Source organism: Pseudomonas sp. 1L-B-1-E-C1 (assembly GCF_057291835.1).
Map to the genome: position 1 here is coordinate 745,925 of NZ_JBXAWN010000001.1, position 57,671 is coordinate 803,595.

Sequence of the window (57,671 nt, forward strand, 5' to 3'; positions counted from 1 at the left end):
GAAGTCGCCCAGCGCCTGGTCGACTTTCGCCAATACGTCTGCGGCGGATTTGCTCAGCATCGGCCGCAACAGGTCGACGACTTTGTGCGCGGTTTGCCCGTTGGCGGCAAAACCGTTGAGATCGCTGTGGCTGTAGCGTTCTTCTTCGCCGCTGCCAGCGCGCACGTCGGCGAGGCTGTTGAGGTTGCGCACGACGATGCTCACCAATTGCTCCGGCGGCAGCGACTGCGCGAGCAACTGCTGCTTGAGCATTGTGACGTCGGCGACCAGCCGCTGGCTGATCGGCGCGAGTTCATCAAGATTGCGCTGCTGGAACAGGGCATATTCGAGGCGGTGAAAGCCGACAAACGCCGGATCCTGCTCGCGCTTCTCGAAATAATCGGCGCGGGCGTTGATGTGATTATCCAGCTCGGCCAGACGCTGCGCCGCCGGCGCCAGACGTTGATAAGCAGCACGCGCCGGCAGGTACAGCGCTCGCGCCTGATCCAGATCGCCGCTGGCGATCGCCTGATCAAGTGCTGTCACCGCTTTGATCAAGGCACTGCCCTGAACGGCCAGATACACGCGAAATTCCGACAGCGGCCCGACGAAAGCCACCATCGACGGCTTGGCCTTGGCGGCGGCATCGGAAGCGGCCGTCGGCGTCACGTGCAAAGTGCCGCGCGGGTTGCTGAGCAAGCCGCAGGTGATCGCGTAGTCGCCCGGTTGCAGGTTGGCGTTGATCACCTGGCTCAGGCCTGGCGCGATGTTTTCCCGTTCTTCGACCACCAGCACGCCGTCGAGAATTTCCCACTCGACCGCACGCTCGGAGCGGTTGACGATGCGGAAACTGGCGCGGCCGGCCGGCACGGTCAGCGCATTCGGCTCGCAGCTGTGCGGATGGATGTTGACGACGATTTCGTCGTGGTTGTGCTGACGCTTGGTGGCAGCCATGTTCGAGGCGTACCAGAACAGGCCGCCGGCGGCGATCATCAGCAGAACCGAGCCGGTCAGCGCCCAACGCAAGGCCGGAGGGGTTTGAATATCAGACATGGATGCCCTTATTGGCTGGAAATGGAAGTCGTTGACGGCGCCTGGCGGGGCGCGGGCATGAAGAACATCACCAGCGCCAGCAGCAGATAGATCAGGTAAGCGCCGAGGGTGCTGACGGTCGGCGCATCCTGATAACCGAACATGCCGGCCAGCACCGAGCCCAGCGGGCCGTCCATCGGCAGCGTCGCGCTGAAGTCGAAGAGCACGGTCTGCAGGTGATTCCACAGCCCGGCTTCATGCAGCGCCTGCACCGAGTTGGCGAGGATCCCGGCGGCGACCACGAGGATGAACAAACCGGTCCATTTGAAGAACGCCGAAAGATTGAGGCGCATGCTGCCGCTGTAGATAAGGAAACCGACGATCACCGCCAGAATCAGGCCGAGCAGGGCGCCGATCGGCGCGCCCGGGCCTTCGCTCTGCTGGAACACGGCAAGCAGGAAAAACACCGTTTCCAGGCCTTCGCGAGCGACAGCGAAAAAGACCATGGCGATCAGCGCAATCACCTGATGCCTGGAGGCCGCCAGCGCCTCATCCAGTGAGGCCTGCAGCGAATGCTTGATCGACCGCGCGACCTTGCGCATCCAGAACACCATCGAACTGAGAATGCCCACCGCGACCAGACCGACGATGCCCTCGAACAGTTCCTGCTGCTTTTGCGGGAACTCGGCACTGACCAATTCCAGGCCACCGCCGACCAGCAGGGCGAGGGCGGCCGCGAGGAAGATGCCGATCCATACGGCGGGCATCCACTGGCCGCGGCCGGTCTGCTGCAAGTAACTGGCAATGATGCCGACGATAAGCGCGGCCTCGATGCCTTCGCGCAACATGATCAAAAAGGGAACGAGCATTCGGCAGCCACAACGATTTAGATAGGTGGCTAAGTTGTAACATAATGACACTCATTCCCAAATGGCATTCATTGACATTTAGCTGAACCTCAGCTGAACAACTGTGATTCCCGTGGGAGCGAGCCTGCTCGCGAATGCGGTATGCCTGTGACATTTCTTTATCTGACACACCGCGTTCGCGAGCAGGCTCGCTCCCACATTGGCCCTGCGGTGACTTCAGCAGCTGGGTTAAGATGCCCATCACCGAAAAACAACAAGGCTCACCTCGCTCCATGGCGGAAAAAGACACCATTGCCATTCAACTGGTGCGCGAGGCGCTGCTGCAGAGTTGTGCTGCGGGCGCAGCCACGGATGAAGCGTTGAGCAAGGTCGGCATCGATCCGGCGCTGTTAACGGCCGACGAGGGCAGGGTGCCGGCCTCGCAATACGCCAGGCTCTGGCGTTTTTTGGCCCGGCGCGGCGATGATGAGTTCTTCGGTATGGACCCGCGCAGGCTCAAGTCCGGCAGCCTCGCGTTCCTGTGTCGCAGCGCCATGGCGCAACCAACGCTGGCGCCAGCGCTGGACACTGGTCTGGCTTTCCTTTCGCTAATGCTGGAAAAACTGCCGGCGCAACTGGTGCATCAGCAGAGCCTTGCCGAAATTGTCCTGCTCGAAGACGACGCCGAACCGCGCCGTGCGTTCACCTATTTCACTTACTGGATGATCGTCCACGGCGTGGCGTGCTGGCTGGCCGGGCGGCGGATTCCGATTCTGGCGATTGAACTGCGCTGCGCCGAACCGGATTTCACCGACGACTACCGTGTGATGTTCTCGGAAAACCTGCGTTTCGAACGTCCGCGCACGCGAATGATTTTTTCCGCCGATTGCCTCGATTTGCCAATCAAGCGCAGCGCCGAAGAGCTGAAGCGCTTTCTCGCCCAGGCGCCGGCGAACATTTTGGTCAAGTACCGCGATCCCGATAGCCTCGCCAGCCGCATCAAGCAGGATCTGCGGCAACTGCCCGCCGAGCACTGGCCGGAAACCGAAGCGCTGGCTCAGCAGCTGTGCATGTCCGCGTCGACATTACGCCGGCGTCTGGCCGAGGAAGGGCAGACCTGGCAGGGGCTCAAGGACAGCGTGCGCAAGGAGCTGGCGATTACTTGGCTGGCGGAGCCTTCGATCAGTTTTGTCGAGATTGCCGCGAGGCTGGGCTTTGCTGATGTCAGCTCGTTCTATAAGGCGTTTCGCAAGTGGTCGGGGTCGAACCCGGGGCATTACCGCACGCTGATCCTGAATGAGGTTGTCTGATCCGACGCCTTCGCGAGCAGGCTCGCTCCCACAGTTTGGAAATGCGTTCCCCTGTAGGAGCTGCCGAAGGCTGCGATCTTTTTGATCTGGTGGTGAAAATCAAGATCAACAGATCGCAGCCTCGTTGCACTCGTCAGCTCCTACAGGGGATGCGGCGCCAACCCCTTGGCCAAACCAGTCAGCCACGTTGATAACTTTGACCATTGCCCCAAGCCCCGCGCGGCGCGACTATCCCTGTGTTGTTTACGGTTCCCAGCCTAATAAAAACACCGAGGGATTCTGGCAATGCGCGATTACTTGTCTGCCACCGAACAGTTCGATTACCAGCACACCGTCAATGCGTCGCTCAGCGGCACGCTGGCGGCACTCAACGCCTGCGTCGAATGCTGTGACCGCCATGCCTTGCCCGGTCGCATCGCGTTGTTCTGGGAAGGTCGCGACGGCTCAAGTGCGACTTACACCTTCACTGATCTGCAAGACAAAGCCGCGCGTTTCGCCAATTTCCTCCTCGCCCAAGGCGTGCAGAAGGGTGACAAGGTCGCCGGGCTGCTGCCGCGTAATGTCGAATTATTGGTCACTGTTCTCGCCACCTGGCGCATCGGCGCGGTGTATCAGCCGCTGTTTACCGCATTTGGCCCGAAAGCCCTCGAACATCGCCTGAACAGCTCCGAGGCAAAAGTCGTGGTCACCGATGCGGTCAACCGGCCGAAGCTAAGCGAAGTCAGCGCATGCCCGACCATCGTCACGGTTGGCGGCGTGAAAGGTCAGGGGATTGTCCGTGGTGATTTCAGTTTCTGGGCCGAGCTGAGCAACTATTCTAATGTCTGCGCACCAATGCTGCTGACCGGCGAAGACCCGTTCCTGTTGATGTTCACCTCGGGCACCACGGGTCCGGCGAAAGCGCTGTCGGTGCCGCTCAAAGCCGTTGTTGCTTTTCAAAGCTACACCCGCGATGCGGTGGACCTGCGTCCTGAAGATGCGTTCTGGAACGTCGCTGATCCGGGCTGGGCCTATGGCATTTATTTCGGTGTGACCGGGCCGTTGGCGCTGGGGCACCCGATCACCTTCTACGATGGCCCGTTCACCCTCGAAAGCACCTGCCGGGTGATCAACAAATATGGCATTACCAATCTCACCGGTTCGCCCACCGCGTATCGGTTGTTGATTGCCGGGGGCGAAGAGTTCGCCAGATCGATCAAGGGCAAGCTGCGCATCGTCAGCAGCGCCGGTGAGCCGCTGAATCCGGAAGTGATTCGCTGGTTCGCCGACAACCTCGATGTGGTCATACACGACCACTACGGCCAGACCGAACTTGGCATGGTGCTGTGCAACCACCATGGCCTCGAGCACCCCGTGCATGTCGGCGCCGCCGGTTTCGCTTCGCCCGGCCATCGCATCGTTGTCCTCGACGAGCAGTACAACGAGCTGGGCGTCGGCCAGCCCGGCATTCTCGCCATCGACCGGCCGCAGTCGCCGATGTGCTGGTTCGGCGGCTACGAAGGCGCGCCGACCAAGGCTTTTGTCGGCAACTACTACCTGAGCGGCGACACCGTCGAATGGAACCCCGACGGCAGCATCAGCTTTGTCGGCCGCAGTGACGACGTGATCACCACCTCGGGCTACCGCGTCGGCCCGTTCGATGTGGAAAGTGCGCTGATCGAACACCCGGCCGTGGTCGAAGCGGCGGTCGTCGGCAAACCCGATCCGGAACGCACCGAACTGGTCAAAGCCTTTGTCGTGCTCAGTGCGCAGTACCGCGCCGCGCCGGAGTTGGCCGAAGAACTGCGCCAACACGTGCGCAAGCGTCTGGCCGCGCATTCGTACCCGCGTGAAATCGAATTTGTCAGCGAATTGCCCAAGACCCCGAGTGGCAAATTGCAGCGCTTTATCTTGCGCAACCAGGAAATCGCCAAGGCTCAAGAGGCCGCGGCGCACAGAGTTTCAGCTTGAATCCAAGGGAACACCGTCATGCAGATCGAGAACAAGGTTTTTATCGTCACCGGCGGCGCGTCAGGCCTCGGTGCCGCCAGCGCTGAATTGCTGGTCAGTGCCGGCGCAAAAGTCATGCTGGTCGACATGAACGCCGAAGCCGTCGCCGCTCAGGCCCAGCGCCTCGGCGCGCAAAGCGTGGTTGCCGACATCAGCAATGAAGCCGCCGCCGAAGCCGCTGTGCAAGCGACCGTCGCCGCGTTTGGCAGCCTCAACGGTCTGATCAACTGCGCTGGCATCGTTCGCGGCGAGAAGATTCTCGGCAATAACGGCCCGCACGCCCTCAGCAGTTTTGCCCAAGTGATCAACGTCAACCTGATCGGCAGTTTCAACATGCTGCGCCTGGCTGCGGCGGCGATCGCCGAGAGCGAAGCCAATGCTGACGGCGAGCGTGGAGTGATCATCAACACCGCCTCGGTCGCAGCGTTCGACGGTCAGATTGGCCAAGCCGCGTACTCGGCATCGAAAGGTGCGATCGCCAGCCTGACCCTGCCGGCCGCCCGTGAACTGGCGCGCTTCGGCATTCGCGTGATGACCATCGCACCGGGTATCTTCGAAACGCCAATGATGGCCGGCATGACCCTGGAAGTGCGCGACTCGCTGGCCGCTGGTGTGCCGTTCCCGCCGCGTCTGGGCAAGCCTGCCGAATACGCCGCGCTGGTGCGCCACATCATTGAAAACAGCATGCTCAACGGCGAGGTGATCCGTCTCGACGGCGCCTTGCGCATGGCCGCCAAGTAAAGAGGAATCCGTCATGACTATGTCCAACGATCCGATTGTTATCGTCAGCGCCGTCCGCACACCGATGGGCGGTTTTCAGGGCGAACTGAAAAGCCTCACCGCGCCGCAACTTGGCGCGGCGGCGATCAAGGCTGCGGTCGAACGCGCCGGTGTCGCCAGCGACGCGGTTGATGAAGTGCTGTTTGGTTGCGTACTGCCCGCCGGCCTCGGTCAGGCGCCGGCACGTCAGGCTGCGCTGGGTGCCGGGCTGGATAAATCGACGCGCTGCACCACGGTCAACAAGATGTGCGGCTCGGGCATGCAGACCACCATCATGGCCCACGACATGCTGCTTGCCGGCAGTGCCGACGTGGTGATCGCCGGCGGCATGGAAAGCATGTCCAACTCGCCGTACCTGCTCGATCGCGCCCGCGCCGGCTATCGCATGGGTCACGGCCGCGTGCTCGATTCAATGTTCCTGGACGGCCTCGAAGACGCCTACGACAAGGGCCGCCTGATGGGCACCTTCGCTGAGGATTGCGCCGAAACCAACGGCTTCAGCCGCGAGGCGCAGGACGCTTTCGCCATTGCCTCGACCACCCGCGCGCAACAGGCGATGAAGGATGGCAGCTTCACGGACGAAATCGTCCCGCTGACGGTGACCGTCGGCAAAGAGCGGGTGGTGATCAGCAACGATGAGCAGCCGCCAAAAGCCAAACTCGACAAGGTTGCCTCGCTGAAACCGGCGTTCCGCGAGGGCGGCACGGTCACCGCAGCCAACTCCAGCTCGATTTCCGACGGCGCGGCGGCGCTGGTGCTGATGCGCCAGTCCCACGCGCAGCAACTGGGCCTCAAGCCGCTGGCGGTGATTCATGGGCATGCTGCGTTCGCTGATACACCGGGCCTGTTTCCCACCGCACCGATTGGCGCGATCAAGAAACTGGTGAAGAAGACCGGTTGGACGCTGGATCAGGTGGATCTGTTTGAAGTGAACGAAGCGTTTGCCGTGGTCGGCATGGCGGCGATGACGCACCTGGAGATTCCCCACGACAAGCTCAATGTGCATGGCGGCGCCTGCGCGCTGGGCCATCCGATCGGCGCCTCGGGCGCGCGGATCCTGGTGACGTTGCTCGCGGCGCTGCGGCAGAAACAACTCAAGCGCGGCATAGCAGCGATCTGCATTGGCGGCGGCGAAGCCACGGCCATGGCCGTGGAATGCCTCTACTGACCCACTCAAATCCCCTGTAGGAGCTGACGAGTGCAACGAGGCTGCGATCTCTTGATCTTGCTTTCAAGATCAAGATCAAGATCAAGATCAAAAGATCGCAGCCTCGTTGCACTCGACAGCTCCTACACCCAAGGACTCACGATGATCCCCAACGAAGACCAAACCCAGATCCGCGACATGGCCCGGCAGTTTGCCGAGGAGCGGCTCAAGCCGTTCGCTGCCGAGTGGGATCGCGAGCACCGTTTCCCCAGGGAAGCCATCGCCGAGATGGCCGAACTGGGTTTCTTCGGCATGCTCGTGCCGGAGCAATGGGGCGGTTGTGACACCGGCTATCTGCCCTACGCCATGGCCTTGGAAGAGATCGCCGCCGGCGACGGTGCCTGCTCGACGATCATGAGCGTGCACAACTCGGTCGGCTGCGTGCCGATTCTCAAGTTCGGCAATGACGACCAGCGCGAGCGCTTCCTCAAACCGCTGGCCAGCGGCGCCATGCTCGGTGCCTTTGCATTGACCGAACCGCAGGCCGGTTCCGACGCCAGCAGCCTGAAGACCCGCGCGCGACTGGAAGGCGATCACTATGTGCTCAACGGCTGCAAACAGTTCATCACCTCCGGACAGAACGCCGGCGTCGTGATCGTGTTTGCCGTGACCGACCCGAGCGCCGGCAAACGCGGCATCAGCGCGTTTATCGTGCCGACCGACTCGCCGGGCTACAAGGTCGCGCGGGTCGAAGACAAACTCGGCCAGCACGCGTCCGACACCTGCCAGATTCTTTTTGAAGATGTGAAAGTGCCGGTGGCCAATCGGCTGGGCGCGGAGGGCGAGGGGTACAAGATCGCCCTGGCCAACCTCGAAGGCGGCCGCGTCGGTATCGCCTCGCAAGCCGTCGGCATGGCCCGCGCCGCATTCGAGGCCGCCCGTGACTACGCCCGCGAGCGTGACACCTTCGGCAAACCGATCATCGAGCATCAGGCCGTCGCGTTCCGCCTGGCGGACATGGCCACGCAAATTGCCGTCGCCCGGCAGATGGTGCATTACGCAGCGGCTTTGCGTGACAGCGGCCAACCGGCGCTGGTCGAGGCGTCGATGGCCAAGCTGTTCGCCTCGGAAATGGCCGAGAAGGTCTGCTCCATGGCCTTGCAAACCCTCGGCGGTTACGGTTACCTCAACGACTTCCCGCTGGAACGCATCTACCGCGACGTGCGCGTCTGCCAGATCTACGAAGGCACCAGCGACATTCAGCGCATGGTCATTTCGCGCAATCTCTGACAAGGAATTTTCTTCATGACTTACGAAACGATTCTGCTGGAAACCCGCGACCGCGTCGGCCTGATCACCCTCAACCGGCCGCAGGCGCTGAACGCGCTGAACGCGCAACTGGTCAGTGAAGTGAACCACGCTCTCGATACGCTGGAAGCCGACGCACACATTGGCTGCATCGTCCTCACCGGCTCGAAAAAAGCCTTTGCCGCCGGCGCCGACATCAAGGAAATGGCCGAGCTGACCTATCCGCAGATCTACATGGACGATCTGTTCAGCGACAGCGATCGCGTGGCCAACCGGCGCAAACCGATCATCGCCGCGGTCAATGGTTTTGCCCTCGGCGGCGGCTGTGAACTGGCGCTGATGTGCGACTTCATTCTGGCTGGCGACAACGCCAAATTCGGCCAGCCGGAAATCAACCTCGGCGTGCTGCCGGGCATGGGCGGCACCCAGCGCCTGACCCGCGCGGTGGGCAAGGCCAAGGCCATGGAAATGTGCCTGAGCGGGCGCATGATCGACGCTGTAGAAGCCGAGCGCTGCGGCATCGTCGCGCGGATCGTGCCGAGTGATGAACTGCTTGATGAGGCGCTGAAAGTCGCGGCGGTGATCGCCGGCAAGTCACTGCCGATTGCGATGATGATCAAGGAGAGCGTCAACCGCGCGTTCGAGGTCAACCTGACGGAGGGCGTGCGTTTTGAGCGTCGGGTGTTTCATGCCGCGTTTGCGACGCAGGATCAGAAGGAAGGGATGGCGGCGTTTGTCGGTAAGCGCGAGGCGGTTTTCCAAGGTAAGTGATGCGGCGTTCCGGCTGACGCATTCGCGAGCAGGCTCGCTCCCACATTGGACTATGGAGACTCCTGTGGGAGCGAGCCTGCTCGCGAAGCTTTTAAAGGCCCACTCACTAGCGCTAGTCTGTTGACCTTCTTGCACATCAAGAGCGGAGGTCAACATGCGTATCGGATTTATCGGGCTGGGTTCCATGGGCAAGGGCATGGCCGCCAATCTGCTCAAGGCCGGGCATGAAGTGCGGGTGTGGAACCGCAGCCAGCCTGCCATCGAACAACTGGTCAGGCAGGGCGCAACGGCCGCCGGCGATCCTGCTGAAGCCTTCGATGCCGACGCGGTGATCAGCATGCTCGCCGACGACGCGGTGACACGCTCGGTGCTGATCGACAGCGGCGCCTTAGCCTCAAGCAAACCGGGGCTGATTCACCTGAGCATGGCCACGCTGTCGGTCGAGTTCATCAAGGAACTCGCAGCGCTGCATGACAGCGTCGGCGCCCAACTGATTGCCGCCCCGGTCTTCGGACGCAACGATCTCGCCGAGGCCGGCAAGCTCAACATCGCCGTCGGCGGCCCGGCCACCGCGATTGCCCGGGTTCAGCCGCTGCTGGATGTAATGGGGCAGAAAACCTGGCCGATGGGCGACGACCCGGTCAACGCCGCCATCCTCAAGATCGCTACCAACATGATGCTGATCAGCGCCATCGAAGCCACCGGCGAAGCGATGGCGTTGACCCAGAGTTATGGGGTGGGCAATGGCGATTTTGTCGAATTCATTACCAACACGCTGTTCGCGGCACCGGCCTATAAGGTCTACGGGCCGAAGATTGCCGAGCGGGAGACTGAGGGGGCTGGGTTTACCTTGCGTCTGGGTTTGAAGGATGTTGGCCTGGCGCTGAAGGCCGGCGAGCCGAATCATGTGCCGTTGCCGGTGGCCAGTGTGTTGCGCGATAACTTGCTGGATGCGGTGGCGTTGGGCGAGGGGGAAAGTGATCTGGCGGCGTTGGGGGTAAGGGCGATTCGGCGTTCGGGGCAGGAATAATGTGTGAAACCTTCAAAAGCCCCTCACCCTAGCCCTCTCCCGGAGGGAGAGGGGACTGACCGCGCGATATTGGCGAATTACGCCGACCTGAAAGGGTCGTCGCTGAATCCATAATTGCAGACATTCCGGATCGCTGCTTAAAGCCATAATCGACTCGGTCGTTCAGGTCGATGCATGGCGCGAGGCACCCCGGTCGGCTCCCTCTCCCTGGGGAGAGGGCTGGGGTGAGGGGAAGGGGAAGGGGGGCGACACCATTACAACTGGTAATTCTTCAGATCCCGCGCAATCACCATCCGCTGTATCTCGCTCGACCCTTCATAAATCTGGGTAATCCGCGCATCGCGGTAGTATTTCTCGACCGGGTAATCCTCCAGGTAGCCATAGCCGCCATGGATCTGGATCGCCGACGAGCACACCTTCTCGGCCATTTCCGAGGCAAACAACTTGGCCTGCGAAGCCTCGGACAAACACGGTTTACCCGCCGTGCGCAGCCGCGCCGCATGCAGGATCAGCAACCGCGCGGCGTTGATCTGCATGTGCATGTCGGCCAGCAGATTGGCGATGCTCTGGTGCTCGATGATTGGCTTGTCGAACTGCACGCGATCCTTCGAATAGGCCAGCGCCGCTTCAAACGCCGCCCGGGCAATGCCCAATGCCTGTGCCGCGATGCCGATGCGTCCGCCTTCAAGGTTGGACAGGGCAATGGCCAGACCTTTGCCGCGCTCACCTAGCAGGTTGGCCTCGGGGATGCTGCAGTTATTCAGCGTCACCGCGCAGGTGTCGGAAGCGCGGATGCCCATTTTGTGTTCGGTGCGATCGACGATGAAACCCGGCGTGTCGGTCGGCACCAGAAACGCTGACAGGCCTTTTTTGCCCAGGTCCGGATCGGTCACCGCGAAGACGATCGCCAGTTTCGCCCGTTTGCCATTGCTGACAAATTGCTTGGCGCCGTTGATTACCCACTGGCCGTCGCGCAGTTCGGCGCGGGTGCGCAGGTTGTGCGCTTCGGAACCGGCCTGGGGTTCGGTCAGGCAGAAACAACCGATGGTTTGCCCACTGGCCAGCGCGGCCAGCCAGGTTTGCTTCTGTTCATCGCTGCCGTAGTTGAGCACCGGGCCGCAGCCCACCGAGTTGTGAATGCTCATGAACGCGCCGGTCGCGCCGTCACCGGCAGAGATTTCCTCAACCGCCAGTGCATAGGCGACGTAATCGACGTAAGTGCCACCCCATTCCTCAGGCACGACCATGCCGAGCAAGCCCAACTCGCCCATCTTCGCCACCAGGGCGTCGTCGATCCAGCCGGCCTTTTCCCAGGCCTGGGCGTGGGGGGCGATTTCGCCACGGGCAAAATCCCGGGCCATGTCGCGGATCATCACTTGCTCTTCAGTCAGTTCGAGATCGTGCATGGCTCAGCTCCCGCTCTCATCAAAACCATGGAAGAAACTCGCCACCTGCGCAGCGTCCAGCCCAGCGACGGTCGGCGGGTTCCAGCGCGGTGACTTGTCCTTGTCGATCAGCAGGGCGCGCACGCCTTCGATCAGGTCGCCACGGGCAAACCACTGACGATCCAGATGCAGCTCCAGAGCAAAGCAATTCTCCAGGCTCAAATGCCTGCCGCGACGGAGCATTTCCAGAGTCACGGCCATGGCCAGCGGCGAGCGGGTTTCCAGCAGATCCGCTGTGGTGATTGCCCATTCGTGGCTGTCGGCGACGGTGACGGCGCGCAATTGCTCGATCATGCTCGGCACGTCAGGCAAGGCAAAGAAGTGATCGATGGCCGGGCGCAGAGCCTCGAGCGGCGCATCCGGCAGGGTTTGCACGGCGTGCTTGGCCAGCAGGTTCTGCAGCGATTTGAGCGGGGTGTCCTGCCACTCCATCTGGTCGAGTTTCTCATCGAGCAGCGGCAGTTTGCGGCTATCCAGATACCAGTCGGCGAGGCCGCAATACAACGCATCGGCAGCGCGAATCTGCACGCCGCTGACGCCCAGATAAACCCCCAGCTCACCGGGAATGCGCGGCAGGAAGTAGCTGCCGCCGACGTCAGGAAAATAACCGATGGCCACTTCCGGCATTGCCAGGCGGCTCTTCTCGGTGACCACGCGCAGATCGGCGCCTTGCACCAGACCCATGCCGCCGCCGAGGACAAAACCGTCCATCAAGGCCAGCACCGGTTTGCGGTAGTGATGAATCGTCAGGTCGAGGGCGTATTCCTCGACGAAGAAGTCTTCGTGCAGCGTGTCGCCGCTCTTGTAACTGTCGTACAGCGAACGGATATCACCGCCGGCGCAGAACGCCTTTTCTCCCGCGCCGCGCAGTACTACGGCGTGCACATCGGCGTCAGACGCCCAGGCATCGAGCTGACGTTGCAGCAGACGCACCATGTCGAGGGTGATTGCATTGAGGCCCGCAGGGCGGTTGAGGGTCAGGTGGCCGATATGGTTGCGCACTTCGGCCAGCACGTCGTTTTGCATGGCATCCATGGACGGGGTCCGCCGGGATGAAGCCTGAGCTGTCATCAGTAACTCCCTGCTTTTATTGTCTTTATTCGAAAAGCCCGCGCGCGGGCGTTAGCGGATCGTAACAGTGCAAATTTGCCGTGTACAACGGGGATATGTGCAGGGGGAATCTGCGTTTTTATCTCAGGACTGCTTTCTGTACGCGTAGGAGCTGACGAGTGCAACGAGGCTGCGATCTTTTGTTCTTGTTTCTTGAAATCAAGAGATCGCAGCCTCGTTGCACTCGTCAGCTCCTACAGCGGTTATCTGAAGGTTTCGCTGATGCTGCGGCGTTTGGCGTGCAGTTCGCTGGCATGGATCAGGCGTTCGAGGTCTTCGGGGGTGACGTCGATGAAAGCCTCCATGTCGGCCAGCGCCAGTTTCAGGTCGTCGGCGGTGATTGCCTGGCTGTCGACCGGGACCACTGGCGGTGCCGGGTCGGCGGGGCGTTTCGGATAGCGGATGCGGGTCAGGTTGTTGTAGGCCAAGGCGCTGGCGAGCATGCACACGGCACCGAGCATCACCGGCTCCATGGCTTTCCAGTCCATGGCGATGGTCGCCGGATCGGCCAGCACCAGCGTCAATGCCAAGGCGCCCGCCGGTGGATGCAGGCAACGCAGCCAGCACATCAGGATTACCGCCATGCCGGCGGCGAGGCAGGCGCTGCCCAGCGTTCGGCCGAGCACGTGGGCAACCAGCAAGGCGACCACTCCAGCGCACAAGTAGCCGCCGAGAATCGACCACGGCTGGGCGAGGGCGCCGGAGGACACCGCGAACAGCAACACCGCCGAAGCGCCGAGCGGGCCGATCAGATGAAACGCGACGTCATGCCCGAACACCTGCGCGCACATCCACACGCTGAACAGCGTGCCCAGGCTCATGCCGATCGCGGCACGGCTCCATTCAGTGGGACGGGTATTGATGGCGGCGGGCAACCAGCGAGCAAGCATGTAGAACTGATCCTTTGCAAAATCCGGGGCAAAAAAAAGGACTTGTCCGGCATATCCGGAAAGCCCTCGAAGGTTCCAACATTGGGGGAGGAACGCGCGTAGTTTGCCGATCAAACTCGATGCTGACAAATTCATATAAATGCAGTTTTAGTGCACTATTTTTGCATTGAAGCGGTACGGCGTGCGCTGACGAAGCACAGATAACCGCCCAGCGCTGCCAATCCGCTCAAGGCATAGAACATGCTCGGCGCGGGTGTGTGCATCAGTAGAAACCCGCAGATGACCGGGCTCGCGCCGCCACCAAGGGCGGCGAGGTTCTGCGCGCCGTAGTAGCTGCCGCGCAGGGCCTCCGGGGCGAGGGTGTCAACGAACAGGAAGTCGGCCGGGTAAATGATCATCTCGCCCAAGGTGAATATGAACATTGCCACGCACCAGCCGAGCAGGCTGTCCGCCATGCTGAAACCGATCAACCCGGCGATGAACAGCGCGGTGCCACCGGCAATCCAGTGACGCAGGTGTTCGCGGCTGAGCCAGCGACCGACCTGATATTGCAGCAGGATCACCGTGATTGCGTTGCAGGCGAGCAGGGCGGCCATGGTGTCGAGCATTTGTTGCTGGTTATGGGTGACCAGCAGGTATTGCGACAGGTACAGGGTAAAACGCCCGTGCACCAATGTGCTGAGCAGGCAGCCGAGAGTGAACAGCACCATGGTGCGGTCGTTTTTCAGGATCACCAGGGTGTTGAGAAAACTCTGCGGCGCGGTGCCGGCCGATACAGGACGGGCATCTTTAGCTGCGCCGAGCAGCAGAAAGATACTGCCAATCGCAATCGCCCCGGCAACGATGAAAGGCGCGGACGGCTGCACCCCGGCAATGACCACGCCGAGCATCGGGCCGACGGCGTAGCCGATGTTGGTTAGCGTGTAGTTGAGGGAAAACGCCTTGACCCGCTGGCCCACCGGCAGCTGTTCGCTGAGGATCGCCTTGCTACCGATGAGGAACAGCGCTGACGCGGTTTCGCTGATGATCAGCACCACGGTGACCAGATACAGATTCTGCGCGAAGGTCAGCAGGATCAGGCCGATACCGCTGGAAAGCATCGACAGAATCAGCAATTGGCGCTTGTCCAGCTTGTCGATGATGTAGCCGCCGTACAGCGACAGCAGCGTGGCGCTGAACACGGCAATGCCCAGCAGCAGGCCGACATCCTGCGGATTGAGCCCGAGCTTGTTGCTGAGGAACAGCGTCAGTAACGGACTGACCAGGGCACGACTGATCACCACGGTCAGCGAGCTGATCATCAGCCGGCGGATAAAGGGCGAGTAAATGGTCACGGAGGGGGAATGTCCTTATTCGGAAAGCCTGGGGCGAAAAAGCTGATCCACCATCGCCCCCTTGTAGGAGTGAGCCTGCTCGCGAAGGCGGAGGATCAGTCACCTCCGATGTTGCTGACATACCGTATTCGCGAGCAGGCTCGCTCCCACAGGGTCTGTGCACCTCACAATTACCACTGACTCCCACCGGGGCAGCTCAAGCCACATCCGAAGCCGCCGGCCACTGTTGCAATGTGATCGGCAACTTGCACGATTCGCCGCGCCCCATCGGGAAGTACTGAAAGCCATTGCGCGCCAGGCGTTCGGCGTCGTACAGATTTCGGCCATCGAAAATCACCGGGCTGTGCAGACGCTGTTTGATCAGCTCGAAATCCGGGGCCTTGAACTGTTGCCATTCGGTGCAAATGATCAACGCATCGGCGCCGGCCAGTACCGATTCCGGCGTGCCCATCAACACCAGTTTTGACTCGTTCGGATAGAGCTTCTGCGTTTCCAGCATGGCCTCCGGATCGAACGCACGCACGCTGGCACCGGCAGCCCACAAATCTTCGAGCAGCACCCGACTCGGGGCGTCACGCATATCGTCAGTGTTGGGCTTGAACGCCAGGCCCCACAAAGCAAAGGTCCTGCCGCGCAAATCGCCCCGGTAGAAGGCATTGATGCGCTCGAACAGCTTGTGCTTCTGGCGCTGGTTGATCGCCTCGACCGCTTGCAGCAGATCACTGGAGCAGTGCGCCTGCTCGGCACTGTGAATCAGCGCGCGCATGTCCTTGGGAAAACACGATCCGCCGTAGCCGCAACCCGGGTAAATGAAGTGATAGCCGATCCGCGTATCGGCCCCGATGCCCTGGCGCACCGCTTCAATGTCCGCACCCAGATGCTCGGCGAGTTCGGCGATCTGGTTGATGAAGCTGATCTTGGTCGCCAGCATGCAATTGGCGGCGTATTTGGTCAGCTCGGCGCTGCGCAGATCCATGAACAGCATGCGGTCATGGTTGCGATTGAACGGCGCGTACAGATCGCGCATCACGTCACGCACCTCAGCGCCTTCGCAGCCGATGACGATGCGATCCGGCCGCCGGCAATCGGCGACGGCAGAGCCTTCCTTGAGAAATTCCGGGTTGGAGACGATATCGAACTGCAGCAAGCGGCCGACCTTGATCAGCGCCTTTTCGATGTGGCTGCGCAAGGCATCGCCCGTGCCCACCGGCACCGTGGATTTCTCCACCACGATCAACGGTCGCTCACGATGCCGGGCAATCGCGTCGCCGACCGACAGCACATAGCGCAGGTCCGCCGAACCGTCATCGCGTGACGGCGTGCCCACCGCGATAAACGCCACCCGCCCATGCAACACAGCGCGTCGTTCATCGGTGGTGAATTGCAGGCGATTGGCATCCAGCCCTTCACGCACCAGGTTAGCCAGGCCCGGCTCGAAAATACTGACGTGCCCATCACGAAGCTGCTCGATCTTCTGCGCGTCGACATCCATGCAAACGACCTCGTGACCCACCTCGGCCAGCACCGCCGCTTGCACCAGACCGACATAACCGCTGCCAAACACCGTGATCTTCATGCCGTACTCCTGCCTGCAGTTCCGTGCTTTGAAGATAAGAGCGCGATGTTTCAGTTCGCCTACCGTGTGGATGAGCCAGCAAATGGACCGTTCGGGGAATGCCCGATTGACTTTTATGGCATCGAACGGCAGGTTGTCGGCCTTTCGCGGCAACCCCTGTCATTGAGTCATGCCGTTTTTTGCGTTTCATTTCATGCATTTATTGTTTTTGTTGAATCGTTTTTTATTTCAAGGCCGTTTCGTTTGAGTGATTTGTCGAGTACCCAACCCGCACCGTCCAGCCACAATCCGCTGACCGTTTACCTGGCACGACTGGCGCCTTCCAGCCAGTTGACCATGCGCTACGTGCTGCAAGACGCCGCCGACCGCCTCGGTTTCGAGGACGTCGATATCGAAGAAATCCCGTGGCACGGTTTGCAACCGGAAGACGTCGTGGCGCTGGTCGCCGCGTTGCGTGCCGACGGTTACGCGCCGAACACTTCGTCGCTGTACGTGAACGCCGTGCGCGGGGTGATGAACGAAGCCTGGCGCATGAGTCTGATCACCCAGGATCACCTGCTGAAGATGCGTTCGGTCAAAGGCATTGCCGGCACACGGTTGTCCCAGGGCCGCAATCTCAAGCGCACGTTGATTCACGAACTGATGGAAGTCTGCGCTGCCGACCCGCGCCCGCAGGGCCTGCGTGATGCGGCGGTGATTGCGTTGCTGTATGGCACCGGCATGCGCAAGTCGGAATCGGTGGATCTGGATCTGAGTCAGGTCGACTTCCACGAACGCAGCCTGACCGTGACCGGCAAGGGCAACAAACAGCTGATCAAATACGCACCGGCCTGGGCGTTTGCCAAACTCGACGCCTGGCTGGAACTGCGGCGTTCACAGCTCAAGGAAGGCGAGAGCGACGATGCGTTTCTGTTCAACCGCATTCGCCGGGGCAGCCACATCACCCGCGAGCGCATCACCAAACACGCGATTTACTACATTGCTCGCCAACGCGGTACGCAGGTCGGGGTGAAGATCATGCCCCACGATTTTCGGCGTTCGTTTATCACCCGGGTGATCGAGGAGCACGACCTGTCGATCGCACAGAAACTGGCGCATCACAGCAATATCCAGACGACCGCCAACTACGACGTGCGCGATGACAACGAGCGGCGGCGGGCGGTGGATCGCTTCGATTTGTAAGCCGAGTCAGTTTTGCGGCGGGCAGCGCGAGCCGGTGGCCGCCTGAGTGATTTGCCCTGCGAGGCGTTTGACGTTGTTCTGTTGCGCGGTCACCAGTTCTTCGATGCTCGGCCCTGAAGACGTCTGCAAGACCGAACGACAGGTCAGCAGCGCTGCATCCGTCGCGCCTAACGGGCGCACCCGCCATTTCACGTCGATCAGGGCGTACTGACCAGGAATCGAATCGAAGCGCTGCACGTCGACGCGCACGGAAGCTCGTTGCTGGCCAACGCCACTGCTCAATTGATCGGCCAGCGCACCGCGTAACTCATCGGCAAGGGTGGCGCTCCACCAATCGGTATCCAGGATAGCGACGCCGCTGTTGCCTTGGCGGATGACAATCTGCGCGCGATCGACCTGCGGCGGTACACTGATGCTTTCGATGGCAATGTCGGCGCCGTTGCGACTGACGCCCGGTTGCGCCGGGGTCAGCGTGTGAAAGCTGATCGGGTCGCTGCGGCACGCGGTCAGCAAGACGAACGCAGCGAGCAGGGTGATCTTCAACGGTAAAGCCATGGATACAGCTCCTGTGCTCAATTGCGTGGCGGTCCTTTGAGGTCCAGCGGCGCGGCGTTGTCAGGACGTCCGCGAATCAGCGACTCAGGATGGCGGCCAAGATAATCCGACAGTTCACGCAACGAACGTGACATGCGCCCGAGCTCGTCGAGGGTCTCGGTCAGCTGCTCGCGTTGCGGTGAGTCCTCGGCCAAAGTCGAATTGGCGGACTGCAAGGTCTTGCTGACGTCGGCGAGGGTGCTCTGCACGCCGGGCAGAGTCTTGGCGTTGAACTGCTTCAGGCTTTTGCGCAGCTCGACCAGATTACCGTCGAGATTGCTGGCGATGCGCTCGACCGGCAGCGCGTTGATCTTGTTGACCATCGCTTCGAGTTTTTCCTGCAACTGTTCGAGGCTGCCCGGGACTGTTGGAATGGTCACTGGCCGCGCCGTAGGGTCGAATGCGACTTTCGGTGCCTTGGGGTAGAAATCCAGGGAAATATACAACTGACCGGTGAGCAGGTTGCCATTGCGCGCCTGGGCGCGCAGACCATTTTCGACGAAAGTGGCGATCAGACGCGCACCGGTGGCCTCGTCGTTTTCGTCGCCATGGTAGGTCTTGAGAATTTTTGCGTGGGCGCGGCCCAGTCGCTGCGGATAGATGACGATGCCGACATTCACCGGAAAGGTGCGCTTGACCTCGTCGAAGTCGAGGTTGACCGCCACCACCCGACCGATTTCGATGCCAAGGAACTCCACTGGCGCATCGACCTTGAGCCCGCGCAACGCCTGATCAAAGCGCAGCGCCAGATACTGCGCCTTGCCGTCGGGCGGGGCGAGGGCGGCGGTCTGGTTGGCGAACAGTTCGAAATTCTTGTCTTCGCCGGCCGGCGTGTCGTTGGGGCTGTAGTCCGGGGCGCGGAAAGCGATGCCGCCGACCAGCAGAGTCGACAGCGACTCGGTTTTCACCGCAAAGCCGTTGGCGCCGACATTGATATCGATGCCGCTGGCGTTCCAGAACCGGGTGTTTTCGGTCACGTAGGCATCGTTGGGCGAATGCACGAAGACTTCGATGTTGACGCCTTTGCCGTCCGGGTCCAGCGCGTAGGACACCACCTGGCCGACCGGAATCTTGCGGTAGTAGACCGGGGAACCGATGTCCAGCGAGCCGAGGTCAGCGGTGTGCAGGGTAAAGCGCTTGCCCGGTTCGCCGTAGGTGATCGGAGGCGGGTTTTCCAGGCCTTTGAAGGTTTTTGCCCGAGTGTTGGCCTGGCCAATGTCGGCACCGATGTAATCGCCCGACAGCAGCGTATCGATGCCCGAGACACCGCCGGCGCCGATGCGGGGGCGCACCACCCAGAATTGCGAATCCTCGCGGGTGAAGGCTTCGGCCTGCTTGGCCAGTTTGATCGTGGCGTTGACGTTTCTATGATCGTCGGCCAGTTCGACCTCGGAGACATGGCCGATGACCACGTTGCGGTACCTGACTTCGGTCTTGTTGGCGGTCAGGCCATCGCCGGTCTTGAAGGTGACGGTGATCGTCGGGCCTTCCTGGAGGATGTTGTGAATGACCAGCGAAATGCCCACCAGCACCGCCACGATCGGCACGATCCATACCAGCGAAATGCCGAAACGGCGGGTCTTGATCGGCGCCTGACCGGGTGCTCGCGGCTCGTCGCTGGCTGACGACTTCATCCATGTCCTCCTCGATTATTCGGGCACTGAGCGTCAGGAACGCAAAAGCACCTCATCAATATAGAAGTGCCTTGCGATAGAGCAAATCCCCAGCCGTTTTAACTTCAGGAATATGTAAGCGCCTGTTAACCGAGCATTTCGCGCAGGCGATACCAGAACATGCCCAATGCCAGCAGCGGTGAGCGCAAGGCCGGGCCCCCGGGGAACGTCATGTGCGGCACGCCGCTGAACACCTCCATGCCCTGGCTGTGGCCGGCGTGAATGGCTTCGCCCAACAACTTCGCGCACCAGTGCGTGACGTTGAGGCCATGACCCGAATAGCCCTGCGCGTAGAACACGTTCGGATGCTGTTTGAGCCGGCCCACCTGGGGGAAGCGGTTGGCGGTGATGCCAATCTTGCCGCCCCACTGATAGTCGATGCGCACGTCCGCCAGTTGCGGAAAGACCTTGAGCATTTTCGGTCGCATATAAGCGGCGATGTCCGCCGGGTCGCGGCCGGAATAATGACAAGCGCCGCCGAACAGCAAACGTCGATCAGCCGAGAGTCGGTAATAATCCAGCCCGACCTTCTGGTCACACAGCGCCAGGTTCTGCGGAATCAACTGCGCGGCACGCGCTTCGTCCAACGGCTCGGTGGCGATGATGTAACTGCCGGCGGGCAACACTTTGCCACTGAGTTTCGGTTCCAGTTCATCCAGATGCGCGTTGCAACCCAGCACCAGGCTGCCGGCGCGCACTGAACCCGTGGCGCAGCGCACCTCTACGGTCGGGCCATGGAGAATTTCCAGCACCGGACTCTGCTCGAAAATGCGTACGCCCAGCGACGCGGCGAGACGTGCTTCGCCTTGCACCAGATCCAGCGGATGCAAATGGCCCGAGCCCATATCGATCAATCCACCGGCGTACACACCAGCGTCGACCACTTGCTGACGGATCTGCTCAGGGCCGACCAGTCTGGTCTCGTGGGCGTAGCCGAGTTCGCCGAGGCTGGCCTGTTCCTGCTTGAACGCAGCGAATTGCGCAGCAGTGTTGGCCAGTTCGCAAAAGCCCCAGCGCAGATCGCAGTCGATGGCGTTTGCAGTGATGCGCTGGCGCACCAGGTCCACCGAGTCGATGCCGGCGCGCTGCAGATAACGCACACCGTCCTGGCCTACGTAGCGGGCGAACCCCTCGACTTCATGACCGATGCCGCGAATCAGCTGACCACCATTGCGCCCGCTGGCGCCCCAGCCGATCCGTCGCGCTTCGAGCAACACCACCGACAATCCGCGCTGCGCCAGTTCAATCGCCGTGTTGACGCCCGTGAAGCCACCGCCGATGACGCAGACGTCGGCAAGCAAATCGCCGTCCAGCACAGGGTAGGGCGTGGTCGCCCGGGCGGAAGCGGCGTAATACGAACAGGGGTGTTGTGAGCTGTACTGATTCATTTGTTCGACTTCACTTTGCTCCACGACCGGGTCATCAGGCGCATGATCGCCTGGGGCGGCGTCGAGGAAATGTAGAGTTTGTCGAGCACCGCCTGAGGCGGATAAACCTCAGGGTTGTTGACCAGTTCCTGATCCATGAACGGCTTGGCCGCCGGGTTCGGGTTGGCGTAGCCGACGGTGGCGCTGACCTTGGCGATCACTTGCGGATCGAGCAGGTAATTGATGAAGGCATGGGCCTCTTTGGCGTTGCTCGCATCGGCGGGGATCGCCAGCAGATCGAACCACAGGTTGGCGCCTTCCTTGGGAATGGCGTAAGCGATATTGACGCCGTTCTTCGCTTCCTTGGCGCGGTTGGCGGCCTGGAACACATCGCCGGAATAACCGAAGGCTACGCAGATGTCGCCATTGGCCAGGTCCGAGACGTATTTGGAAGAATGGAAATAGGTGATGTACGGGCGGATGCTCAGCAGCTTGGCTTCAGCCTTCTTATAGTCCTCGGGATTTTCGCTGCGCGGGTCCATGCCCATGTAATTGAGAATCGCCGGAAACACTTCGTCGGCGGAATCCATCATCGACACGCCGCACAGGCTCAGCTTCTTCAAATTCTCAGGTTCGAACAGTACGGCCCAGGAATCAATGTGGTCGATACCCAGCACTTGCTTGACCTTGTCGACGTTGTAACCAATGCCGTTAGTGCCCCAGAGATAGGGCACCGAGTGCTCATTGCCTGGATCATTTTTCTCAAGCAATTCAAGTAGTTTCGGGTCTAAATTGTTCCAGTTTGGTAACTGCGAGCGGTCGAGTTTCATGAACGCGCCGGCCTTTACCTGGCGGGCGAGAAAATGATTGGACGGCACTACCACGTCATAGCCGGTGCGCCCGGCGAGGAGTTTGCCTTCGAGGGTTTCGTTGGAATCGAAGACGTCGTAAATCACCTTGATCCCGCTCTTGTTCTGGAAATCGGCGAGGGTGGTTTCGCCGATGTAGTCGGTCCAGTTGTAGACGCTGACCTGGGGGGCGGCGTGGGCTGTGGCGCTGAACAGCACGCTCAGCGCAACCGGGAGTACGGATTTCAATGGACGCATATCGACACCTCTTGGATTTATTGGAATTCTCAGGCGCTGCACATTCTTCTGTGGGAGCGAGCTTGCTCGCGAATGCGGTGCATCAGGTGACATCAACGGTGACTGGGCTGACGCCTTCGCGAGCAAGCTCGCTCCCACAAGGATTTGTGCAGATTTGGCTCAGACGCTCAGGAGCAGGAACTCGCGCTCCCACGAGCTGATCACGCGCTTGAAATTTTCATGCTCGGCGCGCTTCACCGCGACGTAACCGCGGACGAATTTGCTGCCCAGGTACTCGGCGACTTTCGGGCACTCTTCCATTTGCGTCAGGGCTTCTTCGATGGTGATCGGCAGGCGCAGGTTGCGTCGTTCATAGGCCCGGCCTTCGACCGCCGCGCTCGGCTCGATCTTTTCGACCATGCCGATGTAGCCGCACAGCAAACTCGCAGCAATCGCCAGATAAGGATTGGCGTCGGCGCCGGGCAAGCGGTTCTCCACGCGCATCGACTCCGGCCCCGACGTCGGCACGCGCAGGCCCACCGTGCGATTCTCTTCACCCCACTCGACGTTGACCGGCGCGGAGGTGTCCGGCAGGAAGCGGCGGAACGAATTGACGTTCGGCGCGAACATCGGCAGGACTTTCGGGATGTACTTCTGCAGGCCACCGATGTGATGACGGAACAGCTCGCTCATGTTGCCCTCGGCTTCAGCAAAGATCGGCTTGCCGGTGCCGATCTCGACCACGCTCTGATGCAGGTGCATGGCGCTGCCGGGTTCGTCGCCGATCGGCTTGGCCATGAACGTCGCGGTTACGTTGTGCTTGAGCGCCGCTTCACGCAGGGTGCGTTTGAACACGGTGATCTGGTCAGCCAGATCCAGCGCATCGCCATGGCGGAAGTTGATTTCCATCTGCGCCGGGCCGTCTTCATGGATCAGCGTGTCGAGGTCCAGGCCTTGGAGCTCGCACCAGTCGTAGACGTCTTCGAACAACGGATCGAACTCGTTGGCAGCATCGATCGAGAACGATTGCCGGCCACTTTCAGCGCGGCCCGAGCGGCCCAGCGGGGCCTTGAGCGGCAGGTCCGGGTCTTCACAGCGTTGGGTCAGGTAGAACTCCATTTCCGGCGCGACAATCGGCTTCCAGCCCTTGTCGGTGTAGAGCTGCAGGACTTTCTTCAGCACGTTGCGCGGCGACAGTTCGATCGGGTTACCGAACTTGTCGAAGGTGTCGTGGATGACGATGGCGGTTGGCTCGATGGCCCACGGAATGACATACACGGCATCAGAAACCGGCTTGCAGACCATGTCGATGTCGGCCGGGTCGAGCAGGTCGTAGTAGATATCGTCGTCGACAAAATCCCCGGTTACCGTTTGCAGCAGCACGCTCTCCGGCAGGCGCATGCCGCGCTCATGCAGGAACTTGTTGGTCGGTGCAATCTTGCCGCGGGCGATGCCGGTCAGGTCGCTGACCACGCATTCGACTTCGGTAATCTTGTGATCTTTCAGCCAGGTGAACAGCTGATCGAAGGGGGCGTTCATAAAGACCTCGTTATTGGTTTTGTAGACGCCGGGGAGGGCGGGTTTCATCTTCCGCCCCTTCCCCTGTGGCGCGTTGACGACTATCTTGGGCGCGGCTTGCGATTCCATCTATCCACTTTCAGCAGCACCAAAGCGCACCAAAAGAGTGCGCAAGGTCACCTCATGACAACGTGCAATCTGCTTCAGGTTCAAGCGTTCAACACCGCCGATGTGGCCGAACAAATCCGCGCCACACCGGGCTGGGTCCAGTATTACCAGCAGATGTCGCCAGGGCATTTCGCCGGGCAGATTCGCTATCTGGATCTGCAGGGCGTCGAGGTTTACGAAGAGCAGATGAACACCCGGGTCGAGCAGAATTTCAGCGCGCCATCCGGTGCCTTGGCGTTCTGTTTCGATCGCAGTGACAACGCGCTGTATCTGCTCAACGAAGAGAGCCGCAACATCTGGATTACGCCGGAGAACTACCGGGAAATCGCCGTGGTGTTCGGGCCGGATTTTGTCCGCGAGCACGGTCTGGAGGTAGCAAAACTCGAAGGGTTGTTCATGGCGCCGCTGAACTGCGGGCAGAACGCATTGTTCAGCAGCTGGTTAAGCTCGATTCTCACCAAGTTGGCGCAACCTGCTGATCCACCTGATAAAGAGCATCTGACTCGTCAGCTGCTTGAGGACTGCCTGTTCATCCTCGACAACGCTCGAACCGGTCTTGATCGTGGCGGATTGCAGCGACGCAACGAGGAACGCAAGATCATGCAGCGAGTAGGGGAGTGGGCGGCTGATTCGCCGGAGGACACGGTCAATCTGCTCGAACTTTCCCACGTTGCCGGCGTACCGCTGCGCCAGTTGCAACAGGCTTTCAAGGCCTACACCGGCATGGCCCCGAGTCAGTGGTTACGCCTGAGGCGGCTGAACAGCGCCCACCGGGAATTACTCAAGCGCAGGCCTAGCGAAACCACGGTTGCCGAAGTGGCAATGCGCTGGTCGTTCTGGCATCTGGGGCGGTTTTCCAGCAGTTACCGCGCGCTGTTCAAAGAGCTGCCGAGCGAGACGCTCAAGCGCTGAGCAGAAAAAGGCTTTGTGTCCTTGGCGAAGTTAAATAGAATCAGTCTCATTTGAATCTACCTTCGCGCAGGGTCTCTTGAGATGATTGAAGCCACGTCACCGTCGGAGCAGAGCCTGCAGCAGTTGTACCGCGAACATCGCGGCTGGCTGGAAACCTGGCTGCGCCGGCGCATGGGCAATGCGTGGGATGCGGCGGACCTCAGTCAGGACACCTTCGTGCGCGTCTTGTGCAATGCGCCGCCACTGGCCGAATTGCGCGAGCCGCGCGCGTATCTGCTCACCGTCGGCAAACGGCTGCTGAGCAATTTCTACACGCGACGCCAGCTGGAAAAAGCCTACCTCGACGCCCTGGCGCAATTACCGGAGGCGTGCGCACCGTCGCCGGAACAGCGCTGGTTGCTGCTGGAAACCTTGCAGGCGCTGGATGAATTGCTCGACGGCTTGCCGCGCGCGGTGCGTCGGGCGTTTCTTTGGAGCCAGCTCGAAGGTCTTGGCTACCGCGAGATTGCCGAGCGCTTGCAAGTTTCTGAACGCACCGTCAAACGTTACATGGCCCAGGCTTACGAGCATTGTTTGCTGGTGGACCTGTGACGCGCGTTGCCCCCAGCGATGAAACGCGCGAAGTGGCGCGGGCAGCGGCGCAATGGCTGGCATTGCTCGAGTCCGGCGGAGCCAGCGATGAAGATCACGCCCGGTTGCAGCATTGGCGCAGCAGCGACAGTCGCCACGAAAACGCGTGGCAGAAAATTCAACAATTGCGTCAGCGCTTTGCAGGTTTGCCGCCGGCGCTGGCCATGGCCACGTTGGATCGGCCGGATCCTGCACGGCGCGCGGCGCTCAAGCGTGCCTTGGGCGTGGCGGCGCTGGTGCCAGCGGCGTGGTTGATCGGCCGCGAACTGCCGCTGGAGGTCTGGCGCGCCGACATGCACACCAGCACCGGCGAGCGGCGCACAGTGCAATTGGCTGGTAGTTCATCGCTACAACTCAACACTGACAGCGCGGTAGATATCGATCTGCCTGCACGTCAGCTGACGCTGATTCGTGGCGAGATGGCGCTCAATGTAGCGGGCGATTCAGCCTTTATCGTCAACGCGCCTTACGGGCGGATGATCGTCAGACACAGCGACGTCTCGGTTCGCCTCAATGCACGCGACTGCCAGGTCTGCGTGCTGCGCGGCTCGGTGCAGTTGCAGCCGGTGCATGGCCCTGCGTTTGTATTGAAACATGGCCAACAAGTCAGCCTGCAAGCTTTTGGTGCCGGGGCGGTGACGGCTTTCGATGCGTTGATGCCCGGTTGGCGCGACGGCGTGCTTGTGGCGCAAAACCAGCCCCTGGGTGATTTCCTCCGCGAGCTGAGTCGATATCGTTCGGGGCTCTTGCGCTGGGATCCGGCGCTGGAGTCGCTGCGTATCACCGGCAGCTTCCGCCTCGACGACACCGACCAGGTGCTGTCACTGCTGGCAGCAAGTTTGCCCGTCGAAGTGCATACGCGAACGCGATTTTGGGTGTCGCTGGTGCCGCGTGCAGAAAAAACTGGCTGAAGCCTGTCCCTTTTTTTCGCCTCGCTGGTCATTCCAGGCAAGTGAATAAAATCGAGAGCTTCTTCCAATGCCCGCAGTATTTCCAGGTCGCTTGCGTCCGTTGTTGCAGTTGAGCCTTTTGCTGAGCCTGAGTGCCAGCCCCGTGCTGATCCAATCGAGCTGGGCCGACGACGGCAGCCGCCGCAGTTATCAGGTCCCGGCCGGTAGTCTGAGTGTGGCGCTGACGCGGTTCGCCGGTCTCGCGGGAGTCAATCTGTCGGTGGATCCGGCGCTGGTTAGCGGCCGCAACAGCAATGGGTTGTCCGGTGAATATGGCGTGGAGGAGGGGTTTGGTCGGCTGTTGCTGGGTTCGGGGCTGCAACTGCAACCGGTCGGTGATCAGGCTTATACGCTGGTACCGGCAGCGCAAGGCAGCACCTTGCAACTCGCACCGACATCCATTCTTGGCGCGAGCGATTCGGCGGGTGCCGACGTCTTCGCCGGCGGCCAGGTTGCACGGCGTGGCTCGCAAGGGCTGTTGGGCTCGCGGGATTTCATGGAAACCCCGTTCAGCATGACCACCTACACCAGCGAAACGGTGAAGAACCAGCAGGCGCGCACGCTCGGCGACCTGATCGGCAGCGACCCTTCGGTACGCGCGACCAACCCGGCCGGCGGACGCTACGAGCAATTCACCATCCGTGGCTTCAGCCTGTTCAACAGCGACGTTTCCTACAACGGCCTCTACGGAATCTTGCCGACGTACACCATCGACATGGAAATGGCCGATCGCGTCGACATCCTCAAGGGCCCGAGCCAATTGATCAACGGGATTTCGCCACGGGGCAGTGTAGGAGGGGGGATCAACGTCGTGCCGAAACGCGCCACCGACAAGCCGATCACCTCGCTGACGGCCAACTACGCCTCGAACAACCAGGTCGGTGGCGCGGTGGATGTCGGGCGGCGCTTTGGCGAAGACAATCAGTTCGGCGTGCGCTTCAACGGCGTCAAACAGTCCGGCGATACGGAATGGGATCACCAGAGTGTCGATCGCGACATGGCGGTATTCGGCCTGGATTTCCGTGGCGAACGCTTGCGGCTTTCTACCGATATCGGCCACACCGAACGCGACACCGACGCACCGCAGGAGCGCGTGCAAATCGCCGCCAATGCCAAGGTGCCGAACGCCAATGATGTGCGCGACAACTATGCGCAACCCTGGAGCAAGGCGCGCACCAAAGATACCTTCGGTACGGTGAATGGGGAGTTCGATGTCAGTGATTCGGTGATGCTGTACGGCGGCGTCGGCGCACGTAAAAGCAATCACGACTTCTTGCGCCATGCGGTTTCGGTGACTAACGACGCCGGTGATTTCAGTGTCCAGCCGCGAGACTTCACTCGCGACGAAAATGTCCGCACGGCTACCGCTGGCGTTCGTAACTGGTTCCAGACCGGGCCAGTCAGCCATGAAGTGAACCTGGCGGCCAACTACTTTTATATGGACTTCGAAAACGGCGGCGCCCGTTATGCGGCCGGGCGCAGCAATCTCTATGACCCGGTGGAAATCGCCAGACCCGGCACGCCGACCCGCAATGACGCCAAGGTCTACACCGAGAACCGCTTCAGCGGCGTGGCGTTGTCCGACACCCTCGGTTTCTTCGATGATCGCCTGATGCTGACCCTGGGTGCGCGTTGGCAGCGGGTCAAAGTCGATGACTGGAGCGACGGCATCAAGGGCGACACAGCCTACGATGAAGAAAAGGTCTCGCCATCGGGCGGGATTCTGTTCAAGGCGACAGACAAACTCTCGCTGTACGCCAACTACATGGAAGGTCTCAGCCAAGGCAAGATCGCGCCATCGACATCGATCAACGAAGATGAAATCTTCCCACCATTCATCAGCCGTCAGGTCGAAGTCGGCGCCAAGTACGACGCCGGCGCCTATGCGCTGACGGCAGCGGTGTTTCGCATCAAACAACCTGCGTACGAAACCAACGCCGCCACGCGAATCTTCGGCCCGAACGGCAAGCGTGAGAACAACGGCGTAGAACTCAGCGTGTTCGGCGAACCGCTCAAGGGCTTCAGGTTGCTCGGCGGAGTGATGTACATCGATAGCGAATTGACCCATACCACCAACGGCACATTCGACGGCAACCGCGCACCGGCGACACCGAAATACAACGTCAACCTTGGTGCGGAGTGGGATGTGCCAAACGTGCAAGGGCTGACACTCACCAGTCGCGGTATTTACTCGAGTTCGCAGTATCTGGACCAGTCGAACGACAAGGAAATCGACTCTTGGGAGCGGTTCGATGTCGGCACGCGCTACGCTTTCAAACTGGACGAGAAAACGATTACGTTGCGTGCCAATGTCGAAAACGTGCTGGATAAACGCTACTGGAGTTCGGCGGGCGCATCCGATGACAGCGAGCCGGGATTGACGCTTTCCACGCCGAGAACGTATCTGCTGTCGGCGACCGTAGATTTCTGATGGAGCAGGGTAATTGCATCGATCTTCGTCGATAATACGTTAACTACACTAAATGACCGTTTAGTTGAGCTAACAGAGAATTTAGTCAGATATACGGAGAAGGCCATGATTCAACGTCAGCCGAACGCAACTGATGTGATTGCTGCGCTGAATCTTGAGCCTCATGTTGAAGGCGGTTATTACCGCAGGACCTTTCAGTCTGACGACCGAGACTGGCTCCAAATGCCAGGCTGCCCGCGCTATCTGTTGACCTCGATTTACTTTTTGCTCACTGAGGATTCGCCGGTGGGCCAGTTCCATTTCAACCAGTCCGACATCTTGCATTAATGAGCCGTCGGCGTGTATCAGGTTGTACTCGGTGGCGTCGCACCGGTGGAAGTAATGTACCCGGCAGAAGCTGGAAAGCATCACGATTGCTGGAAGGCTCGAATGGTTTTGGCTTGATCAGCGTAGCTGTATCACCGGAGTTGAATTCGCGGATATGGAAATCGGAGATCGCACAGAACTGACCGCGCGGTTTCCGCCGCATGGAGCGCTGATTGAAAAGCTGACACGTAATGATGAATAGATGAATGAGAGCTGTGCTGGAAAGCTCGTTTTGAAGCGACGACGCAGATTCAAATCTCTCGTAGAACCACGCTAATCTCGCAACATCTTGTTACGTGTAATGTATATTATGTTAAATCACGGATGCGAATAGCCTCATGCTTCAGATATCACATCCACCACTCCCAACCTCTCAGTCTAAGCAACGCCATTCATTTGCAGCTTCAACAACCAATGTCTCTCGGTAGTCCATCCGATAAAAACCTGAGCACCTTCGCTTGCTTGGCGAGACTCGGTTAACGGTGTGCCAGAAGCTGCTAATCGCAATCCTCTAATCGCCGGCAGGAACCTTTCACGAAATGCACTAAGCTGAGTCGCGAAATGAGCTTCGATACGTTCAATCGCGAATTGCATTTCTGCCTCATCGAGCATCGCTAGATAAAACACCATCTGCCGCCACGCGTACGCTGTATTTTTGATCATCACCAGGCTGGAGTGATAAAACCTCAACTTCATCTGCTGGCGTATGCATATCCATCTGAAGCATTCCTCGGCCATCGAAGCCAGGCGATCCTGCAATAGCGCTTTCAACCCAAGCTCACCAAATAAGAGCGAGAGGTTTTGTGTCGTCAGGATCTGTTGTTGCTCAATGATTTTCCCGTTAGTCGCCGGTCGCCATGTCCCCAGGCCCTCATCAGCGCGCTGGGAGCACAATCTGGCCAATGCGTCCCTGGTACTAGCGTCAGGCCTGGAGAACCTTTTGCGCCTGGATTTCGGTTGATCAGGAAGCATCGCCAATTGGCTTGCATCAATGTCGTAGTAATTGGCGTATAGCGTGCCACCTGTCAAAGATGCCGCCTGCCTGGCAGCTCTTATGTACTTGTTCGAGAAAGCGCCCATGAAAATGTCCGAGGCGACTTCTTCCACAAAAGGCAGATCCAGCTTGGCCATCGCCGCAAGCGCGGCAAATTCCTGAATCAGTTTGTTGGGCAGGATCGCTTGAGGAAAAGCACAAAGGGTCATTGCTGCGGATTCGATGAGGACCTGTCTGGCTGCGTCAGCGACCACCGCGTCCGTTTTACGCTCGACTTCAACAGCCGCCACCCACGGCAATTCATTCATCCTGACCTGACTTTGCAGATCCAACAGCAACAATGATCGGCGTTGTCGAAAGGCGCGATAGGTTGCTACAGAGAGCATCCGCAGCGACATAGCGCGAAATCCTGCACTGCAGATCTCAGCCGTTATCGCTGGCAGCAGCCGCGCCACGGTATCCCCGGATGTAATCAATCCCTTCTCGATCAACTCGGCAATTGTGCCCTTTCGACACCGCTTGACGCGTCGACGAATATCAGGAGGAATGCCGATACCTGTTAACAGCGAATATGCGCTCGCTTCTTCGCAGGTAACGGGTTGCAGCAGAGATGAAAAGTCGGAAACTCCGTCCGAACCGGGATACCTGCTCAGACGTGCGGCAACCGCTTTAGCAAATAGATGGTGACCGGGTGCGGACACGTGACTGCGTTGAGAGTCTCTGTGCTTTTGATGAGATTCGGATTCGGGATGACCATGCTTGCGTACGAAATCGTCGACGATCCTGCGAATTCGTCCGACTTGCCGTCCCGTAAGCGACGCCACATCGCTTGCGCAACTCCCCAGCAGTGCAAACAACTCCCCTGCCCGATCCCTTGAGCTTTCAGCTTCACCTGAAGCGCTGGGGCAAGAAGCATCGAACTGCCGCTTCAGAATATTCGCCTGCTCAAACCAGCCCTCGGGGTACCGGCGACAAGGCCAATTATCCTGATACGTTAAAAGGAACAGCGACACCGCCGAATCGTAAAGCGGTAAACGAGTTTCAACGACATGCTTCTGCACTGCCACGCGCGCCTGTGCCGGGCGATTTGACAGCACGGCCCTGACATCACCGACAGTAAAAGCCTGCACTTGCCCTGAAGAAAGCGGCAAACCGTCAGAAGCCATCGGAAAGAATCGCAGCTGTTCAAAGAAAGGCGCTATCGCTTCAACCAGGTCCCATGCACTCTCTGTACGTTGCTGCCCCAGCAACCAGGCCACGGTCAGCAGTGCAGCTTCTTCGGGCACCTCGATTCGATAATCCCCGCTCGCCAGCTTCGTTTGCAGTACCTCGATCCCCTCCTCCGTAAGGTGCCAAGTGTTGAGATCGAGTCGCTCGAAGCCAGGACGGATATCAGGAATCGAAGCAGCCAACTGTCGCTCGTACTCGGTCAGTGCACCGCCGGCCAAGAACTGCCCAGTGGCGAAACCTCCAGTGACGACTTCCAGCGTGACCCACTCAGGCACATCCGCGAATGGAGTTCGTGAGCCATACGACGCCGATCCCTGCAATATGTGCTCGATTACATTGCGCCAGCGCTCGATGCGCTTGCTCGTCTGTCCGTCATTGTCGAGGCCCGGTGCAGTGAGTGCTCGAGACAGTTGAAAGGCTGCATAGCCGGCACCTATGCCGGCGTTCGCATTCGATTCCCTATCGTCCCTGAGCATGAGTCCTTCCGAGCCTGCGATGTTGTGGGTCCGGGGGCTGGATTCGAACCAGCGCCCACCCGGTTAAGAGCCGAGTGTTCTACCGCTGAACTACCCCGGAACAGAGCGTGGATTGTCCACGAGCGTTGAACGATTGTGAAGATCGAAAACATTGCCGCTTGTGAACCTGAACGGTCGCCCCGGCGTCGCGAACCAATACGCCGGGAGCCGAAGACTTTATTTCGGGTTGTGGGATTGTCAGCGAGTTTAGCGCTACTGTGCGAAATCGATTACTTCGCCGTTCCAGTAGCAATTGTACGCGCCGGAGCGGCCGCGATTGAGACTGCACTCAAGATACCACGCTGGCGCCAGATTGGGATTGAGCAGTCGGGCCCGGTCAAAGTCGTCGGACTGCGGCCACAGAAAAATCGGTACCGTCTATTCCTCGCAGTGCCCATTAACGTTATCGTCCTGTGCAGGCAAACATTACGCCGCTGGTTTCGATCTATGGAAAAGTATTCACTCAAAAGGAGCTGAAATTGAACGGCAACCAAGAATCCGAGCCGACAATAAACGGGAAAACAGCCAGAGAGCTTGCACTCATCAAATTCAAATCCGGCTACGAAGACGGAACAATCATCGCCCAGCAACAGCACATGAGCTCGGTACTCGGGGCCATCTCTTTTGCATTTTTCCTTGCCTTATTCAGCGCATCGACTGACACACTGTCGAAGCCGGCGCTGATCGCCTCGGCGGTTTTGTTCTCGGCCAGTCTGGTTTCCAACATACTTATTTTCTTTTTGTATAAGACCCTTTCTGGAAAAAACGAGCGAAAGTACATCTGGGACATTGAAAACACGACCTACGCAGGAATATTCAAATTCATCGCTTTAGCCACGCCAATATTGGGCACATTTTCCTTGATTCTTCACTTTTCAGTTCCCGCTTTCATTTTTGCAGTTGCCACCGGGCTCCTGGGCGTTTTTACCTTCTTGCTGGCTAACAAACAGATAGAATCGCGACTTTCAAAACTGGGTGCCTATCAGCGCTCTCTTCTTCACGCCGAGCGTGATGAAGATTATTTCAAATCAACAGAACACGAATTCAAAACAAGGCCTACGGCAGAAGAGTTCTGTACAAGCAAATATGATTACCGCCTTAAGGATCAGGAAAAACAGTTGATTGGATTCATAACCCTCAATCATCAAGCTGTCGTGGGTGATGTCGTCGAAACTGCGAAGTCCGGATCGCTTTCGGTCCTGCGCATCATCCACAGCGAGGAAACCACCACACTGATTTGTGAAAAGTCCATGGAATAGACTAGCGCTGTCGGCTGCCGGCGCGCCAGCGCACCAGCGCAAATCCGCTGCATCATTGATCTTTCGCGCCACACCCAGTAAAAAACTGTCTTCCCTTTCCGCCCTTGCAAGGAGCTGCGGATGCTTGAGCTCACCACGCAACGCCTGGACCTGCGCACGATGGTCGAATCCGACTGGCCGCTGTTCCTCAGGCTGCATTCCGAGCCGCAAACCATGCAGTATGTGTTCGGTGAAATCGCCGAGGACCAGGTGCGCAAAGGCTTCGAGCATCGGCTTCCGGCCTGGGGACCGCAGTCGGATCACTGGTTGTGTCTGGTAGTGATCGACAGGGCCAGCGGGCAGGAACTGGGTGTGACCGGATTCCGCATCCTGTCGCCGGGGCATGCCGAGGTGGGTTGCCTGCTGTTGCCCGAGCATCAGGGCAAAGGCTTTGGCACCGAGTCGCGGCAGGCGATCATCGACTATGCCGCGGCCATCGGCCTGGACTCGTTGGAGTCGACCGTGACCGACGGTAATATCGCGTCTTGCAAGGTTTTGGAGAAATGCGGTTTTGTATTCGAGCGCCGCGTGCCGCAGGCCTATCAGATTGGAGATCGGTGGTTTGACGACCTGATCTACCGCTATCAAATCAGCTGACCGGTTTTATCAGCGACCGCCAAGGAGGCCCTCCTCGTGAACCCTTATCAGTGCCTGCCAACCCGCGCTTTCTGGCGCACCGCCGTGGCTGACAAGCCCGCGCTGAACATCGATCAACTGTGGACGCCACAATTCGAGATCGGCAACAAGGACGCCATCGTCACCGCCGGCTCGTGTTTCGCCCAGCACATCGGCCGGGCGCTGGGCGAACGCGGCATGAACTGGCTGGATGCCGAACCGGCCCCGCCCGGACTGCCCGAAACCGACTGGAAGGCCCATAACTATGGGGTTTTCTCGTTTCGCACCGGCAATCTGTACACTCCGGCGATGCTGTGCCAATGGCTGGAATGGGCGCTCGGCGTGAGCCTGCCACCCGACGAAACCTGGGCCCATGACGGGCGTTTCTTCGACCCGTTCCGCCCCGCCGTGGAACCCGACGGTTTTGCCAGCGAGGACGCACTGTTCGCCTCGCGCGAAGCCACCCTCGATGCCATCCGCACCGCCCTGCGCCGCGCCAAAGTGTTCGTGTTCACCCTGGGCCTGACCGAAGCCTGGCAGAACCGCCAGACCGGTCTGGTGTATCCCGTGTGCCCCGGCACCGTGCGCGGCACCTTCGATCCGCAGCTGCACTGCTTCTGCAACTTCGGCTTCATGGACACCTATGGGGACATGGTCAGGGCGCTTGAGTTGATGCGTTCGATCAACCCGCAACTGCGTCTGCTGCTCACCGTTTCACCGGTGCCCCTGACGGCAACCGCCACGGGCGAGCATGTGTTGAGCGCCACCACCTATTCCAAATCAGTCCTGCGCGCCGTTGCCGGGCAGCTGTGCGAAGACCTGCACGACGTCGACTATTTCCCCTCCTACGAAATCATCACCGGCACACCTTTCAAGGGCGCGTTCTACCAACCCAACCAGCGGGAGGTCACGCCTGAAGGCGTGGCATTTGTCATGCGGCAGTTTTTCGCCGGGCTCGATGCGGTTCAACCTCCGCAGGCGTCAACCAGCGTTGCCTCCACCTGCGTGTCCAGTGAGGAGCTTGTCTGTGAAGACGCCGTGCTCGATTACTACGCCTAGGTTTCTGCTGCTGGGCGATTCCCATGCCGGGGTCATCGGCAAGGCAGCGCAGGCCCGCGAGTTGCCTTTCAGTGGCGGCCCGCTGGGCACCGGCCGGGATTTCGCGGTGGATTTCTTCAGCCTGACCCGTCATGACGTGGTGTTTCGGGACGTCGAGATGGAGCGCCTGTATCGCCAGGCCCTTGAGCCATTCGAAGTACCGCAACTGGCGAAGGTCGGGGTGCCGCTGGTGAGTACCATCGGCCTGAGCCTGCATTATCTCGCCACCGTACCGAACTGGACCTGCTACCAGACGCCGGACGGCGAATTCGACGAAGGTTTTCTCACCGGGCCGCTGTTCGAGTCCATCATCGACACCTTGTCCCGGCCTGCGGTGGCGTTTTATGAGCAGGCCCGGGCGCTGAACCTCAAGGTGTTCGCCGTGCTGCCGCCGCAGCGGGTGCCGGAGCTGTCCGACCCACGGGTGTTCATGGCCGCGCAGGCGCTGCTGATCGAGCGCCTGCAAGGACTCGGCATCGAGCTGATCGACGTGCGCGCGGCGGCGAATGATGAGCTGGGTTTTCAGCTTCCGGCGTACTGCGAGGTGGATGACCCGTTGCACGGGAATCTGGCGTTCGGCGAGTTGATCGTCGAGCAACTGCTCAAACAAGGTCTGTGAATGAGCGGTGGGAACGGCGCCCGCTCCCACCGGTTTTTTAGACTCAAGCCTTGGGCTGCGTCCCCAGAATCGTCACCCGCTCGCCATACCGCGAGTGTGGAAAATAATCCCAGACCGCATGGTGCTGTGTGCAGCGGTTGTCCCAGAACACCAGGCTGTTCGGCGCCCAGCGCACGCGACAGCTGACGACCGGTTCGCGGGCGACCAGGTCAAACAGCATGTTCAACAGTACCTGACTTTCACCGTCAGACAACTGGACGATGTGCGAGGTGAACCCGGAATTGACGAACAGCGACTTGCGCCCGGTTTCCGGGTGGCGAACCACCACCGGGTGTTCGGTTTTCGGCAGATTGGCCGGCGCCTCATAGCCCTTCCACGGAATCGCACCGTCATGGATCGCGGTCAATCCGCCGAGAAACTGCTGCATCGTCGGCGACAGCATTTCCAGCGCCAGGTGCATGTTGGCGAACAGCGTGTCGCCGCCTGTGCCGATGGCCGGGGTTTCCTTGACGTACAGCATCGAGCCCATGGACGGCGCCAGATCGGCGGTGCCGTCGGTGTGCCAGGTTTCGCCGGCCACGTAGCGCGATTGCGCATTGGCGCGGATCACCACCAGCTCCGGGTCATCGCCGTCGATGTCTTCCACCGGCAGGGCCCGCAGCTCACCGAACAGCCGGCCAAACGCCTTGTGTTCGTCCACCGTCAGGTGCTGATCGCGGAACACCACCACGTGGTTCTCCAGAAAGGCCCGGCGGATTTCCGTGAGCTGCTCGTCGCTCAGCGGCTGCGAAAGATCGACGCCGCCGATCTCGGCGCCGATGATCGGCGTGATCCGCTCGACCGTGATGTGCTGATACGGCGCGCGTCGTTCGGCGGCGATGCGCTCGATTGCCTTGAGTGCCAACTGATCCATGTTCCCTCACCTTTTTTATTGGAACGACACCGATGATTGCTCGTGCAGCGAACGCGGGCGCATGTCGATCCAGTGTTCGTTGATGTAATCCAGGCAGACCTGGCGTTCGCCACGCATCCCCGCCTCGTTCCAGCCGCTGGCCATCGGCTTGCCCGCCGGCCACAGGGAATACTGACCCTGGGCGTTGATCACCACATCGAATTGCAGGTGTGCGTCATTCATGTCGTTCTCCTGTTGAACGCGATTGCAGCGTGGCCAGACTCCGGTCGAGCCCGGCGGCGAGATGGTTGAATACGGCATGTCGCTGTTCGTCGCTCCAAGCGCAGGCCCCGACGTAAACCCGCACGGACGCCCCGCAGACCTGAGCGCAGGTGTCTGCATCGTCGTCCGCAAAGGCCCGGGCCGACACCTCGGCGTTGGCGCTGGCATGAGCCTGGGCAAACGCGGTGGCAGCGGCCTCGGTATTGAGTTGTGCGTAATACTCGGCGAACGCCTCGGCATCGCCGAAGTGCTCGGAAATCGCGGCGCTGTTGGCCGGTGCGAGGCCGTAGGTCATCGCACTGGCGTGGGCCTTGGCGTACGCCGCGTCGTAGGCATAGGCCTTGCGGTACAGCGCCAGCAACACCGGTTTGAGCGTGGCCCGCCACTCGCCCTGACGCCCGATCACGCCGAGCGCCGCCCGCTGATGCAGGCTTTGCAACGCGAGCAGCGCCTGCTGATGTTCCGGCAAGGCTTCGCAGAGCATCGGCATGACCACGTCGGCCTGCCAGAGATGAAACAGCTGAAACGGCACCTGCCCCCGCAATTGTCTCAAGCGCAAGGCCGTGTTCGAATCGGCTTCGCACAACACCTTGGTCAAGGCCAGCCACCATCGCGGCATCGAGATCGGATCATTCATGGCGCAGGCTCATCCGTACCGATCACCTCGGCCAGCAACCGCGCCCAGCGGCCCGCCACGATGCCGTAGTGATCGGTGTCGAGGGTTTGCCAGCTGCGCAACTGCGGCAGCAAGGCCTGCCAATTGCGTTGCAGGTCGTCCGGGTTCCAGGCATTGCCCAGCCCGTAAGGATTGGCCTGCCCGGCGATGAACAGCCGCACCGCTGTAGTCGCCAGCGCCGGCGGCTGGAAGTCGAGCATGCTGGTCATGTTGTTGCGACAGCACACCGTCAGCCGTTGCAGATACGCCTGACGTTCCTCGGCCATGCCCTGCCCTTCAACCTCCGGCCAGCGCTGGGCGAACTCGCGTTGGAACACCTGCTCGATCGTCTGTTCGTCGATGCCGGCCAGTTCCGCACCGGCATCCGGCGCGGGCGGGTCGATCAGGTATAACAACGGTTGCCTGAATCCGTCAGCCTGGGCCTGATGACACAGAGCCTGCGCCACCCATGCACCAAATGACCAGCCTGCCAGGCGCCAAGTGCTGCCGTGCGGAAGGTGGGCCTTGATCGCCGCCTGATACCGGCGTGCACGTTCGTCCACGCTGATGTTCGGCAACTGCGGCACACGCAGCGCCGGGTCGGCGATCACGCACACGCCCAACTCCGCCGGCAATGCCGACACCAGTTCCCGATAGGCCTGAACATCGCCACCCACCGGGTGGATCAGGTACAGCCAATCGCGGCCGGCACCGGCATGCCATTGATCAATCCGCACCGCGTCGTGCCAGTCGTGCGGTGCAGCCAGGGGCGCCTCTTCAACCGTGGCGGCCGACACCAGCCCGAGCACTTCGCTCAGGCTGACCTTGTGGCTGAATTGCGACAGCTGGAATACCTCACCAGTGGCCGCTTGCAGTTCGTCGATCAGGTCGAGCAGCGTCAGCGAATCCGCGCCCAGGTCGTACAGTGAATCGTCGTCCTCCAGCTCGGCGACACCGAGCCACTTGCACAAACATTCACGCAGGCGCGTCGACAGATCCACGCCCTTCGGTGCCTCGACCACTGCGGCCACGGCACCATGGCGAACCGGATAGAACCGCCGCGCCGTGTCGATGCCGGTGGTGGAGATCAGTAGCTGCGGCAACTGCGTCGCCATCGCCAGATCGAACACCCGACAGCCCTCTTCGGCGGACAGGCCAACCGTCAAATGCTCCAGGTGCGCGGTGTCTGCGCTGTTGCTGGTGGTGGCCATGCCGATGTCGCGCCAGATGTCCCAGTTGATCTCCAGGCGCAGGCAAGCGTCGGTTGCGTTCGGGCGATAGTGGGTGAAGCCGTCGAGCACCCCGCTGGCCGCTGCGTAGTCCAGATGCCCCGCGCCGCCAAACAGTGCTGACATCGACGAGCAGTACAGGACAAAATCCGGCGTCAGGTGCTCGATCAAGGCCTCGACCGCCAGCATGCCGCGGGTCTTGGCGGCCATGGCCTCGGCCATTTGCCGAGCATCGCGGTGACGAATCAGGCTGCCTGCACCGACGCCCGCCGCATGAATCACCCCGCTCAGGCGACCGTAACGAACGGCCAGTTGATCGAGTACCTGCGGCCAGCGCGGCAGGTCGGCGATGTCCGCTTTGATGCAGTCGATCCGCAAAGCGTAAGCCGCCAGAGACGCCGGCAATTGCCCCTGACGCGAGAGCAGCACCACCCGGCGTGCAGGTGCCTGCAGCAGGTGTTCGCACAAGGTCCGGCCGATACCGCCGCTGCCGCCCAGTACCAGGAACGTACCGTCTTCCGGCAGAAGCCCTGATGTCGTTGCCGGGCCGGTCAATGGCTGGGGCATTAAACGTGGCTGCCAGAGATAACCATCGCGCACCGCCATTCGCCGAGGCAATGAGACCGGATCGACCAACAACGCTGCCAACTCGTCCGCGTGCGTTCCGAGGCGCGCCGACGGCCAGTCCAGCCAGTGGCAACGCACCGGGTATTCCTGCGGCACCACTTCAGTGACGCCGGCCAGCGCTGCCAGTTCGGGCCGTTGAACCTCGCCGTCCACCGGGCATGCCTGCCACGACATCAACCACAACCGCAGACGGGTCGTGCGCGGTGTTTGCCCCCAGGCCTGCATCAGCGCACTGACCGTGTCCAGACAGGCCCACTGCGCCAGATCCAGCGATTGCTCGTTGACTGCACCAGACACCGCCAGTGGCAAGGCATGCAGCCAGTCGAGCTCGCCGAGTGCAGGTTCTGCGACCTCAGCGAGCAAACGGTTCAGGGCCTCAGCGTCCAGCGGATCAAGCTCGAAACGGTCCGTGCTCAGGCGTTTGAAACCGTTGCCGGTGCGCACTTGAATCACGCGTCGATACACGGCGTTCAGGCTCGCCAGCAATGTCGATTCGGGCGCGTCATGGCTGCACAGAATCAGCACCTCACGGGATCCGGCCGTCGCTGTCGCGCTCAGGCGCCGGGTGCGCACCCACTGTCGCTGGTGGAACCAGTCCGCCAGCGGTTGTCGCTCAAGGGTTGGCGCATCAGGTTGAACAGCTACAGGTGGCTGGAAACGATACGGCTGAAGATCGAACGACGACGGCGGTAAATCCCAGGGCGGTGGTGCCGAGCGTTGTGGCCACTGGATATTCGCGCCTTCGTACCAAGCTTCCAGCAGCTCCTGCGGCGATTGATCACGGGCGATCAACGGCGCGCCCGAGGCCGTGATTTCCTTGATCGCTGTCGGCTGCAATGGAATGTCGTCACCCCGCCGGCACACTATCGCGAAGCGCCAGCGCAACTGCCGGCGACCTGACTGCAAGTGCCGCAACAACGCGGTCTGCTGCTCAGGATTCGTTTGCAGGTATTTGCGAATCGCCGCGATATCGCGCAGCAACTCCGCCCGGCTATGCGCTGAAATCATCAGCAGCGGCAACGTTTCCTCAACAGTTTGCTGCGCCGTAGGTGCAGCACCAACGATGACATGCGCATTGGTCCCGCCGATCCCGAAACTGCTGACACCGGCCAGTCGCCGCCGCCCTTGCGGCCATGGCCGGGACGTGGTCGGCACATAGAACGGCGAATGCTCCAGGTCGATCTGCGGGTTGATCCGGCCAAAACCCAGGTTCGGCGGCAGTACGCCATGGAACACCGCGAGGCTGGCGCGAATCAGCCCGACCACACCCGCCGCCGCACCCAGATGACCGATCTGGCTTTTCACCGAGGCCAGCGCGCATTGGCCGGCCGGCGCATCGCCGAACGCCTTGGTTAACGCCGCGACCTCGATCGGATCGCCGAGCAAGGTGCCGGTGCCGTGGGCCTCTACGTAGCCGATGTCGGCGCCGGTTAACCCGGCACGGCTCAAGGCATCGCGGATGACCGCGCTCTGCCCGGCCACCGACGGCGCGGTGTAACTCATCTTGGCCCGGCCATCGTTGTTCAACGCCGATCCTTCGACCAGCGCGTAAATCCGGTCGCCATCGGCCCGCGCCTTGGCCAGCGGTTTGAGCACCACTACGCCGTAGCCGCTGGCGCCAAGGGTGCCGCTGGCGTCGTCGCTGAACGGACGACACAAACCGTCGGCGGAGAAAATGTGCTGCGAACGGTGCCGGTAGCCCTCGGTCAGCGTCGGGTCGATCAGCACCCCGGCCGCGAGCATCACGTCGCTGTCGCCCTGACGCAGCATCGAACTGGCCAGGTGCACGGCGATCAGCGAGCTGCCGCAAGCAGCCTGCACGCTCAGGGCCGGGCCGTTCAGGTCCAGGTGATACGCGGCTTTGGTCGCCAGAAAATCCTTGTCGTGATGCAGCGCCAGCTGGAAGCCGTCGGGCAAATCGTCGTCTGCGGCTTCACGCAGCATTTGCTGGAAGTAAGTGGTTTCGCCGCAACTGGCGATCAGGCCGATGCGCGGGCCATTCGCCGACGGGACGATGGCCGCGTGTTGCAGGGCCTGAACGCACGCCATCAGCAGGTGCCGCTGTTGCGGGTCCATCAGGCGCGCTTCCTGGCGGCTGATGCCGAAGTACTCAGCATCGAAATCGAGCATGCCCGCCAGTTGACTGCGGGCGCCGACCAGCCCCTCGTCAGCGGCAAAGTGCTCAATGCCCAGCCGATTGCCTTGCACCATCGCCCAGAACTCGGACAGGTTCTGCGCCCCGGCCACATTGACCGACATGCCGATGATCGCCATCGGCTGATGGCCTGCATCGGTCTGCCCTACACGCTCGGCCACGTCCACCGGCGCGGTCGACAGATGCGCCGCCAGACGTCGCACCGTGACGTATTCGAACAGGTCGGCCATTGTCACCTTGTGCGGCAGCTCTTCGGCGTAACGGCCATGCAAACGCATCAAGCCGAGGCTGGCGGCGCCGGCCTCGAAGAAGGTCTGCTCCGGTTCGATGTCCCGTCCGATCACGGCCTGGAACAACTCGCTGAGTTGCCGTTCCAGCGCGGTCAATTGAACAACCGGTGTTGGCGTGCTGCGCCGCTCCAGGGCCTCGCCAACATTCGGCAAGGCCTTGCGGTCGATCTTGCCGCTGGGCGTGCGTGGCCAGAGGTCGATTCGCCGGTATTCATCGATTCGCACATGGGCCGGCAGCCGTTGCGCGACCTGACGATCCAGCTCATGGGATGTCGCAGGTTCGCCCTCGAGCTGCAGCCAGGCGATCAGCCGTGGCGGATCGGCCTGCACCGCCACCACCGCGTTGACCACTTCCGGAACCTGCATCAGCGCCGACTCGATCTGACCCAGTTCCAGACGATGGCCGCTAAGTTTGATCTGCTGATCGTCACGTCCCAGATAATGCAGGCAGCCCTGGGCATCGGCCCACGCCAGATCGCCGGTGCGGTAGTACAAACGGCCGTTTGCCAGCTCGACAAACCGCGCAGTGTTCAACACTGGGTCAGCCAGGTAGCACCGGGCAACCATTGGCCCGGCCACCAGCAGGTAGCCACGGCAGCCGTTGGGCACCGGGCGGTCATGCTCATCCACCAGCAACAGCCGCGCATTGCCAACGGCATGGCCGATCGGCGCGCGCAACGACCAGTTCCGCGCCACGGACGGCAGGCGCAAGGCGCTGACCACGTGGGTTTCGGTCGGGCCGTAATGGTTGAACAGCGAGGCGTGCGGCATGCCGCCGAACCAGTTGCGCAGCGCATCGGTGCAAAGCAGTTGCTCGCCGGCCGTGATCACCTCGCGCAATGCCGAAGGGTAGATGCCCCGGGTCACGGCGGTTTGCGCCAGATGCTGCAAGGCCACGTACGGTAGAAACAGGCGCTCGATCCGCGCCTCGACCATGTACTCCAACAACGCCTCGGCGTCCTGACGCCAGCGCGGCGTGATCAGGTGATAGCACCCGCCGCCGCACAGGGTGCTGAAAATCTCCTGAAACGACACATCGAACGACAGCATCGAGAACTGCAGGGTTACCGCTTTCGCCGGCAACTGCCCTTCGGTGCGCTGCCATTGCAGCAGGTTGCACAGGGTGCGCTCCGACACTTGCACACCTTTGGGCGTGCCGGTCGATCCGGAGGTGAACAGCGTGTACAGCGGCCGTTCGCCGGCGTGGCGTCGACGTTCGAACGTTGCGGCATTGGCGCTCGGATCGACCCGATGGGTGGCGAATCGTCCGGCGTTAAGGTCATCCAGCGCTGACTTCGTCATATCGCTGAACAGCACGCAATGCGGTTGCGCCTGTTCCAGCACCTGGCGCTGGATCGCCACCGGATAGGCAGGATCCAGCGGCACGGCCGTCAGATTGAGTTTGGCCAGGGCCAGCAAGGCGACGATGTGTTCCACCGAGGCATCGAGGAACAGCACGACATGCAATGGCGCGTTCCCGACGGGCCACGGATGGCACTCGATCAGGTTTGCCGTCAGGGCATCGGCCAGCGCATTCAGTTCGCTGTAGGTAAGGCGCCGCTGGCCTTGAACCAGCGCAACCGCATCCGGCGTGCAATGCACTTGATGCTCGAACCCGTCCGCCAGTGTGTTGAACGGCAGCGCAGTCCGAGGGCCCTCACTAGCCGGAGGCAAACCACGTCGATACGGACCGAGCAAATCGTTGAGGTTGGCCGCCGGGGTTTCCAGCAACAGGTCCAGGCCTCGGCGAAACAGCGCATTCACTGCGCGCATCTGTTCGCCATCGAAGTAGCTGCACTGATATTCCCACCAGCATTCCAGTTGCGACCCGCTGCCCACCATCAACAGCGTCAGCGGGCACTTGGCGTGCAAGTGCTCGTTGAATTGCAGCGTCGCGTGCATGTTCGAATCGGCCAGCGCTGCGTAATCGGTGTTCTCCAGCACGAGCATGAAATCGAACAGTAACGGGCTCGACGACAGCCGCAGGTCTTCCACCAGATCCGCCAGCGCCACGTCCTGCAACGCCAGCACCTCGCGCACCGTGGCGGTCTGCTTGCGCAACTGTTCGTCCAGGGTCGATGCCTGCTCGACGGCGGTCGGGATCAGCACGGTGTTGGCAAACATGCCGACCGTGTCTTCGAACTCCGCCAGTGGCCGGTTGGACACCGGACTGGCGATCCGTGGCCGTTCGCACCCGGTCAGGGCGTACAGGCTCCAGGCGAAGACGCTGAACAGCACTTCGAAACGGGTCAGCCGTTGTTGGGTGCAAAAGCGTTCGAGGGCCGCGCTGCGCAGGGTGCCCAAAGGTTCCCGGTGCAACCGGGCGTCCGGGCTGATTTCGCGCATTGGCATCAATGCAGGCGACGGTTCTTCCTGACGGCGATGCAACTCGGCGAGGGCGCGGCGCTGGTCACGATAATGCGGATCGACGCTCCACTGGCGCTGCCACTGGCCAAACTCCAGCGTCGTCAAGCGGGCCGCGGGTTGCAGGCTGTCGCGGCCTTGCAGGACATCGCTGTAAAGCTGCGCCAGGTCGTCGAACAGCAGGTTCACAGACCAACCATCGACGATGATGTGATGCAGGTTCAGCAACAGCCGGCAGCTGCCATCGGCGAACGGCAACAGCCAAGCCTGAAACAGCTTCGGGGTGGTCAGGTCGAACGGCGCGGCGAACACCAGGTCGGCGAAGGCCTGCCAAGTGTCCTCGGTGAAATGCCCGACCGCAAAGATGCGACAGGTCGAGCCCTGCTCGGCGATTACCTGATCCAGCCCATCGGCACCCGCCACGAATGCCGTGCGCAACCCCGGATGACGCTGCACCAGACGCCCCAAAGCCTCGGCCAGTGCCGCGACTTCGACACCTGCCGCCAGATTCAGAATCAGCGGCACGCTGTAGGCGGTCGAGGTCGGCGAGCGTTGTTGCAACAGCCACAGGCGGCGCTGTTCGGCGGTGGCCGGCAGGCGTTTTGCGCGACTGATCGCAGGCGCGGGTGGGTAGATCGCCGCGCCGTTCGTTTCACCGCTCAGTTGTACGGCCAATGACGAGAAAGGCTCGTTGAGCAACGTATCGATCGCGATCTCGCGCTGCCAGCGGACACGGATCGCCGAACGCAGGCGCATCGCCTTGAGCGAGTCGCCGCCACAGCCCAGCCAATCGTCCTGCGCACTCAGAGCGGGTTGGCTGAGCAGCGAACGGGCCTGACTCAGCAACCAATCCAGCGCCGGTGATGCGTTTTCGTTATCCGTAGCCGTCAGGACTGGGTGCCACGGACTCAAACCTTGGGCCAGCAAGCTATCACGATCGATCTTGCCATTGGCCGTCAGCGGCAGGCGCTCCAGCAGGAACAGCTGATTAGGCCGCATGTAAGGCGGCAGTTGTGCCCGCAGATGGTTTTCGAATGCGTGATAGTCCAGAGCCCGGCGAGGCACGATGAACGCCAGCAACTGATGATCTTCCGCCGCCTGCCGCCGGGTGCAGACATACACCTGCGCCACACCCGGATGCTCCAGGATCCGTTGCTCCACCTCCCCCGGCTCGATCCGGAAACCCCGGATCTTCACCTGCCGGTCGACGCGCCCCAGGTACTCGATCAGGCCTTCGGCATTGCGCCGCACCAGATCGCCGGTGCGGTAATGCACCTGCGCGCCACCGTCGAGGTCGGGCAAACGAACGAACTGGCGGGCGGTTTCTTCGGGCCGGTTGCGGTAGCCACGGGCGACACCACTGCCACTCAAATACAGCTCGCCGACCTCGCCTGCCGACACCGGGCGTTGCTGCTCATCCAATACTTGCACGCCGGTATCCGGCAACGGCCGGCCAATGGGCGCCGAGTCGCCGGCAAAATCGCGGCTGATCGGCCAGCACAGGGCAAACGTGCTGCATTCGGTGGGGCCGTAGACGTTGAAGATCCGGCAGCGGCTCTCAGGATTGGCTCGATACCACCTGCGCACGGCGGCAGCGCTGATCTGCTCACCGCCGATCAGCACCTGACGCATGCTGGAAAAGCACGACGGCCACTCGGCAATCATCGTGTTGAACAGCGACACCGTCATGAACAGGTTGTCGACCTGCGTGCGCTCCAGCACCTCGGCCAGTCGACGCGCATCCAGCACGTCCTCGTCAGCGATCAGGACGCAGCAACCGCCGTTGAGCAGCGGCGCCCACAGTTCGAAACTGCACGCATCGAATGCCGGGTTGGACAGGCAGGCAAACCGGTCCGTCGGGCAAATCTCGATATAGCCGTCGGTGGACGCCAGCCGCAGCAAGCCGCGCTCGCCAACCTCAACCGCTTTCGGCGTGCCGGTGGTGCCCGAGGTGTAGAACAGGAACATCACCTCGGCGAAGTCTTCGGCCAGTGTTTGCGGCGCAGCGTCCGGCTGATCGAGCAAGGCCTCGACACTGGTTTGCCACAGTGAAGGCGACCACAACGATTCTTCATTCAGGGTAATCAGGCCGACACACGCCGCATCCGCCAGCATCAGTTCCCGGCGTTGGCGCGGGCTGGCCCGGTCCAGCGGCACCACTACCGCGCCAACTTTCAACGCGCCGATAATCGCCGCCAACCACTGCCAGCATCGCGGCATGCACAGCGCCAGCGACTGGCCGGGCTCGACGCCGCGCGCCAGCAACCCTCGGGCGATGCGTTCGCTGGCGCTGGCCAGTTGGGCGTAAGTCAGCCTGACCGACTGATCGATCACCGCCGGGGCTTGCGGATTGCGCGCCACTTGCTCGGCAAAAAGCGCGAGCAACGGCCTGTCATTGGACGCACTCATTACTTCGCCTCCTGCGCGTCGAAGCGTTGCAGCTCCCGACGGATGATTTGCGAGACCCGGTGGATTTCCGCGCTCTCGAGCATGTCCCAGTGCCCGCCGCTGACCAGTTTCGCCAGATAGCCGCTGCCCGCGCGGCGACGCCAGAAGCCGCGCAGTTCATGCAACTGATGGCGGCTGAAATCTTCCCGCGCCTGGATCAGCACCACACGACCGGCGCGCGGCGAGCACTCATAAGCGGCCATGGCCAGCCGGTTGTGGTTGTAGATGTTGAAATAGCGCTCGACCTGGGCGTCTTCGATGCCGGGGTACATGCCGTTGAAGCGCACCAGTTTGTCGCGAAACTCGGCCATGTCCACGGTGCCGATCTGCTCGCGGAAACCGGGGTCGTCGCTACCCTGGGTGTCAAGCAGCACCACCGTCACCTGACGATGCCCCGCCGCCGTCAACCGTCGCGCCATTTCATAGGCTACGAGGCCGCCGAACGACAACCCGGTGAGGATCAGCGGTTGCTGTGTCAGCGGCTCAATCTGGCGCAAGTAGGCCTCGGCCATCGCTTCGACCGTCGGCTCGGTGTTCTCCCCCGGATTCAGCCCCGGCGATTGCACGCCGTAGACGCCGGTTGTATCCGGCAGCACCTTGGCCAGCGATAGGTAGCAGAACGCCGTGCCGCCCGCCGGGTGAATGCACACCACGTTGTGCTGGCCGCTGCCGCGTCGGAATTCGATCAGGTTGCTCTGGGCCAGCGCCGGGTTGGCCCCGACCCGCAGCCAGCCGCCCAACGTTTCGATGGTCGGGTAGCTGAGCACCACGCGCACCGGCACTTCGACCGCGAACTGCTGGCTGATTTCATGGGCCATTTTGATTGCGGCGATGGAGGTGCCGCCGACATTGAAAAAATTGTCGCGAATGCCGATCTGCGGCGCCAGCAACAGGCTTTTCCAGATCTGGTACAACGCCAGTTCGATGTGATCGCGCGGGCTGCTCAGGTTGACCTGGCGGTTGGTCATCTCTTCATCCGCCAACGCTGTCAGCGCGGTTCGGTCGACCTTGCCATTGGCGGTCAGTGGCAGCGCGTCGAGCCACAGGTAGCTGCCGGGGATCACCGCTCTGGGCAATGTCGTCGCCAGATGGGCGTGCACCGCTGCTTCGTCCACGGTCTCGGCCACCACGCAACAGGCCACCAGCCGCTGATCCTGCGCTGCTTCGCCGACCATCAGCACCACGGCGCTGCGAATGCCGGGAAACGCTTCGAGCCGGGCTTCGATCTCGCCCAGTTCCAGACGCACGCCGCGCAACTTGACCTGAAAGTCGTTGCGACCGAGAAATTCCAGTTGACCGTCCGGGCGATAACGCGCCAGATCGCCGCTGCGATAGAGCCGATCGCCTGCCACAAACGGATTGTCGATAAAGCGCTCGGCACTGAGCTGCTCCAGTCCCAGATAGCCACGGGCCACGCCCACGCCGCCAATGTGCAGATGCCCGGTCACGCCCACCGGCACCGGCTGGTCGCGGTCATCAAGCACGTAAAAACGGTTATTGGAAATCGGCCGGCCGATCGGCAGCTGCCGGGCCGGCACCTCGGCGCCAGGCTCCAGGGTCCAGATGCTGTTGATCACCGTGGTTTCGGTCGGGCCGTAGACGTTGTGCAGCCGCGCATGGGGCAGGCGCTCCTGAAAGCGCCGGGCCAGAGCCGGTGGTAGTTCACCGCCGCCGCTGAACACGTCAGTCAGTGACGCACACTGGCTGACCTCGTCGACCTCCAGAAACAGCTGTAGCATCGCCGGCACGAACACCAGCGCCGTGACCTTCCGTTCGCGCACCTCGCGCGCCAGATACGCTGGTTCGTAATGCCCGCCGGGCCGCGCGATCACCAGCCGCCCGCCAGTTGCCAGCGGCCAGAACGTCTCCCACGCCGAGGCATCGAAACCGAACGGAATCTTGTGCAGCATCGCCCCCGCTTCGCCGCAGACCTGCAAACACCATAGCAGCAGGTTGCTCAGGCCACGGTGGGCGACCATCGCACCCTTGGGCAAACCGGTGGTGCCCGAGGTGTAGATCACGTAGGCGAGGTGGTCAGGGGTGACGCCGACATGGCGCGGATCAAGATTGTCCGCCGGCAATGACGCCCAGCTCGCGGCATCTTTTTCGAGGTCGAGAATCGGCGCTTCCCAGGTCGAGCCTTGCACGGCTTGCCGCAGGATAGCGTGCGCCGAGCCGAGGGTCAGCAGCACCGCCGGCGTGCTGTCACCGAGCATATGGCTCAGGCGTCCCAGCGGATAATCCGGATCCAGCGGCACGTAGGCGCCGCCGGCCTTGAGCACTGCCAGCAACGCGACCGGCAACTCCAGCGAGCGCTCGATGCACACCGCCACGCGCACATCCGGGCCGACGCCCAGGTTGCGCAAGTGCCGCGCCAGGCGGTTGGCCCGGGCATTGAGTTCGGCGTAGTCAAGCGACTCACCCTCGAACACAACTGCGCAGGCCTGAGGGTTGCTCGCCGCCTGCGATTCGACCAGTTGATGCACGCAGGGCGCCGCTTGCGTCAGTGGCGCGGCGCGGTTGAACTCCACCAGCATCTGCTGACGCTGCGCCTCGTTCATCAACGCCAAGGCATTGATCGGTTGCTTGGCGTCGGCGGCGATCTGCGCGAGCAGGTGGCGGTAGTGCCCGCTCAGGCGTTCGATGGTCGCAACGTCGTAGAGGTCGGTGTTGTATTCCACCAGCAAGTCCAGTCGCCCTGCCCGCTCGACCCATTCGAATGCCAGATCGAACTTGGCCGTGGCACTGCTGGTGCCGTACGGCGCCAGTTCCAGAGCGGGCATCTGTACCGCGTTGCCCGGGGTGTTCTGCAGCACCAGCATCACCTGGAACAACGGTGAGTGACCGGGATCGCGCGGCGGGTTGACGGCCTCGACTACGCGGTCGAACGGCACGTCCTGATGGGCGTGGACGTCGAACATCTGCCCCCGCACCTCACGCAGCAGTTCAGCGAAGGTCTGCTGCGGATTCAGGCGCTGACGCAGCACCAGCGTATTGACGAAATGACCGATCAGCGGCTCGATTTCCGGGCGATTGCGATTGGCGAACGGCGTGCCGATGCACAGATCCTGCTGACCGCTGTGGCGCCACAGCAGCACCGCCAATGCGCCCAGCAACACGTTGAACAGCGTGCCCTGAGTCTGCCGGGCCAGCGCGGTGAGTTCACGCAAGGTGTCGCCATCGACGGACGAACTGAGCGTTGCCCCGACAAAGCGCTGCACCAGCGGTCGCGGCCGGTCAGCGGGCAAGGTCGATAACAGCGGCGCGTCGTCCAGGGTGCGCCGCCAGTAATCGAGCTGCGCGTCCAGCGCCGCACCACCCACCCGCTGTTGCTGCCAGCACGCGTAGTCGGCGTATTGCACCGACAACGGCGCAAGAGTCGAGGTTTCGCCACGCAGATAATCGCCGTACAGCGTGGCGACTTCATGCAGGATCACACCCATCGACCAGCCGTCGGCGATGATGTGATGCACGCTGTACAGCCACAGGTACTCATCGTCGGCCACGCGCAGTAACGACGCCCGCAGCAGTGGGCCGGCGGCCAGATCGAACGGCGCCCGGGCATCCTGTTCAACCGCGATTCGCACTTGCTGCTCACGCTCGTCGGCAGGCAATTGGCGCAGATCCGTCACCGACAACGACAGCGGCATCGATGAATGCACCACCTGACGCGGTTCACCGTCCACGCTGCAAAACGTCGTGCGCAGGACTTCGTGGCGGGCCACCAGTTGGTTGAGCGCCCGCTCCAGCTGCGCAACGTCCAACTGCCCTTTCAGCGTCACCGCCGTCGGCACGTTGTAGAACGGGTTGCCGGGTTCCAGTTGATCAAGAAACCACAGTTGCCGTTGCGAAAACGACAATGGCCAGGCCCCGTGCGCACCTGCACGGCGGGGAATTACCGCGTCATCTTGCCCGCCGAGCAAGGCGATCAGTTCCTGTTTGTGACGCTTGAGCGCCTGGGTCAGTTCTTCGGTGAGAAACCCGCGCGGCGCCTTGCAGCGCAGCCTGTCACCGTCAACCTCGAGCACCACGCCATGGCGAGCGAACAACGCCAGCAATTGATCGGCATTCATACTTCGAATTCCTCCATGTCTTCATCGTCCAGGCTGGCGGTCACAGGCTCGATGGCAAACGCCTCGACTGGCGCGCGGTGTCGTTCATCGGCCGTGCGCAGGCCGCCGATCATCGAGTAGATCAATTCATGGCTCGGCCCGAGGTCGAACAGCGTGGTCAGTTGCTGTTCTTCGACCGAGCCGATGCCGCACAGGCCCAGGCCCTGCTCGACGGCGGTCATGCTCAGCAACTGGGCCATCGCGCCGCTTTCGATGTGGCAGAAGTCGCGGCTGCGCTCGCCGTACAGCGGACGAATCGCCGCCATGTCGGCGATGAAGAACAGCGAGAACGCGGCGTTCTCGTACACCGGACGGTTGACGAAATAGTCATAGGTGTCCGGGTCGAGCGCTCCGCTCTGGAGCGCCAGCAGACGATGCTGGCGGGGATCGTAGTAATACGCGCCGCCGGGTACGCCGAGCACGCGATCCGGCTTGACGTAGAGGTACGCCTGGATCGGGTACAGCCCGCCCGCCGACGGGAACTGGTATTTCACCTCGCCATCGAGTTGCCCTTGGGCCAACGCCGCCAGTACGTGCGCGAAGGCCCGGGTGGCGATCGGTTGCCGATCGTATTGACGCACCGAGCGGTAACTGCTCAAACGTCGGGCGAAGGCCGGGTCTTGCGGCAGGTCCAGCGCCAGCGCCGGCAGGGTCTGAGCGAAGTCCCGGCGTCCGCGCTGTTCGGCCTTGAACTGCGCCCGCTGCTGGGGATCTTCGATGATGTCCTGTACGGGATCCGAGGCCTGCTGCACGTTGCCGAGCACATCCTGCCGCGCCCGGTTCTGGCGGTACATGCCAAGCAGATGCAGCAACGTCGGTTGGGCCAGCAGTTGCGCCACGTGCGGGCGGAACTGCAAGGCGCCGGACAAGGCGTTGCTGATCCTGACGATATCGATCGACGTTGCGCCGAGGTTCAGCAGATTGGCGTTGGCGGCAATGCAATCGCGCTTGAGCACGTCCTGCACGATTGCCACCAGCCGTTGCTCCTGCGGCCCATCGACTTCGATCGCCGGCCCTTGCTCCTCGATCTGTTCCGGTTCCGGCAGGCGTTTCTTGTCGACTTTGCCGTTGGACGACAACGGCCACGCTTCAACGAAGGTGAACGACGGCGGAATCATGTAGGCCGGCAGTTTGTCGCTCAGGTACGCGCTGAAATCGTTGGCCTGCAACGCCGGATCGGCCTTGAGCACATAACCCGCCAGACGCTTCTCGCCCAGCGCGCTGCCCAAAATCCGCACCACCGCGCTCTGCACGCCGGGATGGCGATTGAGCGCGGCTTCGATTTCGCCCAGCTCGATACGATAACCCTGAACCTTGACCTGATTGTCTTCGCGGCCGAGGAATTCGATGTTGCCGTCCGGCAGCAAGCGCCCCAGGTCGCCGGTGCGATACAGGCGCTCGCCGGTCAGTGGATGATCAAAGAAACTGCCGGCGCTGAGCTTGTCATCGCGCCAGTAACCTTTCGCCAGACCGATACCGCCGATGTACAGCTGCCCCGCGACCCAGGTCGGGCGCACCTGCAGCGTTTCATCCAGCACGTAGAAGCGCTGATGATCGAGGGCCTTGCCGTAGGGAATGCTGCGCCACGCCGGGTCGACATGCTGCACCGGGTAGCAGATCGACCAGATCGACGCTTCGGTGGCACCGCCCAGGCTGATCAACTGCAAATCCGGCTGCAAGGCCCAGGCCCGCTCGGGCAGAGTCAATGGAATCCAGTCACCGGACAGCATCGCCACCCGCAGGCTGGCGGGCAACGCGCCGCCCTCGCCCTCTACGTACTCGACCAGCATGCCGAGCAGCGCCGGGACCGAGTTCCACACGCTGACCTGGTAACGTTCGATCAACGCCAGCCAGTGCGCCGGATCAAGTGACAGTTGCGGTTCGAGGATGACCACCGCCGCGCCCACGGCGAGGGTGCCGAAGAAGTCATAGACCGACAGGTCGAAGCTCAGCGACGAGATCGCCAATACGCGGTCGTTCGGGCCGACGGCAAAGCGTCGGTTGATGTCGAGCAAGGTATTGACCGCACCGCGATGATCGATCACCACGCCTTTGGGCTGGCCGGTGGAACCCGAGGTATAGATCACGTAAGCCAGGTCGCTTTCGTTCACCTGCACCGGTTGCAGTGGCAGTACATCGTTTGAGACTTCATCGGTCACCGCGATGGCCGTGACTTGCGCCGGCCATTCGATTTTGTCGAGCAGCGCTGGTTGGGTCAGGGCCAGACTCGCCTCGGCCCGCTCCAGAATATGCCGCAGCCGTTCCGCCGGCTGAGTCGGCTCGATGGGCAGATAAGCGCCGCCGGCATACAGAATCGCCAGGGTCGCGACCACTTGCTCCCAACCGCGTTCCATCACCACCGCGACCAAGCGGTTCGGCAGCACGCCTTGCGCTTGCAGACGGGCGCCAAGTTGCCGTGCCTCGTTGCGTAGCTGGGCGTACGTCAGCTGTCGCGCACCGATTACCGCCAGTGCATCCGGTGTGGCGAGGGCCTGACGTTCGAACAAGTCGTGCATCAACGGCAGCGTGTGCTGGTTGTCGACCGGTGCCGGCAAGCGTGCCTGCGGCAACAATTGCGGCGTGTTTGCGCCCCAGGCTGCCGGCTCGCACAGGCTGTCGAGCAGCGTGTTATAGGCGTCGAACATCTGCTCGATCATCCCTTGCGGGAACAGTTCGTCGATGCTGTCCCAGTTAAACAGCAGGCGTCCTTCCAGCTCCAGCAACGTGTGGTCGAGCCACACCTGCGGGGTCTGGGTGATGCTGTGCATGTGCCTGGCATTCAATGCGTCGGCGAGATTGAACTCGGCCAGTTCCGGCGCCGCTTCCGACAGTGTGCTGTTGAACACGATCGGCATCGCCGTCTGCTGCACGCCCCGGGCCTGGGACAATTCGCGCAGTACTCGCACACCGCTGACCACCGAATGGTCGATATCGCGCCACAGTTGCGCCTGCACCGCGCGCGCCTTGTCGGTGAAACTCTGCGAACCGTCGATGCCGACTTCCAGCAGCACCAGCGAGGTGAAGTCGCCGATGATTTCGTCTACATCGGGATGCAGCGGCATGCGGTTGAATAGCGGCAGGCTCAGGGTGAAACGCGGCGTGCGGCTCCACAGTGCCAGCACTTCGCTGAACGCGGTCAGCAGCATCACCGACGGCGTCACGGCAAACTGTTTAGCCACGGCTTTGAGCTGCGTCCACTGCGCCGCCGACATGTCGCGGTCGCGGCGGGTGAAGTGCGGGTTGGCGATGCTTTCCGGCTGGCGCACCAACGGCAGGTCCGGCGCCGGGGCCAGAGTGGTCACCCGCTCACGCCAGTAGCCCAGCGCCTGCTCGTAGCGGCGGCCATCGCGCAGCTGTTGTTCGGCCAGCACATAGTCGCGGAAAGTCAGGCCCGGTTCCGCCAGTTCCAGCGTCGGATCGACGTAGAACGCCATCAGTTCGCGGGCGAGAATCTGCGTGCTTGCCGCGTCGACGATCAGCGCGTCGAGGCTGATGTGCAAATGGGTGATGCCGTCGTCGAGCAACGACAGGCTGAACTCGAACAGCGGCCAGCGACTGGCGTCCAGCACCTGGTGGGACTGGCGTTCGCGGGTCGCCTCAAGGGTGCGTTGCGCTACATCAGCGGGCAACCCGCGCAGGTCGCTGCGCGGCATATGGTAGGTCGGCACCTGCCCCAGTACCTGTTGCGTGCCGTTGCTGAGGAACACCACGCGCAGCATGTCGTGGCGCTGGATCATGCGGTTCAGCGCACGCTCGAAACGCTCGGCGTCGAATTCGGGAATGCGCAGTTCTTCGTAGCCGTGGGCACTTACGCCGCCCAGACTGACGGTGGCCTCGCGACCGAACCAGTAGGCTTGCTGGATATCGGTCAGAGGGAACGGTTCATGTCGATTGCCGCGATCCGGCTCGAGCTGGATGAATGCCGGTTCAACGCTTTGCTCTTCACGCGACACCTGCGCCGCCAGATCCAGCAACACCGGGGTCTGGAACAGGCTGCTCAGGGACAGTTGCGCGCCCATGCGCTGGTTGATCGCGTAGATCATCCGCGTCGCCAGCAGCGAGTGGCCGCCGAGGTCGAAGAAGTTGTCGTGGATGCCGACCCTTTCGCACTTGAGCACTTCGGCCCAGATCCCGGCCATCTGACGCTCAATGTCATTGCGCGGCGCCTCGTAAGTCGCCCCGGCACTGCGTTCCGGCGCTGGCAACGCCTGGCGGTCGAGCTTGCCGTTGCGGGTCAGCGGCAATTGCGACAGGCGAACCCAGGCACTCGGGATCATGTGTTCGGGCAACTGGCGCTGCAGTTCGGCGCGCAGGCATTCAGGGGGCGCGGTGCCGACCACATAGGCCACCAGACGTTTGTCCCCGGCCACGTCCTCACGCAGCAACACGGCGGCTTCCTGTACGCCGGGTTGTTGATGCAACAGGCTGTCGATCTCGCCGAGCTCGATGCGGAAACCGCGCAATTTCACCTGTTGGTCGATGCGTCCCAGGTATTGCACGTTGCCGTCGGCCTGGAACTTCGCGAGGTCGCCGCTGCGGTACATCCGCCCGCCCGGCTCGGCACTGAACGGGTCCGGCAGGAAGCGTTCGGCGGTCAGGTCCGGGCGGTTCAGATAGCCACGGGCCAGGCAAGCGCCAGCGATGTACAACTCGCCTGCCACGCCGATCGGCACGGGATTGAGATATTCGTCCAGCACGTACAGCCGCGCATTGGCGATGGGGCGGCCAATGGGCGGCGCGTCCGGCCAGGACTCGGCCTCGTTGCAATCGAGGCTGAACTGGCTGACCACATGGGTTTCGGTCGGCCCGTACTGGTTGTGCAACTGCGCGCCGCCGAGCCCGCGGACAAAGCCACGCAGCTCGTCATTGATTTGCAGGGCTTCACCGGCGGTGATGATCTCGCAGCCGCCGGCCGGCATCGGTGCATCGGTCTCGGTCAGGCCGGCGAGTTGCTGCAACACGGCGAACGGCAGGAACGCCCGTTGTACACCTTCGGCCACCAGGGTCGGGCGTAGCGCGGCGAGGTCCTTGCGACTGTCTTCGGTCATCAGCAACAGGCTGCCGCCCTGGCACAGCGTGCTGCAGATTTCCTGGAACGAGACGTCGAAATTCAGCGAGGCGAATTGCAGCACCCGCTGCGGTGCCCTGGCCTGATCGAGTTGCCAGGTGATCAGGTTGTCCAGCGCACGACGGCTGTGGGCCACGCCTTTGGGTCGTCCGGTGGAGCCGGAGGTGTAAAGCACGTAGCCGAGGTGTTCCGGGCTCACCGTGACCTGCGGGTCATCCGTCGGGTGTTGCGCCCATTGCGATGCGTCAGTGTCCAGGCAGCAGATTTTCGCCTCGTTAGCCGGTAGCCCGGCCATCAGGCTCGATTGCGTCAGCAGCAAGGCAGGCGCCGCATCACTGAACATGAATGCCAGACGTTCGCTCGGGTAAGCCGGATCGAATGGCACATACGCTGCACCAGCCTTGAGGATCGCCAGCAGGCCGATGACCATTTGCGGCGAACGCTCCAGGCACAGGCCGACGCGATGCTCGGGGCCGACGCCTTGTTCGATCAGGTAACGCGCGAGGCGGTTGGCGGCGCGATTCAGTTCGCCGTAGCTCAGTTGCTCACGGTCGGCGAGCAACGCCACGGCGTCGGGTGTTTGCCGGGCGAGGCTTTCGAAACGCGCCACGCAACCGGGTAGCGACGCAGTTTCCCGGGCGGTGCGGTTCCAGTCATGAACGATCTGCTGGTGTTGCTCGGCGCTCAGCAGCTTGATCCCCGCCAGCGACTGCTCGCTATTCTCGAACATCTGCGTCAGTACCCGACGCAGGTACTCGCCGAACTGCTCGACGGTGCCGCGCTCGAACAGGCCCGAAGCATATTCCAGACCGCCGACGATCCGCCCGTCACGCTCACTGAGGGCCAGTTGCAGGTCGAACTTGGCCACGTGATGGCTGCTCTCGACCGGGGTCACCTCAAGCCCGGTCAGCAGCAGATCGGAATCCTGATCCTGTTCCCAGGCAAACAGCACCTGAAACAGCGGACTGTGGGCCAGACTGCGCGGCGGGTTGAGCAATTCCACCACTTGCTCGAACGGCAGGTCCTGATGCTCCTGAGCCTCCAGCGCCACTCGCCGCGCCTGTTGCAGCCATTGCGCCACCGACGGCGTACCCGATTGAGTCATCCGCAGAGCCAACGTATTGACGAAGAACCCGATCAGCCCTTCCAGTTCCTGTTGCGGGCGGTTGGCCGACGGCACGCCGATCACCACGTCGCTTTGCCCCGACAGGCGCGACAACAACAGCGAAAAACCGGCCAGCAGAGTCATGAACAGCGTCGTGCCCTGCTGCATGCCCAGGGCTTTCAATCGCGCGGTCAAAGCTTCGTCGAAGACCAATGGAACAAAGCCGCCGAGGTAATCCTGCACGGGCGGGCGCTTGTGATCGGTCGGCAGCTCCAGCAGCACCGGTGCGCCGCTGAGGGTTTCACGCCAGTAACGGCTTTGCTGCTCCAGAACGTCACCGGACAGCCACTGTTTTTGCCACACGGCGTAATCCACGTACTGCACCGGCAATGGCGGCAGCGGATCGTCGCGATCCTGCAGCGCCGCTGCGTACAGCTGGCCGAGCTCGCGAGTGAGCACGCCCATCGACCAGCCGTCTGAGATGATGTGGTGCTGGGTCAGCAACAGCACATGGTCATCCGCCGCCAGCCGCACCAGGCTGACCCTCATCAGCGGGCCGCAGCTCAGATCGAACGGTACGGCCCCCTCCTCGTCGATCAAGCGGCTCAGGCGTTTTTGCGCATCGTTCCCCTGCACGTCAATCACCGTCA

35 protein-coding genes, 1 tRNA gene and 2 pseudogenes (2 of these 38 running past the window's edge) are annotated in these 57,671 nt (G+C 61.7%); 18 read left to right on the top strand and 20 right to left on the bottom strand.

Features of this window, described 5'->3' with window-relative positions; translation table 11 throughout:
• Together efeO and efeU are read right to left on the bottom strand one after the other, a co-directional pair.
• Positions 1-1,032: the 5' portion of an iron uptake system protein EfeO gene (gene efeO / locus AC0Z4S_RS03225; protein ID WP_485622006.1), read on the bottom strand. It extends 153 nt beyond the left edge of the window; 1,032 of the gene's 1,185 nt are visible here — the first part of the coding sequence; its start codon is at positions 1,030-1,032; the stop codon falls past the left edge of the window.
• Between the two features lie 8 nt (positions 1,033-1,040).
• Positions 1,041-1,880, bottom strand: a complete 840-nt coding sequence (gene efeU, locus AC0Z4S_RS03230; protein ID WP_485622007.1) for an iron uptake transporter permease EfeU — start codon at positions 1,878-1,880, stop codon at positions 1,041-1,043.
• A gap of 272 nt (positions 1,881-2,152) precedes the next feature.
• Here efeU and AC0Z4S_RS03235 point away from each other — a divergent pair, with 272 nt between their 5' ends.
• The 7 genes from AC0Z4S_RS03235 (at position 2,153) to AC0Z4S_RS03265 (ending at position 10,194) form a co-directional block, all read left to right on the top strand.
• Positions 2,153-3,169: an AraC family transcriptional regulator gene (locus AC0Z4S_RS03235; protein ID WP_485622008.1), complete on the top strand. Its 1,017-nt coding sequence runs from the start codon at positions 2,153-2,155 to the stop codon at positions 3,167-3,169.
• 285 nt (positions 3,170-3,454) lie between these two features.
• A complete protein-coding gene (locus AC0Z4S_RS03240) occupies positions 3,455-5,119 on the top strand; it encodes an AMP-binding protein (protein WP_485622009.1) in 1,665 nt (554 codons plus the stop codon).
• 18 nt (positions 5,120-5,137) lie between these two features.
• Positions 5,138-5,899, top strand: coding sequence for an SDR family NAD(P)-dependent oxidoreductase (locus tag AC0Z4S_RS03245; protein WP_485622010.1), 762 nt, complete (start codon positions 5,138-5,140; stop codon positions 5,897-5,899).
• 13 nt (positions 5,900-5,912) lie between these two features.
• Complete coding sequence (locus AC0Z4S_RS03250; protein WP_485622011.1) at positions 5,913-7,106, top strand: acetyl-CoA C-acyltransferase; 1,194 nt, start codon at positions 5,913-5,915, stop codon at positions 7,104-7,106.
• 141 nt (positions 7,107-7,247) lie between these two features.
• Positions 7,248-8,375, top strand: coding sequence for an acyl-CoA dehydrogenase (locus AC0Z4S_RS03255; protein ID WP_485622012.1), 1,128 nt, complete (start codon positions 7,248-7,250; stop codon positions 8,373-8,375).
• Between the two features lie 15 nt (positions 8,376-8,390).
• Positions 8,391-9,164 (top strand): enoyl-CoA hydratase, encoded by a 774-nt coding sequence (locus AC0Z4S_RS03260; RefSeq protein ID WP_471877860.1) that lies wholly within the window; start codon positions 8,391-8,393, stop codon positions 9,162-9,164.
• Between the two features lie 154 nt (positions 9,165-9,318).
• Complete coding sequence (locus AC0Z4S_RS03265) at positions 9,319-10,194, top strand: NAD(P)-dependent oxidoreductase (RefSeq protein WP_485622013.1); 876 nt, start codon at positions 9,319-9,321, stop codon at positions 10,192-10,194.
• A gap of 254 nt (positions 10,195-10,448) precedes the next feature.
• Here AC0Z4S_RS03265 and AC0Z4S_RS03270 read toward each other — a convergent pair whose 3' ends face one another.
• From AC0Z4S_RS03270 to AC0Z4S_RS03290, 5 genes are all read right to left on the bottom strand, one after another.
• Positions 10,449-11,600 carry an acyl-CoA dehydrogenase family protein gene (locus AC0Z4S_RS03270; RefSeq protein WP_253501797.1) on the bottom strand — a complete coding sequence of 384 codons (1,152 nt, stop codon included), beginning with the start codon at positions 11,598-11,600 and terminating at the stop codon, positions 10,449-10,451.
• A gap of 3 nt (positions 11,601-11,603) precedes the next feature.
• Entirely contained in the window at positions 11,604-12,710 is a 1,107-nt protein-coding gene (locus AC0Z4S_RS03275; protein WP_485622014.1) for an enoyl-CoA hydratase/isomerase family protein, read from the bottom strand.
• 242 nt (positions 12,711-12,952) lie between these two features.
• Positions 12,953-13,639, bottom strand: a complete 687-nt coding sequence (locus AC0Z4S_RS03280; protein ID WP_485622015.1) for an HPP family protein — start codon at positions 13,637-13,639, stop codon at positions 12,953-12,955.
• 155 nt (positions 13,640-13,794) lie between these two features.
• On the bottom strand, positions 13,795-14,940 hold the full coding sequence (locus AC0Z4S_RS03285; protein ID WP_485622103.1) for an MFS transporter: 1,146 nt from the start codon (positions 14,938-14,940) through the stop codon (positions 13,795-13,797).
• Between the two features lie 229 nt (positions 14,941-15,169).
• On the bottom strand, positions 15,170-16,549 hold the full coding sequence (locus AC0Z4S_RS03290; RefSeq protein WP_485622016.1) for a UDP-glucose dehydrogenase family protein: 1,380 nt from the start codon (positions 16,547-16,549) through the stop codon (positions 15,170-15,172).
• A gap of 243 nt (positions 16,550-16,792) precedes the next feature.
• Between AC0Z4S_RS03290 and AC0Z4S_RS03295 the strand changes: the two genes are divergently transcribed.
• Positions 16,793-17,731, top strand: coding sequence for a site-specific integrase (locus AC0Z4S_RS03295; protein ID WP_471877855.1), 939 nt, complete (start codon positions 16,793-16,795; stop codon positions 17,729-17,731).
• A 6-nt stretch (positions 17,732-17,737) separates the two neighbouring features.
• Here AC0Z4S_RS03295 and AC0Z4S_RS03300 read toward each other — a convergent pair whose 3' ends face one another.
• From AC0Z4S_RS03300 to AC0Z4S_RS03320, 5 genes are all read right to left on the bottom strand, one after another.
• Positions 17,738-18,286 carry a PqiC family protein gene (locus tag AC0Z4S_RS03300; protein ID WP_253501811.1) on the bottom strand — a complete coding sequence of 183 codons (549 nt, stop codon included), beginning with the start codon at positions 18,284-18,286 and terminating at the stop codon, positions 17,738-17,740.
• A gap of 17 nt (positions 18,287-18,303) precedes the next feature.
• On the bottom strand, positions 18,304-19,959 hold the full coding sequence (locus tag AC0Z4S_RS03305) for a PqiB family protein (RefSeq protein WP_253501814.1): 1,656 nt from the start codon (positions 19,957-19,959) through the stop codon (positions 18,304-18,306).
• Positions 19,960-20,084: 125 nt separating this feature from the next.
• Positions 20,085-21,386 (bottom strand): NAD(P)/FAD-dependent oxidoreductase, encoded by a 1,302-nt coding sequence (locus AC0Z4S_RS03310; protein ID WP_485622017.1) that lies wholly within the window; start codon positions 21,384-21,386, stop codon positions 20,085-20,087.
• A complete protein-coding gene (locus tag AC0Z4S_RS03315; protein WP_485622018.1) occupies positions 21,383-22,471 on the bottom strand; it encodes a polyamine ABC transporter substrate-binding protein in 1,089 nt (362 codons plus the stop codon). Before AC0Z4S_RS03315 ends, AC0Z4S_RS03310 begins: the two co-directional genes overlap by 4 nt.
• Before the next feature lie 159 nt (positions 22,472-22,630).
• Complete coding sequence (locus tag AC0Z4S_RS03320) at positions 22,631-23,989, bottom strand: glutamine synthetase family protein (protein ID WP_485622019.1); 1,359 nt, start codon at positions 23,987-23,989, stop codon at positions 22,631-22,633.
• 162 nt (positions 23,990-24,151) lie between these two features.
• Between AC0Z4S_RS03320 and AC0Z4S_RS03325 the strand changes: the two genes are divergently transcribed.
• From AC0Z4S_RS03325 to AC0Z4S_RS03350, 6 genes and pseudogenes are all read left to right on the top strand, one after another.
• Positions 24,152-25,048 carry a helix-turn-helix domain-containing protein gene (locus tag AC0Z4S_RS03325; RefSeq protein WP_485622020.1) on the top strand — a complete coding sequence of 299 codons (897 nt, stop codon included), beginning with the start codon at positions 24,152-24,154 and terminating at the stop codon, positions 25,046-25,048.
• A gap of 81 nt (positions 25,049-25,129) precedes the next feature.
• Positions 25,130-25,639 (top strand): sigma-70 family RNA polymerase sigma factor, encoded by a 510-nt coding sequence (locus AC0Z4S_RS03330; protein WP_485622021.1) that lies wholly within the window; start codon positions 25,130-25,132, stop codon positions 25,637-25,639.
• On the top strand, positions 25,636-26,589 hold the full coding sequence (locus AC0Z4S_RS03335) for a FecR domain-containing protein (protein ID WP_485622022.1): 954 nt from the start codon (positions 25,636-25,638) through the stop codon (positions 26,587-26,589). The genes AC0Z4S_RS03330 and AC0Z4S_RS03335 overlap by 4 nt, the downstream gene beginning before the upstream one ends.
• A 67-nt stretch (positions 26,590-26,656) precedes the next feature.
• Complete coding sequence (locus AC0Z4S_RS03340) at positions 26,657-29,059, top strand: TonB-dependent receptor (protein WP_485622023.1); 2,403 nt, start codon at positions 26,657-26,659, stop codon at positions 29,057-29,059.
• 105 nt (positions 29,060-29,164) lie between these two features.
• Positions 29,165-29,383 (top strand): annotated as a pseudogene (locus AC0Z4S_RS03345) (cupin domain-containing protein); the annotation flags it as partial.
• 56 nt (positions 29,384-29,439) lie between these two features.
• Positions 29,440-29,627 (top strand): annotated as a pseudogene (locus AC0Z4S_RS03350) (cupin domain-containing protein); the annotation flags it as partial.
• Positions 29,628-29,803: 176 nt separating this feature from the next.
• On the opposite strand, the gene AC0Z4S_RS03355 reads toward AC0Z4S_RS03350, so the two are convergent.
• Together AC0Z4S_RS03355 and AC0Z4S_RS03360 are read right to left on the bottom strand one after the other, a co-directional pair.
• Positions 29,804-32,125, bottom strand: coding sequence for a hypothetical protein (locus tag AC0Z4S_RS03355; protein ID WP_485622024.1), 2,322 nt, complete (start codon positions 32,123-32,125; stop codon positions 29,804-29,806).
• Between the two features lie 25 nt (positions 32,126-32,150).
• A tRNA-Lys gene (locus AC0Z4S_RS03360) sits at positions 32,151-32,225 on the bottom strand.
• Positions 32,226-32,643: 418 nt separating this feature from the next.
• On the opposite strand from AC0Z4S_RS03360, the gene AC0Z4S_RS03365 reads away from it, so the two are divergent.
• The 4 genes from AC0Z4S_RS03365 to AC0Z4S_RS03380 all read left to right on the top strand — a co-directional run bounded on the left by AC0Z4S_RS03365 (position 32,644) and on the right by AC0Z4S_RS03380 (position 35,794).
• Positions 32,644-33,423 (top strand): hypothetical protein, encoded by a 780-nt coding sequence (locus AC0Z4S_RS03365; protein WP_485622025.1) that lies wholly within the window; start codon positions 32,644-32,646, stop codon positions 33,421-33,423.
• 120 nt (positions 33,424-33,543) lie between these two features.
• On the top strand, positions 33,544-34,059 hold the full coding sequence (locus AC0Z4S_RS03370) for a GNAT family N-acetyltransferase (protein ID WP_042609959.1): 516 nt from the start codon (positions 33,544-33,546) through the stop codon (positions 34,057-34,059).
• A gap of 36 nt (positions 34,060-34,095) precedes the next feature.
• A complete protein-coding gene (locus AC0Z4S_RS03375; RefSeq protein ID WP_485622026.1) occupies positions 34,096-35,136 on the top strand; it encodes a GSCFA domain-containing protein in 1,041 nt (346 codons plus the stop codon).
• Positions 35,105-35,794 carry a hypothetical protein gene (locus AC0Z4S_RS03380; protein ID WP_485622027.1) on the top strand — a complete coding sequence of 230 codons (690 nt, stop codon included), beginning with the start codon at positions 35,105-35,107 and terminating at the stop codon, positions 35,792-35,794. Before AC0Z4S_RS03375 ends, AC0Z4S_RS03380 begins: the two co-directional genes overlap by 32 nt.
• Positions 35,795-35,837: 43 nt before the next feature.
• On the opposite strand, the gene AC0Z4S_RS03385 is transcribed toward AC0Z4S_RS03380, so the two are convergent.
• The 6 genes in view from AC0Z4S_RS03385 to AC0Z4S_RS03410 are tightly spaced (at most 15 nt apart) and all read right to left on the bottom strand, a layout consistent with a single transcriptional unit that may run on beyond the window.
• Positions 35,838-36,707, bottom strand: coding sequence for a TauD/TfdA dioxygenase family protein (locus tag AC0Z4S_RS03385; RefSeq protein WP_083352789.1), 870 nt, complete (start codon positions 36,705-36,707; stop codon positions 35,838-35,840).
• Positions 36,708-36,722: 15 nt separating this feature from the next.
• Entirely contained in the window at positions 36,723-36,929 is a 207-nt protein-coding gene (locus AC0Z4S_RS03390; RefSeq protein WP_039762895.1) for an MbtH family protein, read from the bottom strand.
• Positions 36,922-37,605 (bottom strand): hypothetical protein, encoded by a 684-nt coding sequence (locus AC0Z4S_RS03395; protein ID WP_485622028.1) that lies wholly within the window; start codon positions 37,603-37,605, stop codon positions 36,922-36,924. Before AC0Z4S_RS03395 ends, AC0Z4S_RS03390 begins: the two co-directional genes overlap by 8 nt.
• On the bottom strand, positions 37,602-46,697 hold the full coding sequence (locus tag AC0Z4S_RS03400; RefSeq protein WP_485622029.1) for an amino acid adenylation domain-containing protein: 9,096 nt from the start codon (positions 46,695-46,697) through the stop codon (positions 37,602-37,604). The genes AC0Z4S_RS03395 and AC0Z4S_RS03400 overlap by 4 nt, the downstream gene beginning before the upstream one ends.
• Positions 46,697-50,809, bottom strand: coding sequence for a non-ribosomal peptide synthetase (locus tag AC0Z4S_RS03405; protein WP_485622030.1), 4,113 nt, complete (start codon positions 50,807-50,809; stop codon positions 46,697-46,699). Before AC0Z4S_RS03405 ends, AC0Z4S_RS03400 begins: the two co-directional genes overlap by 1 nt.
• On the bottom strand, positions 50,806-57,671 hold the 3' portion of the coding sequence (locus AC0Z4S_RS03410) for a non-ribosomal peptide synthetase (protein ID WP_485622031.1). Its footprint extends 2,143 nt past the window's final position; the window shows 6,866 of its 9,009 coding nt (coding positions 2,144-9,009); its start codon lies off the right edge, out of view; it ends in the stop codon at positions 50,806-50,808. Before AC0Z4S_RS03410 ends, AC0Z4S_RS03405 begins: the two co-directional genes overlap by 4 nt.

Excerpts from the sequence above, each read along its gene's own strand:
- AC0Z4S_RS03400 (WP_485622029.1), bottom strand. The coding sequence starts at position 46,697 with ATGAGTGCGTCCAATGACAGGCCGTTGCTCGCGCTTTTTGCCGAGCAA.
- AC0Z4S_RS03330 (WP_485622021.1), top strand. The coding sequence starts at position 25,130 with ATGATTGAAGCCACGTCACCGTCGGAGCAGAGCCTGCAGCAGTTGTAC.
- AC0Z4S_RS03355 (WP_485622024.1), bottom strand. The coding sequence starts at position 32,125 with ATGCTCAGGGACGATAGGGAATCGAATGCGAACGCCGGCATAGGTGCC.
- AC0Z4S_RS03255 (WP_485622012.1), top strand. The coding sequence starts at position 7,248 with ATGATCCCCAACGAAGACCAAACCCAGATCCGCGACATGGCCCGGCAG.
- AC0Z4S_RS03275 (WP_485622014.1), bottom strand. The coding sequence starts at position 12,710 with ATGACAGCTCAGGCTTCATCCCGGCGGACCCCGTCCATGGATGCCATG.
- AC0Z4S_RS03395 (WP_485622028.1), bottom strand. The coding sequence starts at position 37,605 with ATGAATGATCCGATCTCGATGCCGCGATGGTGGCTGGCCTTGACCAAG.
- AC0Z4S_RS03305 (WP_253501814.1), bottom strand. The coding sequence starts at position 19,959 with ATGAAGTCGTCAGCCAGCGACGAGCCGCGAGCACCCGGTCAGGCGCCG.
- efeU (WP_485622007.1), bottom strand. The coding sequence starts at position 1,880 with ATGCTCGTTCCCTTTTTGATCATGTTGCGCGAAGGCATCGAGGCCGCG.
- AC0Z4S_RS03320 (WP_485622019.1), bottom strand. The coding sequence starts at position 23,989 with ATGAACGCCCCCTTCGATCAGCTGTTCACCTGGCTGAAAGATCACAAG.
- AC0Z4S_RS03310 (WP_485622017.1), bottom strand. The coding sequence starts at position 21,386 with ATGAATCAGTACAGCTCACAACACCCCTGTTCGTATTACGCCGCTTCC.
- AC0Z4S_RS03315 (WP_485622018.1), bottom strand. The coding sequence starts at position 22,471 with ATGCGTCCATTGAAATCCGTACTCCCGGTTGCGCTGAGCGTGCTGTTC.
- AC0Z4S_RS03265 (WP_485622013.1), top strand. The coding sequence starts at position 9,319 with ATGCGTATCGGATTTATCGGGCTGGGTTCCATGGGCAAGGGCATGGCC.
- AC0Z4S_RS03250 (WP_485622011.1), top strand. The coding sequence starts at position 5,913 with ATGACTATGTCCAACGATCCGATTGTTATCGTCAGCGCCGTCCGCACA.
- AC0Z4S_RS03390 (WP_039762895.1), bottom strand. The coding sequence starts at position 36,929 with ATGAATGACGCACACCTGCAATTCGATGTGGTGATCAACGCCCAGGGT.
- AC0Z4S_RS03370 (WP_042609959.1), top strand. The coding sequence starts at position 33,544 with ATGCTTGAGCTCACCACGCAACGCCTGGACCTGCGCACGATGGTCGAA.
- AC0Z4S_RS03325 (WP_485622020.1), top strand. The coding sequence starts at position 24,152 with ATGACAACGTGCAATCTGCTTCAGGTTCAAGCGTTCAACACCGCCGAT.
- AC0Z4S_RS03245 (WP_485622010.1), top strand. The coding sequence starts at position 5,138 with ATGCAGATCGAGAACAAGGTTTTTATCGTCACCGGCGGCGCGTCAGGC.
- AC0Z4S_RS03385 (WP_083352789.1), bottom strand. The coding sequence starts at position 36,707 with ATGGATCAGTTGGCACTCAAGGCAATCGAGCGCATCGCCGCCGAACGA.
- AC0Z4S_RS03285 (WP_485622103.1), bottom strand. The coding sequence starts at position 14,940 with ATGATCAGCTCGCTGACCGTGGTGATCAGTCGTGCCCTGGTCAGTCCG.
- AC0Z4S_RS03270 (WP_253501797.1), bottom strand. The coding sequence starts at position 11,600 with ATGCACGATCTCGAACTGACTGAAGAGCAAGTGATGATCCGCGACATG.
- AC0Z4S_RS03300 (WP_253501811.1), bottom strand. The coding sequence starts at position 18,286 with ATGGCTTTACCGTTGAAGATCACCCTGCTCGCTGCGTTCGTCTTGCTG.
- AC0Z4S_RS03260 (WP_471877860.1), top strand. The coding sequence starts at position 8,391 with ATGACTTACGAAACGATTCTGCTGGAAACCCGCGACCGCGTCGGCCTG.
- AC0Z4S_RS03290 (WP_485622016.1), bottom strand. The coding sequence starts at position 16,549 with ATGAAGATCACGGTGTTTGGCAGCGGTTATGTCGGTCTGGTGCAAGCG.
- AC0Z4S_RS03240 (WP_485622009.1), top strand. The coding sequence starts at position 3,455 with ATGCGCGATTACTTGTCTGCCACCGAACAGTTCGATTACCAGCACACC.
- AC0Z4S_RS03235 (WP_485622008.1), top strand. The coding sequence starts at position 2,153 with ATGGCGGAAAAAGACACCATTGCCATTCAACTGGTGCGCGAGGCGCTG.
- AC0Z4S_RS03280 (WP_485622015.1), bottom strand. The coding sequence starts at position 13,639 with ATGCTTGCTCGCTGGTTGCCCGCCGCCATCAATACCCGTCCCACTGAA.
- AC0Z4S_RS03405 (WP_485622030.1), bottom strand. The coding sequence starts at position 50,809 with ATGAATGCCGATCAATTGCTGGCGTTGTTCGCTCGCCATGGCGTGGTG.
- AC0Z4S_RS03340 (WP_485622023.1), top strand. The coding sequence starts at position 26,657 with ATGCCCGCAGTATTTCCAGGTCGCTTGCGTCCGTTGTTGCAGTTGAGC.